Origin of the sequence: Sphingobium olei (assembly GCF_042678845.1) — a bacterium.
In the GTDB taxonomy this organism is placed as follows: domain Bacteria; phylum Pseudomonadota; class Alphaproteobacteria; order Sphingomonadales; family Sphingomonadaceae; genus Sphingobium; species Sphingobium olei.
In genome coordinates this window covers 1-57,231 of the sequence record NZ_JBHTLS010000128.1, presented here as the reverse complement: position 1 = coordinate 57,231, position 57,231 = coordinate 1, and the positions used below count along the sequence as shown (strand labels likewise).

General features: G+C 65.0%; 49 protein-coding genes, 2 tRNA genes and 1 pseudogene (1 of these 52 only partly in view). 26 read left to right on the top strand and 26 right to left on the bottom strand.

Annotated elements, in window-relative coordinates:
* Together ACFQ24_RS13215 and ACFQ24_RS13210 are read right to left on the bottom strand one after the other, a co-directional pair.
* Nucleotides 1-567 carry the 5' portion of a TraB/GumN family protein gene (locus tag ACFQ24_RS13215; RefSeq protein ID WP_380912032.1) on the bottom strand. Its footprint begins 309 nt before the window's first position, so the window shows 567 of its 876 coding nt (coding positions 1-567); its start codon is at nt 565-567; the stop codon falls past the left edge of the window.
* A 7-nt stretch (nt 568-574) separates the two neighbouring features.
* Nucleotides 575-1,480, bottom strand: coding sequence for a TraB/GumN family protein (locus ACFQ24_RS13210; RefSeq protein ID WP_380912030.1), 906 nt, complete (start codon nt 1,478-1,480; stop codon nt 575-577).
* Between the two features lie 138 nt (nt 1,481-1,618).
* Here ACFQ24_RS13210 and ACFQ24_RS13205 point away from each other — a divergent pair, with 138 nt between their 5' ends.
* The 3 genes from ACFQ24_RS13205 (at nt 1,619) to ppdK (ending at nt 7,409) form a co-directional block, all read left to right on the top strand.
* Complete coding sequence (locus tag ACFQ24_RS13205) at nt 1,619-2,491, top strand: glycine--tRNA ligase subunit alpha (RefSeq protein ID WP_380911920.1); 873 nt, start codon at nt 1,619-1,621, stop codon at nt 2,489-2,491.
* Nucleotides 2,488-4,569: a glycine--tRNA ligase subunit beta gene (glyS, locus tag ACFQ24_RS13200; RefSeq protein WP_380911918.1), complete on the top strand. Its 2,082-nt coding sequence runs from the start codon at nt 2,488-2,490 to the stop codon at nt 4,567-4,569. The genes ACFQ24_RS13205 and glyS overlap by 4 nt, the downstream gene beginning before the upstream one ends.
* A 140-nt stretch (nt 4,570-4,709) precedes the next feature.
* Nucleotides 4,710-7,409, top strand: coding sequence for a pyruvate, phosphate dikinase (gene ppdK / locus ACFQ24_RS13195; RefSeq protein WP_380911916.1), 2,700 nt, complete (start codon nt 4,710-4,712; stop codon nt 7,407-7,409).
* A gap of 59 nt (nt 7,410-7,468) precedes the next feature.
* On the opposite strand, the gene ACFQ24_RS13190 is transcribed toward ppdK, so the two are convergent.
* A complete protein-coding gene (locus tag ACFQ24_RS13190) occupies nt 7,469-7,990 on the bottom strand; it encodes a hypothetical protein (protein WP_380912028.1) in 522 nt (173 codons plus the stop codon).
* Nucleotides 7,991-8,116: 126 nt separating this feature from the next.
* Here ACFQ24_RS13190 and ACFQ24_RS13185 point away from each other — a divergent pair.
* A tRNA-Arg gene (locus tag ACFQ24_RS13185) sits at nt 8,117-8,193 on the top strand.
* Between the two features lie 54 nt (nt 8,194-8,247).
* Nucleotides 8,248-8,324, top strand: a tRNA-Arg gene (locus ACFQ24_RS13180).
* A gap of 67 nt (nt 8,325-8,391) precedes the next feature.
* On the opposite strand, the gene ACFQ24_RS13175 is transcribed toward ACFQ24_RS13180, so the two are convergent.
* From ACFQ24_RS13175 to ACFQ24_RS13135, 9 genes are all read right to left on the bottom strand, one after another.
* On the bottom strand, nt 8,392-10,017 hold the full coding sequence (locus tag ACFQ24_RS13175) for a pilus assembly protein TadG-related protein (protein WP_380911914.1): 1,626 nt from the start codon (nt 10,015-10,017) through the stop codon (nt 8,392-8,394).
* Nucleotides 10,014-10,439, bottom strand: a complete 426-nt coding sequence (locus tag ACFQ24_RS13170) for a TadE/TadG family type IV pilus assembly protein (protein ID WP_380911912.1) — start codon at nt 10,437-10,439, stop codon at nt 10,014-10,016. The genes ACFQ24_RS13175 and ACFQ24_RS13170 overlap by 4 nt, the downstream gene beginning before the upstream one ends.
* Nucleotides 10,440-10,602: 163 nt before the next feature.
* Nucleotides 10,603-11,496, bottom strand: a complete 894-nt coding sequence (locus ACFQ24_RS13165) for a PAS domain-containing protein (protein WP_380911910.1) — start codon at nt 11,494-11,496, stop codon at nt 10,603-10,605.
* A 94-nt stretch (nt 11,497-11,590) separates the two neighbouring features.
* On the bottom strand, nt 11,591-11,806 hold the full coding sequence (locus ACFQ24_RS13160) for a hypothetical protein (protein WP_380911908.1): 216 nt from the start codon (nt 11,804-11,806) through the stop codon (nt 11,591-11,593).
* Between the two features lie 28 nt (nt 11,807-11,834).
* On the bottom strand, nt 11,835-13,097 hold the full coding sequence (locus ACFQ24_RS13155) for an N-succinylarginine dihydrolase (protein ID WP_380911906.1): 1,263 nt from the start codon (nt 13,095-13,097) through the stop codon (nt 11,835-11,837).
* Entirely contained in the window at nt 13,094-14,113 is a 1,020-nt protein-coding gene (locus ACFQ24_RS13150; protein ID WP_380911904.1) for an arginine N-succinyltransferase, read from the bottom strand. Before ACFQ24_RS13150 ends, ACFQ24_RS13155 begins: the two co-directional genes overlap by 4 nt.
* Complete coding sequence (locus ACFQ24_RS13145) at nt 14,110-15,336, bottom strand: hydrolase (protein WP_380911902.1); 1,227 nt, start codon at nt 15,334-15,336, stop codon at nt 14,110-14,112. Before ACFQ24_RS13145 ends, ACFQ24_RS13150 begins: the two co-directional genes overlap by 4 nt.
* 58 nt (nt 15,337-15,394) lie before the next feature.
* Nucleotides 15,395-16,303: a DUF481 domain-containing protein gene (locus tag ACFQ24_RS13140; protein WP_380911900.1), complete on the bottom strand. Its 909-nt coding sequence runs from the start codon at nt 16,301-16,303 to the stop codon at nt 15,395-15,397.
* 54 nt (nt 16,304-16,357) lie between these two features.
* Nucleotides 16,358-16,843, bottom strand: coding sequence for an RNA pyrophosphohydrolase (locus ACFQ24_RS13135; RefSeq protein ID WP_380911898.1), 486 nt, complete (start codon nt 16,841-16,843; stop codon nt 16,358-16,360).
* A gap of 191 nt (nt 16,844-17,034) precedes the next feature.
* Between ACFQ24_RS13135 and ACFQ24_RS13130 the strand changes: the two genes are divergently transcribed.
* Nucleotides 17,035-18,411, top strand: a complete 1,377-nt coding sequence (locus ACFQ24_RS13130) for a cryptochrome/photolyase family protein (RefSeq protein ID WP_380911896.1) — start codon at nt 17,035-17,037, stop codon at nt 18,409-18,411.
* A 36-nt stretch (nt 18,412-18,447) separates the two neighbouring features.
* Entirely contained in the window at nt 18,448-19,713 is a 1,266-nt protein-coding gene (locus tag ACFQ24_RS13125; RefSeq protein ID WP_380911894.1) for a class I SAM-dependent methyltransferase, read from the top strand.
* Between the two features lie 4 nt (nt 19,714-19,717).
* On the opposite strand, the gene ACFQ24_RS13120 is transcribed toward ACFQ24_RS13125, so the two are convergent.
* Both ACFQ24_RS13120 and purF read right to left on the bottom strand, forming a co-directional pair.
* The gene (locus ACFQ24_RS13120) at nt 19,718-20,431 is read right to left on the bottom strand and encodes an SDR family NAD(P)-dependent oxidoreductase (RefSeq protein WP_380911892.1); all 714 of its coding nucleotides are present in this window, start codon (nt 20,429-20,431) and stop codon (nt 19,718-19,720) included.
* Between the two features lie 116 nt (nt 20,432-20,547).
* On the bottom strand, nt 20,548-22,008 hold the full coding sequence (purF, locus tag ACFQ24_RS13115) for an amidophosphoribosyltransferase (RefSeq protein ID WP_380911890.1): 1,461 nt from the start codon (nt 22,006-22,008) through the stop codon (nt 20,548-20,550).
* A gap of 202 nt (nt 22,009-22,210) precedes the next feature.
* Between purF and ccmC the strand changes: the two genes are divergently transcribed.
* From ccmC to ACFQ24_RS13070, 9 genes are all read left to right on the top strand, one after another.
* The gene (gene ccmC, locus ACFQ24_RS13110) at nt 22,211-22,936 is read left to right on the top strand and encodes a heme ABC transporter permease CcmC (RefSeq protein ID WP_380911888.1); all 726 of its coding nucleotides are present in this window, start codon (nt 22,211-22,213) and stop codon (nt 22,934-22,936) included.
* Between the two features lie 4 nt (nt 22,937-22,940).
* Complete coding sequence (locus ACFQ24_RS13105; protein ID WP_380911886.1) at nt 22,941-23,072, top strand: hypothetical protein; 132 nt, start codon at nt 22,941-22,943, stop codon at nt 23,070-23,072.
* A gap of 10 nt (nt 23,073-23,082) precedes the next feature.
* Nucleotides 23,083-23,529, top strand: a complete 447-nt coding sequence (gene ccmE, locus ACFQ24_RS13100) for a cytochrome c maturation protein CcmE (RefSeq protein WP_380911883.1) — start codon at nt 23,083-23,085, stop codon at nt 23,527-23,529.
* Between the two features lie 40 nt (nt 23,530-23,569).
* On the top strand, nt 23,570-25,498 hold the full coding sequence (locus ACFQ24_RS13095) for a heme lyase CcmF/NrfE family subunit (RefSeq protein WP_380911881.1): 1,929 nt from the start codon (nt 23,570-23,572) through the stop codon (nt 25,496-25,498).
* On the top strand, nt 25,495-26,022 hold the full coding sequence (locus ACFQ24_RS13090; protein WP_380911879.1) for a DsbE family thiol:disulfide interchange protein: 528 nt from the start codon (nt 25,495-25,497) through the stop codon (nt 26,020-26,022). Before ACFQ24_RS13095 ends, ACFQ24_RS13090 begins: the two co-directional genes overlap by 4 nt.
* Nucleotides 26,019-26,429, top strand: coding sequence for a cytochrome c-type biogenesis protein (locus tag ACFQ24_RS13085; protein ID WP_380911877.1), 411 nt, complete (start codon nt 26,019-26,021; stop codon nt 26,427-26,429). Before ACFQ24_RS13090 ends, ACFQ24_RS13085 begins: the two co-directional genes overlap by 4 nt.
* Nucleotides 26,426-27,067: a tetratricopeptide repeat protein gene (locus tag ACFQ24_RS13080; RefSeq protein WP_380911875.1), complete on the top strand. Its 642-nt coding sequence runs from the start codon at nt 26,426-26,428 to the stop codon at nt 27,065-27,067. Before ACFQ24_RS13085 ends, ACFQ24_RS13080 begins: the two co-directional genes overlap by 4 nt.
* Nucleotides 27,068-27,200: 133 nt before the next feature.
* On the top strand, nt 27,201-29,129 hold the full coding sequence (locus ACFQ24_RS13075) for a potassium transporter Kup (protein WP_380911873.1): 1,929 nt from the start codon (nt 27,201-27,203) through the stop codon (nt 29,127-29,129).
* 68 nt (nt 29,130-29,197) lie between these two features.
* On the top strand, nt 29,198-31,009 hold the full coding sequence (locus ACFQ24_RS13070) for a diguanylate cyclase (protein WP_380911871.1): 1,812 nt from the start codon (nt 29,198-29,200) through the stop codon (nt 31,007-31,009).
* Here the strand turns inward: ACFQ24_RS13070 and ACFQ24_RS13065 are convergent, their stop codons facing one another.
* Both ACFQ24_RS13065 and ACFQ24_RS13060 read right to left on the bottom strand, forming a co-directional pair.
* Nucleotides 31,010-31,690 (bottom strand): ABC transporter ATP-binding protein, encoded by a 681-nt coding sequence (locus ACFQ24_RS13065; protein WP_380911869.1) that lies wholly within the window; start codon nt 31,688-31,690, stop codon nt 31,010-31,012.
* Nucleotides 31,683-32,933, bottom strand: a complete 1,251-nt coding sequence (locus ACFQ24_RS13060) for a lipoprotein-releasing ABC transporter permease subunit (protein ID WP_380911867.1) — start codon at nt 32,931-32,933, stop codon at nt 31,683-31,685. Before ACFQ24_RS13060 ends, ACFQ24_RS13065 begins: the two co-directional genes overlap by 8 nt.
* A gap of 575 nt (nt 32,934-33,508) precedes the next feature.
* Between ACFQ24_RS13060 and ACFQ24_RS13055 the strand changes: the two genes are divergently transcribed.
* Nucleotides 33,509-33,979, top strand: coding sequence for an Hsp20 family protein (locus tag ACFQ24_RS13055; RefSeq protein WP_380911865.1), 471 nt, complete (start codon nt 33,509-33,511; stop codon nt 33,977-33,979).
* Nucleotides 33,980-34,118: 139 nt separating this feature from the next.
* Complete coding sequence (dnaE, locus tag ACFQ24_RS13050; protein ID WP_380911863.1) at nt 34,119-37,664, top strand: DNA polymerase III subunit alpha; 3,546 nt, start codon at nt 34,119-34,121, stop codon at nt 37,662-37,664.
* 9 nt (nt 37,665-37,673) lie between these two features.
* Here the strand turns inward: dnaE and ACFQ24_RS13045 are convergent, their stop codons facing one another.
* From ACFQ24_RS13045 to ACFQ24_RS13030, 4 genes are read right to left on the bottom strand one after another with little or no spacing between them, the layout of a single operon-like run.
* On the bottom strand, nt 37,674-38,741 hold the full coding sequence (locus ACFQ24_RS13045) for a PA0069 family radical SAM protein (protein WP_380911861.1): 1,068 nt from the start codon (nt 38,739-38,741) through the stop codon (nt 37,674-37,676).
* 43 nt (nt 38,742-38,784) lie between these two features.
* Nucleotides 38,785-39,312, bottom strand: coding sequence for a molybdenum cofactor biosynthesis protein B (gene moaB / locus ACFQ24_RS13040; protein WP_380911859.1), 528 nt, complete (start codon nt 39,310-39,312; stop codon nt 38,785-38,787).
* Nucleotides 39,312-41,096, bottom strand: a complete 1,785-nt coding sequence (locus ACFQ24_RS13035) for a lytic transglycosylase domain-containing protein (protein WP_380911857.1) — start codon at nt 41,094-41,096, stop codon at nt 39,312-39,314. The genes moaB and ACFQ24_RS13035 overlap by 1 nt, the downstream gene beginning before the upstream one ends.
* Nucleotides 41,093-41,824, bottom strand: coding sequence for a uracil-DNA glycosylase family protein (locus ACFQ24_RS13030; RefSeq protein WP_380911856.1), 732 nt, complete (start codon nt 41,822-41,824; stop codon nt 41,093-41,095). Before ACFQ24_RS13030 ends, ACFQ24_RS13035 begins: the two co-directional genes overlap by 4 nt.
* 129 nt (nt 41,825-41,953) lie before the next feature.
* Between ACFQ24_RS13030 and ACFQ24_RS13025 the strand changes: the two genes are divergently transcribed.
* The 7 genes from ACFQ24_RS13025 to ACFQ24_RS12995 are packed head-to-tail and all read left to right on the top strand — an operon-like array spanning nt 41,954 to nt 49,775.
* Nucleotides 41,954-43,606: an electron transfer flavoprotein-ubiquinone oxidoreductase gene (locus tag ACFQ24_RS13025; protein WP_380911854.1), complete on the top strand. Its 1,653-nt coding sequence runs from the start codon at nt 41,954-41,956 to the stop codon at nt 43,604-43,606.
* Nucleotides 43,607-43,628: 22 nt separating this feature from the next.
* A complete protein-coding gene (locus tag ACFQ24_RS13020; RefSeq protein WP_380912026.1) occupies nt 43,629-45,251 on the top strand; it encodes a tetratricopeptide repeat protein in 1,623 nt (540 codons plus the stop codon).
* Nucleotides 45,238-46,110: a 4-(cytidine 5'-diphospho)-2-C-methyl-D-erythritol kinase gene (locus tag ACFQ24_RS13015; RefSeq protein ID WP_380911852.1), complete on the top strand. Its 873-nt coding sequence runs from the start codon at nt 45,238-45,240 to the stop codon at nt 46,108-46,110. The genes ACFQ24_RS13020 and ACFQ24_RS13015 overlap by 14 nt, the downstream gene beginning before the upstream one ends.
* Nucleotides 46,107-46,823 (top strand): N-formylglutamate amidohydrolase, encoded by a 717-nt coding sequence (locus ACFQ24_RS13010; protein WP_380911850.1) that lies wholly within the window; start codon nt 46,107-46,109, stop codon nt 46,821-46,823. The genes ACFQ24_RS13015 and ACFQ24_RS13010 overlap by 4 nt, the downstream gene beginning before the upstream one ends.
* A complete protein-coding gene (locus ACFQ24_RS13005) occupies nt 46,820-47,188 on the top strand; it encodes a hypothetical protein (protein WP_380911848.1) in 369 nt (122 codons plus the stop codon). The genes ACFQ24_RS13010 and ACFQ24_RS13005 overlap by 4 nt, the downstream gene beginning before the upstream one ends.
* Nucleotides 47,185-48,573, top strand: a complete 1,389-nt coding sequence (locus ACFQ24_RS13000) for an NAD(P)H-hydrate dehydratase (protein WP_380911846.1) — start codon at nt 47,185-47,187, stop codon at nt 48,571-48,573. Before ACFQ24_RS13005 ends, ACFQ24_RS13000 begins: the two co-directional genes overlap by 4 nt.
* Nucleotides 48,570-49,775: a class I SAM-dependent RNA methyltransferase gene (locus ACFQ24_RS12995; RefSeq protein ID WP_380911844.1), complete on the top strand. Its 1,206-nt coding sequence runs from the start codon at nt 48,570-48,572 to the stop codon at nt 49,773-49,775. The genes ACFQ24_RS13000 and ACFQ24_RS12995 overlap by 4 nt, the downstream gene beginning before the upstream one ends.
* Before the next feature lie 61 nt (nt 49,776-49,836).
* On the opposite strand, the gene ACFQ24_RS12990 is transcribed toward ACFQ24_RS12995, so the two are convergent.
* From ACFQ24_RS12990 to ACFQ24_RS12965, 6 genes are all read right to left on the bottom strand, one after another.
* A complete protein-coding gene (locus ACFQ24_RS12990) occupies nt 49,837-51,042 on the bottom strand; it encodes a type III PLP-dependent enzyme (RefSeq protein ID WP_380911842.1) in 1,206 nt (401 codons plus the stop codon).
* Between the two features lie 147 nt (nt 51,043-51,189).
* A complete protein-coding gene (locus tag ACFQ24_RS12985) occupies nt 51,190-52,362 on the bottom strand; it encodes a carboxynorspermidine decarboxylase (RefSeq protein ID WP_380911840.1) in 1,173 nt (390 codons plus the stop codon).
* Between the two features lie 126 nt (nt 52,363-52,488).
* Nucleotides 52,489-53,694: a saccharopine dehydrogenase family protein gene (locus tag ACFQ24_RS12980; protein ID WP_380911838.1), complete on the bottom strand. Its 1,206-nt coding sequence runs from the start codon at nt 53,692-53,694 to the stop codon at nt 52,489-52,491.
* An 81-nt stretch (nt 53,695-53,775) separates the two neighbouring features.
* Nucleotides 53,776-54,123, bottom strand: a complete 348-nt coding sequence (locus tag ACFQ24_RS12975) for a GFA family protein (RefSeq protein ID WP_380911836.1) — start codon at nt 54,121-54,123, stop codon at nt 53,776-53,778.
* A gap of 28 nt (nt 54,124-54,151) precedes the next feature.
* Entirely contained in the window at nt 54,152-55,735 is a 1,584-nt protein-coding gene (locus ACFQ24_RS12970; protein ID WP_380911834.1) for a cisplatin damage response ATP-dependent DNA ligase, read from the bottom strand.
* On the bottom strand, nt 55,735-56,727 hold the full coding sequence (locus ACFQ24_RS12965) for a ligase-associated DNA damage response exonuclease (RefSeq protein ID WP_380912024.1): 993 nt from the start codon (nt 56,725-56,727) through the stop codon (nt 55,735-55,737). Before ACFQ24_RS12965 ends, ACFQ24_RS12970 begins: the two co-directional genes overlap by 1 nt.
* Before the next feature lie 146 nt (nt 56,728-56,873).
* On the opposite strand from ACFQ24_RS12965, the pseudogene ACFQ24_RS12960 reads away from it, so the two are divergent.
* A pseudogene (locus ACFQ24_RS12960) lies at nt 56,874-57,137 on the top strand (DUF3419 family protein); the annotation flags it as partial.
* Nucleotides 57,138-57,231 lie beyond the last annotated feature (94 nt).

Below are 57,231 nucleotides of genomic sequence, written 5' to 3'. Positions count from 1 at the left end.
GGTTGGGGGAAGCGTATCGAACGCGCCGAACTGCCGCTCCACCGTCTCCAGCCCTCCGATCGGCTTGCCCGCCTGCTTGAAGGTCGCGATCAGCACCGGCTCCACCCCGTCGCTTTGGCTGACGCCAAGGCCCTGCTGGCTGGCCGCCGACAGCAGCATCGCCGCCGCCCAGCTTTCATAGCCGGACAGCAATTGCGTGTTGGTGCCGCCATCGGCCATCGCCTTGTCCAGCGCGGCGACCTCGCTTTCCGGCACCCGCTTCTCCAGCGGCGGCAGGCCGGGGCTGCGGCCCATTTGCTCGAACAGCGTCAGCGTCTTCTGTTCGTCCTGCAGATCCGACGCCTCGAGCACCAGCCGGTCCGCCTGGCCCATCGCCTCCCTGATCGTCGGCGTGTCCCAGGCGACGCCCTTGGGCAGCACATGAATGGTGCCGAACAGCCATCCCTTCATGTCGCCCCGTTGGACCTGCCACAAGGCCGGGCCGCTACCGCTCGGCGGCTGCGGGGCAGGGGCCTTGTCGCAGGCAGTGACGATCAGGAGCGCGAAGAGTGCGAGCAGCCGGATCAGCACGGGCTTATTTCCCCACGCGCGTCGTCGTGACGCCCAATGCCTTCAACTGATCCTGCACGCTGTCCTTGCCCGCCAGATGGCCCGCGCCGACCGCGACGAAGACGGTGCCGGGCTTTCCCAGCCGCGCCTTGATCCATTGCGCCCAGCTCGCGTTGCGCCCGATCAGCAGCACCTGCGCCAGTTCGGGCGTCGTTTCCAGCGATTCGTTCATCATCTTCGCCAGCTTGTCGGGTTGCCCCGCCTGCCAATAGCGCAGCAGCGATCCGAACTCCTTTTCCATGTCGGGCAGGCCATCGACCGTGGCGTTCAGGAACTGGACCTGCTGCGCCATCGGTAGGCCGGCGAAGAAGCCGACCTGCTGCTCGATCGTCTCCAGTGCGTCGACCTTCTTGCCCGCGCCGGTCGCCGCCGCACGCAGGGTCTTTTCAGCGCCGATGTCGCTGCGATAGCCCAGCTTCTCCAGTGGCGCGACGGACAGCGCCATGCCGCTCATCCACGGATTGAACATCTCGAACGTCTGCCAGGGCAGCCCATTCGCCTGCATCGCCGCCTGATATTTGCCGCGCGCCTCCGGGCTCAGCCGGTCGGACAGCTTCACCCCGTCCTGCGCCACCGCCTGCCGCATCATCGTCGTGCCCAGCGCGGCGGGATCGTCCGGCTCCACGATCTCCAGCACCAGTTCGTCCGACGCGTCGAACGCCTGCTTCACCGGGCCGTTGAACCAGTCGATCCCCGGCTTCATCACATGGACCGTGCCGAACAGGTAGATGGTGGTGTCGGCATCCTTCGCCTGCCAGAGCGCCGGGGAGGCGGCGGACGCATCGCGCGCCTCCGCCCCCCCGCCCATCATCAGAAGAGCGGCGGGCGTGACGCGCAGCAGGGCGCGGAGCAGGACGGAGATCATCTTCATGCCCCCGAAGATGCGCATCGCATGCGCCAAGGGCAAGCGGGTTTACCCTCTTTGCGCCGCAATCGCTTGACCCTTCGGGAGCCATGCGCCAAGGCGCAGGGCCTGTCATTCAAGCAAATAGCGTAAAGAAGGACCATCGTGGCCGAAGGCAAAGCGCTTTCTTTCCAGGACCTGATCCTGACCCTCCATGCCTATTGGGGGCGGCAGGGCTGCGTCATTCTCCAGCCCTATGACATGGAGGTCGGCGCGGGCACATTCCACCCCGCAACCACGCTGCGCGCGCTCGGCCCCAATCCCTGGAACGCCGCCTATGTGCAGCCCAGCCGCCGCCCGACCGACGGCCGCTATGGCGAAAACCCCAACCGGCTCCAGCATTATTACCAATATCAGGTGATCATGAAGCCGTCCCCCGCGAACCTGCAGGAACTTTATTTGGGGAGCCTCGCGGAAATCGGCATCGATCCGCTGGTCCACGACATCCGCTTCGTCGAGGATGACTGGGAAAGCCCGACATTGGGCGCTTGGGGCCTTGGGTGGGAAGTCTGGTGCGACGGCATGGAAGTCACCCAGTTCACCTATTTTCAGCAGATGGGCGGCTTCGACTGCAAGCCGGTCGCGGGCGAACTGACCTACGGGCTCGAACGCCTCGCCATGTACATCCAGGGCGTCGACAGCGTCTATGACCTGCGCTTCAACGACGCGGGCGTCAGCTATGGCGACGTGTTCCTGGAAAACGAGAAGCAGATGTCGAAATGGAACTTCGAGGTGGCGAACACCGACAAGCTGTTCCAGTGGTTCAAGGATTGCCGCGCCGAATATGACCAGTGCATCGACGCCGGCGTCCCGCTCGCCGCGTTCGAGCAGGCGATCAAGGCATCCCACACCTTCAACCTGCTCCAGGCGCGCGGCGTCATCTCCGTGCAGGAACGCGCCAGCTATATGGGCCAGGTCCGCGACATGGCGAAGGGCAGCTGCGAAGCATGGATGAAGAGCAACGGGTGGGCGGCATGAGCGATTTCCTCCTCGAACTGCGCTGCGAGGAAATCCCGGCGCGGATGCAGCTGAAGGCGTCCGAAGACCTTGCCCGCCTCTTTACCGAGGAACTGGCGAAGGCCGGCCTCAAGCCCGCGTCGATCGACAGCTTCGTAACGCCTCGTCGCCTCGCGCTCATCGCGCGCGGCCTGCCGCTGGAAACCGCCGCCGTCAGCGAGGAATTTAAGGGGCCACGCACCAGCGCGCCCGATCAGGCGCTCGAAGGCTTCCTGCGTAAGACCGGCCTCACGAAGGACCAGCTGGAAGACCGCGATGGCATCTGGTTCGCCGTGATCAACAAGCCTGGCCGCGCGACCGCGGACGTGCTGGCGGAGGCTGTGCCCACGGTCGTGCGCGCCTTCCCCTGGCCCAAGTCGATGCGCTGGGGCACGGCCAGCCAGACGACCGAAAGCCTCCGCTGGGTCCGCCCGTTGCAGGGGATCGTCGCCATCCTGGGCGAAGAGTTGGTGGACATAGAGATCGAAGGGATCAGGTCGGGCTACGCCACGCTCGGCCACCGCTTCCATCACCCCGGCGAAATCACCATCGGCGGCGCGCATGATTATGTGGAGAAGCTGCGCGCCTGCCATGTCATCGCCTCTCATCAGGAGCGGCAGGCGGTCATCGAGGCGAAGGCGGCGGAAGCCGCCGCCGCGCACGGCTACAGCGTGATCGAGGACAAGGGCCTCGTCGCGGAGAATGCGGGTCTTACCGAATGGCCGGTGCCGCTGCTGGGCGATTTCGACCCCGCCTTCCTTGAGGTGCCGCCCGAAGTCATCCAGCTGACGCTGCGCATCAACCAGAAATATTTCGTGCTGAAGGATGCGACTGGCAAGCTCGCCCCCGCCTTCATCTGCACCGCCAATATCGAGGCGAAGGACGCCGGCGCGGCGATCATCGCCGGCAACCGCAAGGTGCTCGCCGCGCGGCTCTCCGACGCGCGTTTCTTCTGGGAACAGGACCGCAAGACGAGCCTCGCGGACCACGCGCAGAAGCTGGAGCGCATCACCTTCCACGAAAAGCTCGGCACCGTCGCCGACAAGGTGGAGCGGGTGGCGAAGCTGGCACGATGGCTGGTCGAGGAGGGGATCGTCAAGGGCGCGGACGCCGACCTAGCCGAACAAGCCGCCCGCCTCGCAAAGGCCGACCTCGTCACCGAAATGGTAGGCGAGTTCCCCGAGCTTCAGGGCATCATGGGCGGCTACTACGCCCGCGCCGAAGGCCTGCCGGACGCAATAGCCGACGCCATCCGCGACCATTACAAGCCGGTCGGGCAGGGCGACGAAGTGCCCATCGCGCCGGTGACGGTCGCGGTGAGTCTGGCGGACAAGCTGGATACCATCGCCGGATTTTTTTCCATTGGGGAAAAGCCGACGGGATCAAAGGATCCGTTTGCTCTTAGAAGAGCTGCTTTGGGTGTCATTGCTCTGGTGCTTCAAAGCGATCTGCGTGCGTCTGTTTACGATCTATTCAATGCTGCGGTCCCGAGTTCGGATGATCCGGACATGGCGACAATCGTCGCCGCTGACGATTTCAATGATTTTGTCATAGATCGTCTAAAGGTGCAGCAGCGTGATGCTGGTGTGCGTCACGATCTTATCGATGCTGTGGTCCTCATGGGCGGAGACGATGATGTGGGAGGTGAACGCGATCTCGTCCGCCTGCTGGCTCGCGTGAAGGCGCTTCAGTCCTTCGTCGCCACCGACGACGGCGCGAACCTGCTCGCCGGCTACAAGCGCGCCGCGAATATCCTCAAGAAGGAGTGGGAGACGCCTGCACCCGCCGCCGCCCTTTCCTACACCCCCGAACCCGCCGAAGCTGCGCTCATCGCCGCGCTCGACGCCGCGGAACCGCGCGCGGCGCGGGCGGTAGCGGACGAGCGGTTCGAGGAGGCGATGGCGGCGCTCGCCACGCTGCGCGCGCCGATCGACGCCTTCTTTGAAACGGTGACGGTCAACGATGCCGATCCGACGAAGCGCACGACTCGGCTCGCCCTCCTGGCACGGGTGCGGGACGCGGTGCACAATGTCGCAGACTTTTCAAAGATTTCGGGCTGACGTAACTTAATGTCACGTTTTGCGGGAAATATGCGAAGTTAAGCCGGATATCTCCTATTTTCCGGTTCCCATTCTCGCGCTAATGCGGCTAAATTGTTGCAGCGCACAAACACGGCATTCAGTGCAGGGAGAGCCGGATCATGATCAAGACGGAAGAAGCCAGCATGAACGACACCGCCACTCGCTATGTCTATCGGTTCGGCGGCGGCGTGAATGACGGGGGCAAGGGCGACAAGAACCTTCTCGGCGGTAAAGGCGCCAACCTCGACGGCATGGCCGCGATCGGCCTGCCGGTGCCTCCGGGCTTCACCATCACCACGGAAATGTGCACCCGCTATTATCAGGATGGCGGCGTCTATCCCGACAGCCTGAAGGCGGAAGTCGCCAACGGCATCTCCCATATCGAAGGCGTCACCGGCAAGCGCTTTGGCGATGCCGCCGATCCGCTGCTGGTCTCCGTCCGTTCGGGCGCGCGCATTTCCATGCCCGGCATGATGGACACCGTCCTCAACCTCGGCCTCAATGACGAGACGGTGCAGGGCCTAGCCGCGGCGTCGGGCGACGAGCGTTTCGCCTGGGACAGCTATCGCCGCTTCATCCAGATGTATTCGGACGTGGTGCTGGAACTGGACCATGGCGCGTTCGAGGAAGCGCTGGAGATCGCCAAGGAAGACCAGGGCTACACGCTCGACACCGAAATGACGGCTGACGACTGGAAGGCGCTGGTCGGCGAATATAAGAGCCTCGTCGCCAAGCTCTGGAACAAGCCCTTCCCCCAGGATGTGCATGACCAGCTCTGGGGCGCGATCAGCGCGGTCTTCGGATCGTGGCAGGCGGACCGGGCCAAGGTCTATCGCCGCCTCAATTCCATCCCCGGCGACTGGGGCACGGCGGTCAACGTGCAGGCGATGGTGTTCGGCAATATGGGTGACACCTCGGCCACCGGCGTCGCCTTCACGCGCGATCCCGCCACCGGCGAGAATGCCTATTATGGCGAATATCTGATCAACGCGCAGGGCGAGGACGTGGTCGCGGGCATCCGCACGCCGCAATATCTGACGAAGGCGGCGCGGGAGCGGGCAGGGGCCAAGCCCTTGTCGATGGAAGAGGCGATGCCGGACACCTATGCCGAGCTGGCGCGGGTGTTCCAGATCCTCGAAACCCATTATCGCGACATGCAGGACATCGAGTTCACGGTGCAGCAGGGCAAGCTCTGGATGCTCCAGACCCGCTCGGGCAAGCGCACCGCCAAGGCCGCGCTCAAGATCGCGGTCGACATGGCGCATGAAGGGCTGATTTCCGAGGAGGAAGCCGTCGCCCGCGTCGATCCCGCCGCGCTCGACCAGCTGCTTCACCCCACGCTCGATCCCAAGGCGCCGCGCGACGTGCTGACCAAGGGGCTGCCGGCTTCCCCCGGCGCGGCATCCGGCGCGATCGTGTTCGATGCCGACACGGCCGAGCGCCGCAACGAACTGGGCGATGCGGTCATCCTCGTCCGTGTGGAAACCAGCCCCGAGGACATTCACGGGATGCACGCGGCCAAGGGCATCCTGACCGCGCGCGGCGGCATGACCAGCCACGCCGCCGTTGTGGCGCGCGGCATGGGCCGCCCCTGCGTGTCGGGCGCGGGCAGCCTGTCCATCGACAATGCCAACAAGATCCTGCGCATCGGCGGCCGCGAGTTGAAGGAAGGCGACGTCCTCACCATCGACGGTTCGACCGGCGAGGTGATGGCGGGCGAAGTGCCGACCGTTCAACCGGAGCTGGCGGGTGATTTCGGCACGCTGATGGGCTGGGCGGACAAGGTCCGTCGCCTCAAGGTGCGCGCCAATGCGGAAACCCCGCTCGATTGCCAGACCGCGCGCGATTTCGGCGCGGAGGGCGTGGGTCTCTGCCGCACCGAACATATGTTCTTCGACGCCGCGCGCATCACCGCCGTGCGCGAGATGATCCTCGCGGACAGCGAGAAGGGCCGCCGCGCCGCGCTCGACAAGCTGCTTCCCGAACAGCGCGACGACTTCGCGCAGATATTCATGGTGATGGCCGGCCTGCCCGTCACGATCCGCCTGCTCGATCCGCCGCTGCACGAATTCCTGCCCCACGGCGAGGCGGAATTCGAGGAAGTGGCGAAGGCCGCGGGCGTCGGCGTCGAAGCCTTGAAGCGCCGCGCGGCCGAACTGCATGAATTCAACCCCATGCTAGGCCATCGCGGTTGCCGTCTCGGCGTCACCTATCCCGAAATCTACGAGATGCAGGCACGCGCAATCTTCGAGGCTGCCTTGCTGGTGAAGCAGCGCAGCGGCGAAGCGCCGATCCCCGAAGTCATGATCCCGCTCGTCGCGACCCGCAAGGAGCTGGAGCTGATGAAGGCGATCGTCGACCAAGTCGCGAAGGATGTGTTCGCCGAGCAGGGCGCGTCAGTCGAATATCTGGTCGGCACGATGATCGAACTGCCGCGCGCCGCGCTCAAGGCCGGGGAGATCGCCGAGGTGGGCGAATTCTTCTCCTTCGGCACCAACGACCTGACGCAGACGACCATCGGCATCAGCCGCGACGACGCCGGGCGCTTCCTGACACAATATGTGGACAAGGGCATCTTCGCCCGCGATCCCTTCGTCAGCATCGACGTGGAGGGCGTGGGCCAGCTGATCGAACTCGCCGCCGAACGGGGCCGGGCGACCCGCCCCGACATCAAGCTCGGCATCTGCGGCGAACATGGCGGCGATCCGGCGTCCATCGCCTTCTGTGAGAAGACCGGGCTCGATTATGTGTCGGCGTCGCCCTACCGCGTACCGATCGCGCGCCTTGCGGCGGCGCAGGCTGCGCTCGCCAGCAAATGACGCAAAAAGGGCGGGGATCTTGCCCCGCCCTTTTTTATCACCTTCAAGAGGTCCGCGCTTCAGCGCGATCCGGTAAGGCGGCCCAGCAGTCCCGGCTTGCTCTCGCCGCGCTCCAGCGCCAGCGCCTGACCGCGCCAGTCGTCGCGCGCGATCGTGCCGGGCGTCAGGCCCAGCCGCGCCTCCAGCGTCGCTTCCTGCTCGGCGTTGATGGCCGCAATCTGGCTGTAGCGGTGATAGCCCGCCTCGTTGAGCGCGACTTCCTCGCGCTGGCTGATCCCGCTGATACGGCTCAGATCGTCGCGGCCATGCATGCCGTTCGCCGCCACGCCGGCCGTTCCGGCGGCAAGGCCACCGGCTGCGGGCGTCGCGACGGGCGCGGGCCGCTGCCGCTCCAGCTCCACGATCCGGGCGTTCGCCGCCTCCAGCCGTGCATCCCGATCTTTGATGCCGGTGCGGTGGGCGACCCGCTCATCCTGCCACAGGCGCTTGAACTTCCCCCGCCCGCTCATCATCAGGCCCAATATCCAGCCGATGAGCAACGCTATGACCAGCAGCGCCAGGTCGTTCATCGTGAAGTTCATCATGGCACTCTCCTTCGGCCAGTCGAACGAGGGATGGGCCGAAAGGTTGCGACGCGTGCCCCCTTCGCAAAAGTGCAAAAAAGGGGTTGCCCAATCTGCCGCACGCTTCTATCTGCGCGTCTCCACGCACCCGTAGCTCAGCTGGATAGAGCATCAGACTACGAATCTGAGGGTCGGACGTTCGAATCGTTCCGGGTGCGCCATATTTTCGACCGGCGCTGTGGATGGGCTTGAAGCCCGCGTCGATCGATGAAAAAGCACCCGTAGCTCAGCTGGATAGAGCATCAGACTACGAATCTGAGGGTCGGACGTTCGAATCGTTCCGGGTGCGCCATTTCGGTTCGGCACGGCCAACCGCTCCAGCCTAAGATTGACAGACTGCCCTGCGAGGGTTCAGCGGATCACGCCACGATCGCGGGGATGCCGCATCGCCGTTGATGCACGCGCACGTCCGCTGATCCCAGCCTCACGCCCAGGGTCGCAGTAACGCTGTTCAACAGGCTGTCGATCACCGGCGCGGTCGTGCCCAGCAGGGCTCCGACGAGGGGGCTCAGCGGACTGTTGCCCACCGTGATGCCCAGCACCGACACCTGCACCTGCGTTCGCTGGGCAAGGCTGGCGGCGATGCCCTGCGTCAGGTCGGTTGTGCTGACGGTCTTGACCTGCTGCGCGTCGATCTCCGCCGCCGAAAAGCGCACGCTCTGAGCCTGCGTCCCGCCCAGCGAGACCTGGGCGAACCCTGTGATCTGCGTTCCCAATGTCTGCGCCAGCAGGGCGGTTCGCGGGGTGACCGGCATCGAGAAGTTCGTAAGCGCGGCGACATCCACGTCCCCCAACGCCGCAGATCCGATCGACGGCGTGACGGCGAGCGTGACGCCGCCATCCGGCCCACAGCCTATGTCCGAAAGGCGCGCCTCGGCTGCCGCCAACTCGACATAGAGGGGGATGCGCACGGATGCGAGGCCGCCCAGCGCCGTGGCGACCGTGCTTTCCAGGTAAAGGCGCGTCTGCGCCGTGCGCACCACCACCTCGCGGCTGCTGGTGAGGGTCATGAGCGGCGACCGGCTTTGCCCGCCGCCCGTGACCAGCATCAACCGTGTGCTGCTGAGGCCCGGAACGGTAAGTCTAAGGTCAATAGGAACGGACACGCCCGATGCCGGCGTGAGCACCATGCGCAGCATGGAAAAGGCGTCGAGCAGGATATTGGGCTGTCCGGCCGGATCGGCTGCGTTGCGCGCGGGCCCCAGGTCGATGATGTCGCTCATCCGCACGGTACGCCCCGGGATACGCCCGGCCAGCGCCAGTAGGGTCGTCGCGGCGGGGCTGCCCGCCGACGCATCCGCCATGGCGGCCAGCAGGGTGGAGAGCGGAATATCCCGGTCGAACAGCGCGCCATAGGCTTCGCCATCGCGGCCAAGCCGCAACCGCAGGGCATCGGCGACATGGAGGAGATCGAGATTGGCGCTCGCCAGCCCGTTATAGTCCATCACGGAAAGGTTGAGTTCCGTACCGGCAAGACTGGACAGCAGCATATTGGGTACGCCGCCGCTGAGCGACGCGAGACCGGTGCCGATGGAGAAGGCGGCCGCATCGGACTTGGCGGCGGTTGCCCGCGCCGCGAGATCGACGCCGTCGCGTCCCACCAGCAGCCGTCCGAAGAAGAGGGAAACACGCCGCTGCACCGCTATGCGGGTGGCGCCGCCTTCCGGGTCGCCCGCGCGAAATCGCGATGCGACGGGAACGGCCGGGTTGGCGGCATAGCTGCCGGCCTCCACCGACGCGATGGTGACACCGCCGATCCCGCTTCGCGCGATCAACTGTTCGGCCGCCGTGCGACCGCCGCTCGCCGCCGCGAGCGCGGCGGCGTCCGCTATCCCCTGCAACTGCCGTCGCGCAAGGTAGATGGAGCCAAGGTCCACGGCGACGGTGCTCGCGCCAGCCAGCATGAAGATCGATCCGGCAAGCAGCACGCTGATGCCGCCGCGACTGTCGCGCATCAGGCGGTCAGGGCAGCGATGGCCGATCATCCGGCGATCCGCACCACCGCACTGCGCTCCAGCACTTCCCCCGGCAGCGGCACAGGAAGTACGGAGAAGATCGTGGCGTTCGCGAGATTGTAGCGCAGCGTGACGGTGCAATAGCCGCCGCTCTCACTGGTGCCGAAAGCGATGGTCTGGGCGCCCGGCAAGGGAAAGGCGGCGCGGCTGGCGGTGACGCTCTGCTCGATCAGCATCCGTCGTTCGGCGCTGTCCAGCCCGGCCACCGCCGCGCGGGCCGCGTCGTTCGCCGCCTGTTGCAGGCTGTGCGCCGTCATGAACCAGCTGCCATAGGCCAATATGCCGAGCAGCAGCATCGCCATCAGCGGAACGGCGAAGGCGGCCTCCACGATCGCGCTGCCGCTAGGGTCGCGCAACAGGCGCCGAATGAAAGAGGCGGGTTTCGCAAACATGAGGGGCAGCCTATCGCCGGACGGTCAAAGGCTGGTTTTCCCAACGTCGCGCCGCCAGTACGCAATTTATGCAAAGCGGTTGAGCCGCCCGCTCGCGCAAAACGCCCGGCCTCCCGCAACAGTGAAGGCCCCGTGTCGACATTCATCCGAATTGGACGTGGTTCTACATATGTGCGTGGGCGCGCGCTGGGGTCACCAGGATGATCGCGCCTTCCGTACCATATGTGCCGTGCAGCCGGGCAACCGCGGCATCGACACGCGCCACCGTCCCGTCATTGGTCAGCAACTGGGTGATCAGCTGCCGGTCGCCATCGCCCCGCAACACGCTTTCCATCTGAGCACGGAAGGCCGGTCGGACGGCCAGTTCCACCAGATCGGCAATCGCCGCCTTGATCAGCCGTTCGCGCGGCAGGCCCAGCATGGCGCAGAAATCGCCATCGGCCGCCTCGATGAAACCGCGCGCTGATACCCGCACATGCGCGATCCCGCCATGTATCTCCATCGCCTTCATCATCGCCGACCGGACATCGGCCAGCCGGTGCCGCTGCATGTCGGCGGTGATGTCCCGCATCAGCAGCGCCACGCCCTGCGCGAACGGAAATGTCTGCACATGCAGCCAGCTTTCCTCGCGGAAGGGTGAGGGGATATCGGCTGCGCTCGCTTCCCCGGAGGCCAGGCTATGGCGGATATGCGCCTCGGTCAGCGTCCCGCTGATTTCGGGAAAGGCCTCCCTCAGCAACTGCCCCTCGACTTGCCTGTCCAACCGTCGCGCCATTCCCATCGCGACGCCGCTGGCATGGCCGATGGTCATGTCCGGGCCGATGAGGATCAAGCCCTGATGGATACTCGCCGCCAGCTCCAGGGTACGATCCTTTGGCGGATCTGTGCCGTCATCTTCGGCCAGAGTACGGAACCGGTCGAGGCCCATAAAAACATGGGTTTCCCGGCCGTGGTGCGTCACCATCACCGGCTCGCGGGATCCGACCTCCCGCCAATGGGCGAAATTGCGCACCAGTTCTGCAGCCGGCACACTCCTGCGGCGACGGTCGTCCAGCATCTCCGCTCCCTCCATCTCTATGATGAAGAGGGAGGATAGAAGGGCTCAGCCGGCGTGAAATCTCAACTGGGTTCGTTTCGGAGACAGGATCGCCTCAATAGCTGCGCTGATACTCCAGCGCGTCGAGGATCTTGCCACCCGCCATGAAGACCGCGCCCGAGCAGGCCAGCGCCAGCAATTGTCCGCCAGTTCCCGGATAGGTCTGCATATAGACGACGCCACGCTCCGTCGCGCCAAGCGCGAGCGCATAGATGACCAGAAAGGCCTCGAACTTGGTCTTGATCGTGAAAAGGCTCTTGATCCGTTCCATATCGACTCGTCCGCGTGACCCCCGAGGCTCAGATCGACAAGTCTCCGGAAAGCTGAAGATGGTCAACAAGCGTTAACCATGATTGTTCGATCTGCGCGATCAGCCGGGTATCGCTCAGGTCGTCGGGCGCGATCCGTTCGGGCCAATAGTCGGCTACGATCCGGGCGATGCCGTCCAGCCGCGCCTCATCCACCAGGAAGCGCGGGTCGATGTCGGCCGGATCGGCCACGACGCGCAACCGCAGGCAGGCCGGGCCGCCGCCATTGGCCATGGACTGGCGCACATCGACCGGTACGAGCCGGCGAATGGGGCCGTTTCCGGCGATCATCCCTTCCAGCCAGCGCCACACTGCCGGCACCTGCTGCGCCTCGGTCGGCAGGATCAGCGCCATGCCCGCTCCATCCGGCAACGTCACGAGCTGAGCGTTGAAAAGGTAGGAGGCGATAGCATCGGACAGGCTTACGGCGCTGGCCGGCACTTCCACGATCTCGACCGCAGGCAGGGCCGCTCGCAGATCGGCATAGAAGCGATCCTTGTCGGCGAACGCCTGTTCATGGGCGAACAGGACATGCTCATTTGCCACCGCCACCACATCATTGTGAAACGCGCCGGCGGCGATCGCCTCTTCCGACTGCTGGGCGAACAAGGTGCGCGCGGGATCGAGGCCGTGGATGCGCGCGATCGCCTTGCTCGCCTCCACATGCTGGCGCGCCGGGAAGGCGCCGCCCGAGCGGCCATAGACGAACACCTCCACGCCTGCGCGGTCATGCGCTGGCGAAAGCCGCATATGGTTCGCCGCGCCCTCGTCACCGAATGGAGCGGGGACGGGGCCATGCACGGCAAAGGCGCGTTCGTCCGAAAAGGCGACGCGCAGCTGCGCCAGCGTCTGCGGCCATTCATGGCTTCGGTGCGGCATGGTGACGAGGTTTGCGACGGTCAGGTGCGTCCGCCCGTCGGATGTATCGCTAGCCGGGGAAACGGTCGCCGCATTGGCCGCCCACATGGAGGATGCGGACATCGCCGCTGCCCGGATATGCGGATCGGCACTGCCCACATCAACACCCAGCCTTGCGAGCCACGCGCTGTCAGGCCGCCATTGCGGCAGGAATATGCCCTGGCGCAGGCCAAGACGGATGTTGCCGCGCATCTTCTCGATCCCCTGCAGCGCTGCGGCACGGGGTTGGGACACTGCGCCAGCATTGCGCGCTGAGGCGAGATTACCGAGGCTGAGGCCCGCATAATTGTGGCTCGGCCCAATGATCCCGTCAAAATTGATCTCGATAGCGCTCATGCCCGCCCCGCCATGGTGAAGCCGTCGCCCGGTTGGAGCCCAAGCCGCGCGGCGCTGGCGGCGTCGAGCGAGAGGCCGCCAGTGCCGTCATCCTGCACGAAACCCCAAGTGCAGCGATAATGGGCAAGCCGCCCGGTCGCGATCAGCATCCTGTCCCCGCCCTTGTCGTGCATCGATGACAGAGTGACGTCTCGCGCCGCCGCGATGGTCTTCAACTGGTCGACCTGTCCAACCATCGTCGGCCCTCCGTCGAATATGTCGACATAGCCGGCATTTTCGAACCCTTCGGTCTCCAGCATCCGCATCGCGGCGCGGCCATTGGGATGGGGCAGGCCGATGACGGCGCGGGCGCTGTCGGTCAGCATCGCGGTATAGATCGGCGTCTTGGGCATCAGGTCGGCGATGAACTGGTTGCCGTTCACCGCATTGAACTCGTCCGCCTCCTGGAAGCTCATGCCGAAAAAGCGGCCGGCAAGGCCGTCCCAAAAGGGCGAGCCGCCCGCCTCGTCAATGACCCCGCGCAGTTCAGCGATCACCCGGTCCCCGAAACGGGCACGATGGTTGCGGATGTAAAGGTAACGGCTGCGCGCCAGCAGCAGGCCCAGCCCTTCCGCCCGCTCGCGCGGATGGAGAAACAGGCCGCCCACTTCCACCGACCCTTCCAGATCGGTGGTCAGCGACAGCATCTGCGCGCGGAAGGTGCGCCCCAGCTCCCGACTATGCTGGGTCAGCACGCCCAGACGGTAGGAATAGAAGGGGAAGCTTTGCCCGACCGTCGAGAAAATCTGGCATGTACCGCGCACTTGGCCGGTGTCGACATTTTCCAGCACCATGACGATCAGTTCGTCCGCAATGCCGTCGCCCTCGCGCGCCAGCGCCTGCTCGGTTCTTTCCAGCTTGGCGGCGAGCGATTTGCGATCCGGGGGCAGATTGGTGAACCCGCCGCCGGTCAGCTTCGCCATTTCGTAGAGCGTCTGTATGTCGTCGGCGCGCGCGATGCGCATGATGAAGCTCAAACCGCCATCCCCTCTTTATCATAGTCTCCCAGCGCGATCCGCATCAGCGCCAACGCGGAAAGCTGCGCCCGTTCCGCCAGGCTGTCGGTCAGCAGAAATTCCGCGTCGCTGTGGATCGCGCCGCCACGTACCCCCATCGTATCGACCACCGGCACGCCGCAGGCGGCGATGTTATTGCCGTCGCATACCCCGCCCGTATCGCGCCAGTCGATCGGCAGCCCCAAGTCCGCGCCGCAGCGCTTCACCAGCCCGAACAGCCGCTCCGCCTTCGCGTCCATGGGCTTGGGCGGCCGACCGAAGCCGCCATGCAGGTGCAGGCTGACGTCATGGTCCCGCGCGACATCGGCCATCGCCCGGTCGATCAACGCGCGGGCGGCGATTTCATCTTGTTGCGTCCGGGGCCGGAAATTGACGCGCAGCACGGCATGGTCCGGTACGACATTGTTCGGCCCGCCGCCGTCGATCTTCGCCGGGTTGCAGGAAAAGCCTGCGCCGCTTCCCGCCTTCAGCCGCAGCGCCAGATCGGCGGCGGCCAACAGCGCATTGCGCCCGTCATCCGGGTTCCGCCCGGCATGGGCGCTGAGGCCCGTCACGATGATGGAGAAGTTGCCGCTGCCCGCCCGCGCGCCCGCGAGCGTCCCGTCGGGCAGGGCAGGCTCGTAGGTGAAGGCAGCAATCTTGCCGGCCGCCGCTTCCCGCAGAAGCGATGCGGATGAAGGGCTTCCAACCTCCTCATCGCTGTTGATTAGAATGTCATAGCCGAGTGCAGCGGCCGCGCCCGAACGCTCGAACGCGCCCAGTGCCGCCAGCATCACCGCGATGCCACCCTTCATGTCCGCGACACCGGGACCGTTAAGCCGGCCGGGTTCCAGCCAATGCTGATGCTGGAACGGATGATCCGCCCCGAACACCGTGTCCATATGGCCGGTCAGCAATATGCGGCGCTGCGCATCCGGGCGGACGGACAGGCGCAAATGCCTGCCATGATCGATCGTCGAAATCCGGCCATCTGGCGCGACGGTCTCGACCGCGTCTCCCGCCAACAGTTCGACAGTGCCCGGCAGGACGGAGAAGGCGTCCGCCAGGGTCGCGGCCATGGCGTCGAGCCCTGCAAGATTGCGCGATCCGCTGTTGATCGACGCCCATCGCTGCACCTGCGCCAGCATCGGCGCGGCGGCGGCGTGGTCCAGCAGGGCCTGTTCCTCGGGGGTGAGACCGGTCATGCACCGGGTCTATCAAAGGCTGGAGCGCCTCTCCACCCCCGCACGAAAATTACCGTGCCTAGAAATCATATGTCAACGTCAGGCGGCTGAGCGTGTCGAGCCCGCCCGTCTGCAACAGCGTCTCCGATTCATACTGCACATTGTAGGAGAAAGCGGCCGACCAGCGGGTGGTGACCTTCGTTTCGACCGATGTCAGCGCGTTGAACGTGTAGACGTCGCTTTCGGCATAGGCGGATGCGGTCTGCTTGAAGGTCAAGGTGGGCAGCGCCCGCCACGCCAGCGCCATCGATCCGCGGACCCCCACCTTCGTCTCGCGCGGGCCGATGACATATTTGGCATGACGGATCGACGGCCCCAGGTCGGCGGAAAGGTCCAGCGGCTTGGACATGATGATCTTGTAACCGACGCCGACCGATCCCGTATAGCGTTCTTCATACCCGATCGACGTGTCCCGCTCGAACTGGGCGAGGCCGTAGGCGAACCCGCGCGGGTCGAACTGATAGCGCGGCTCGTAGCTGCCGAAATAGCGCTCGCGCGACGTCACCCCGTTGGCGCGGCGATAATCGGCGCTGGCGGTCAGCTTGTGCGTCCATTCAATGCCTTCGCGCGTGGCGGTCGCCGCAACGCTGATGCCCAGTTCGCTGGTCGAACCGGTCGAGCGGAAGCCGCCCGCCTGGATGCGCCCGGTCCATAATTCCGTGAATCGCGCCTCGCGGATGACACTTTCGTGGGTCGCCTTGGTGCGGTCCTTCCAGCGGGTGACCATGCGCTGGATTTCCTCGGCGGATGCCGGGTTCGTCTGCTTCGCGATCTTCGCGACGGTGGCAATGTCGGTTTCGTTGCCGTTGGCGATGGCGGCTTCCATCATCTCCCGCACCGCCGGAGGCAAAAGGGCGTCCTCATCGGCTCGCGCCGCGACAGGCAGGCTAGCGAACAGCAATGATAGAGGTATCAGACTGGCATGCATGCCCATATGATACTTGTCTGACAAAAGATTTTAAGCCCTCAATTGCATGTCGGGTCAGATAAGCGCGTGGAACTCCTGCACGATGTCGCGGTAGAGCTTCCGCTTGAACGGAACGATGAGGTCCGGCAGCGAGTCAGGCTCGGCCCACTTCCACGCGCGAAATTCCGGATGGTCCGTGGCGATATCGATGTCGCCATCCTCGCCAACGAAGCGCGCCAGGAACCAATATTGCCGCTGCCCGCGATATTTGCCGCCCCACAGTTTGCCGATCAACTCAGGCGGCAGATCGTAGAAATGCTCGTCCTTGCTCTTGGCGATGATCTCGACATGCTCGCGGCCGATGCCCGTTTCTTCGCGCAATTCGCGTAGGGCCGCGGCGCGGGCATCCTCGTCGTCGTCGATTCCGCCCTGTGGCATCTGCCAGGCTTCGGTACTGTTGTCGATGCGCTGGCCGACGAACACCTTGCCGTCCATGTTCACGAGCATGATTCCTACGCACGGGCGGTAGGGCAGAGTCTTGTCATCAGGCGTGGAAGCCATGTCGTCCCCAGATAGATTGTGCGGCGTGCCTTTCCCGAGGCGCTCGGCCGCGCTTGCACCAAGGAAATAAGCTGCTGGTCCTCGCGCGTCCATCACGCGAATCGTACCAACGTCGTTTTGCGACGAGCCGTGATGGCAATATGGCCCAAGTGCCGCTTGGAACCGGGGGAAGGGGGGCGCATTGCCGCTTCATGCCCGATCCCGTCCTGCTCTGGTTCCGCCAGGATCTGCGCCTGTCAGACCAGGCTGCCCTTGCCACCGCTGCGGCCGAAGGGCCAGTGATCCCGGTCTATGTGCTGGATGATGAAACCCCGCGCCGATGGGCGATGGGGGGAGCGTCGCGCTGGTGGCTGCACCACAGCCTCGCCGCGCTGGATTCCAGCCTGAGGGCAAGGGGTTCGCGCCTGATTTTGAGACGCGGCAAAAGCGCAGACGTCCTTGCCGCGGTCGCCAAGGAAAGCGGAGCATCGCGCGTTCACGCCCTTCATCATTATGAGCCGTGGTGGCGCAACGCGGAAAAGGCCGTGGCGAAGACGCTCGACCTCTGCCTGCATGACGGCACGCTGTTGCTCCCACCGGGGGCTGTGCGGACCGGATCGGGCAGTGCCTACCGCATCTACACGCCTTTCTCTCGGGCAGTGATGGAACATATGCCGCCAGTGGAGCCTCACCCCGCGCCGCGCGCTATCCCGGCTCCGTCGCGCTGGCCGGAAAGCGATTCGCTCGCGGATTGGGCGCTGTTGCCGGATCTCCCCAACTGGGCCGAAGCCTTTGCCAAGGACTGGACACCGGGCGAAGAAGGCGCGCAAGCGAATGTCGCCGCCTTCCTCGACGAGGTCGGCGATTACCCTACCGCCCGCAACCTTCCCTCGATCGAAGGGACGTCCCGCCTCTCGCCGCATCTGCATTTCGGTGAGGTGTCGCCAGCCTATGTCTGGCATCGGGCCTGCGCTTCAGGTCATGATGCAACCATCTTCCTCAAGGAACTGATCTGGCGCGATTATGCGCACACTCAGATTTGCAATTTCCCGACCTATGGTTCGGCGAACGCCCGCGCGGATTTCGACAATATGGGCTGGCGCGACTTGCGCGAGGCGAAGGGAGATTTCGATGCTTGGAAGAAGGGGCGGACCGGCTATCCCATCGTGGACGCGGGCATGCGACAGCTTTGGACGACGGGTTGGATGCATAACCGTGTGCGCATGATTGCCGCCAGCTTCCTGATCAAGCATCTGCTGATCGATTGGCGGCATGGCGCGCAATGGTTCTGGGACACGCTGGTCGATGCAGATTATGCGAACAACAGCGTCAACTGGCAATGGGTGGCGGGCAGCGGCGTGGACGCCAACCTCTTCACCCGAATCTTGGCCCCGCTGACCCAATCGGAAAAATTCGATGCAGCCGACTATATCAGGCAGTGGGTGCCGGAACTTGCCGGCCTGTCGGACGACGCCATCCACGATCCCGACGCCCACGACGCGAGGCCGGACGCCTATCCCGCCAAGATCATTGGGCACAGAGAAGGGCGGGAACGCGCCCTTGCCGCCTATCACGCCATGAAGCGGTGATTGCGGATCATCGCTGCTTGCGGCAGAGATGACGTCATGAATGCCAGCGATCCGCGCCGGGGGCGCCGCGCCCTGTCCCTCCGCCAACCGCCCCGCAGCGGCAAGAGCGGATATGTCGCGCGCGTGAGCGCCCCGATCTTCCACCGGCTGCTGGATCGCATCGACCTTGGGCTGGAGGAGGGTTCGCTGGAGGCAAGCCTGCCCGACGGCACGCGCCGCCTGTTGGGCGGCCGGCGGGATGGGCCGTCCTGCGTCGTCCGCCTGCACCGCTGGCGCGCGCTCGTTCGGTTGGCGACCGCAGGCTCGGCCGGCTGGTACCGCGCCTGGGCGGCCGGCGAATGGTCAAGTCCCGACCCGGTGCCGCTGTTCGCGCTCTTCATGCGCAACGCGGTTTCATTGGGGCGGGTTGCCAGGCCGAACGGACCAGCGCGCTGGATCGGACGGCTGATCCACTGGGCGCGCCGCAACAGCCGAGCAGGATCACGTCATAACATCGCCTATCATTACGACCTCGGCAACGACTTCTATTCGGCGTGGCTGGACAGGAACATGCATTATTCCAGCGCCTTGTTCACCGATCCTGACAGTCCACGCGAAACATTGGAGCAGGCGCAACGGCGGAAGGCCGGCGCGATACTCGACCGGCTGCACCTCAAGGACGGAGACAGGCTGCTGGAGATCGGCTGCGGCTGGGGCGGCCTGGCGGAACAGGCGATGGAACGGGCCGCAATCGCCTATACCGGCCTCACCCTGTCCACCGAGCAGGCCGATTATGCCAGCGATCGCCTGGGGTCAGGCGCCCGTATCGATTTGACCGACTATCGCGACGCGCGGGGACACTATGACGCGATCGCCAGCGTCGAAATGGTGGAGGCGGTGGGGCAGGCCTATTGGCCCGCCTATCTCGACGCCATCCATCGACTGCTCAAGCCCGGCGGCCGTGCGGCGATTCAGTATATCCTGATCGACGACGCCATTTTCGAATCCTACGCGCGGGCAGCAGATTTCATCCAGACATATATCTTCCCCGGCGGCATGCTGATCTCGGAAAGCCGGTTCCGGGCACTGGCGCAGGAGCGCGGACTGGAGTGGTGTGATGTCCGCCGCTTCGGCCAGCATTATGCGCAAACGCTGCGGCAATGGCGTGAGCGCTTTGACCGGGCGCTGGAAGAGGGGCTTCTCCCCTCCAGTTTCGACCAGCATTTCGTGGCCTTATGGCGCTACTATCTCATGTACTGCGAAGGCGGTTTCCGCGGCGGCGGCATCGACGTGGCGCAGGTGACGCTCGTCAAGCCCGCCTGAACGTTCAGCCTTCGACGCGCATCCTGTGCCCGGTGGGCGTGTCGGCCGCGACCAGCGCGACGATGGCGCCTCCGACTACATCCGGCCCTTTGAGCGTCGCAGGATCCTCGCCGGGGAAAGCGCGCGCGCGCATTGCGGTGCGGGTTGCGCCCGGATCGACGATGTGGGTGCGGATGGCGGAGATATTCTTCACTTCCTCGCCATAGGCTCCGACCAGCGTTTCCAGCGCCGCCTTCGACGCGCCATAGGCGCCCCAATAGGCGCGCGGCGTCGCGACCGAAGATGTGACCGCCACGACCCGCGCGTCCGCGCTCGCGCGCAGCATCCCGTCGAATGCGGCAATCAGGGCCTGCGGTGCGCCGACATTCAGGGTCAGCAGCCGCGCGAATTCCTTTGCGTCGATCGCCTGCACGGCCGCGAGCGATCCCAGCGTGGCCGCATTCAGCACCAATATGTCGAGCGCCTGCCAGCGCCCGCCGATCGCCTGCGCCAGCCGTCCGATGCTTTCGCCATCGGTCAGGTCGAGCGGCGCGATCGTCGCGCTGCCCCCCGCGGCGTGAATGCGTTCTTCGACTTCCTCCAGCCCACCCGCAGTCCGGGCGGTCAGCACGACATGCGCGCCCGCACGTCCCAGTGCTTCCGCCGTCGCCGCGCCGATCCCGCGACTGGCGCCAGTGACCAGCGCGAGTTTGCCGGAAAGGGGTAGAGTGTCTGTCATACTGGGTTCCGCTTGATGTCCGTCATCCCGGATTTTGGTCCGGGAGGCGCTTGTCTTCTTCCTGGTTCAGGCGGTGGAACCCCGGCCCAGGTCCGAGGTGATGATGGATAAAGCCCTCAAACCACCCGTTCGGCCAGAAGCTCGAACTGGTTCTGCACCACCACCTCATCCTGATCGGTCAGCGTAGTGGGATAGTCGCCGGTGAAGCAGGCATCGCAATATTGCGGGCGTATGTCCGCACGCTTCGCCTCGCCCAGCGCCTTGTAGAGACCGTCGATGGAAATGAAGGCCAGGCTGTCAGCGTGGATGAAATCCTGCATTCCGCCAATGTCGAGCTTGTGCGCGAGCAGCTTCGTCCGCTCGGGCGTGTCGACGCCGTAGAAGCAGCTATGCTTGGTCGGCGGCGACGCAATGCGCATATGCACCTCCGCCGCGCCCGCCTCGCGCATCATCTGCACGATCTTGAGGGATGTCGTTCCGCGCACGATCGAATCGTCGATCAGCACGATCCGCTTGCCCTCGATCAGCGCGCGGTTGGCATTGTGCTTGAGCTTGACGCCCAGATGCCGGACCTTGTCGCCCGGCTGGATGAAGGTGCGGCCGATATAGTGCGACCGGATAATGCCCAGCTCGAACGGAATGCCCGATTGCTGGGCGTAGCCGATGGCGGCGGGCACGCCGCTGTCCGGCACCGGGATGACATAATCCGCCTCTACCGGCATTTCGATCGCCAACTGCGCCCCGATCGCCTTGCGCACCGAATAGACGCTGGAATTGTCTATGATCGAATCGGGCCGGCTGAAATAGACATGCTCGAAGATGCAGGGGCGCGCATGCGTTTCGCCGAAGGGGCGGTGCGTGCGGATTTCTCCGCTGTTGGTGACAATGACAAGCTCGCCCGGATCGATGGAGCGCACATAATCCGCGCCGACCACGTCGAACGCGACCGTTTCCGAAGCGAAGATGGTCGCATCGCCCAGCTTGCCCATCACCAGCGGACGGATGCCCAGCGGATCGCGGCAGGCGATCATGCCTTCGGGCGTCATCACGATCAGCGAGTAGGCACCCTCGATCTGCTTGAGCGCGTCGATGAACTTGTCGAGTAAAGTGCGATAGCTGGACGTTGCGACCAGATGGATGATGACCTCAGTGTCGGACGTCGATTGGAAGATCGAACCGCGGCGAATCAGCTCGCGGCGCAGCTTCATCGCGTTGGAGATGTTGCCGTTGTGCGCGACGGCGAAGCCGCCCGAATTCAGTTCCGCATAAAGCGGCTGAACGTTGCGCAGCGACGTTTCGCCCGTTGTGGAATAGCGCACATGACCGCAGGCGCTCTCGCCCGGCAGGGCGCGAATCACCTCGTCCCGGTCGAAATTCCCCGCGACATGGCCCATCGCCCGGTGGGTATGGAAATCATGCCCGTCCCAACTTGTGATGCCGGCGGCTTCCTGCCCGCGATGCTGGAGCGCGTGAAGGCCCAGCGCGACGATGGCGGACGCCGTTTCCCCACGGGAAACGCCGAAAATGCCACATTCCTCGCGCAACTTGTCGTCGTCGAAGGGGTTGGTCGTAATCATGGGTGCGAACCGGTTCCGTTGCCGTTTCTCGGCGCGCCCGCGGGCCGCCTGTCGCCGCGCATATAGTGGCTAAGGCGCGCTTTGTCGCCTCCTTGTCACAAAAAAGCGGGGCCGGGCCGTCAACGGTGCGTTTCCGGGCTGCGCGCCGGGCAAAATGGCCTATTGGCATTGGCATCGCGCCGCCGCTAAACACGCAGCCCTGATGCATCGCTTCGCCAATCCCGCCCGCTTCCTGAAGATCGCGCGTCCGCTCACCGGCTGGCTGTTCTGGCCGGGCCTGGCGCTGCTGGTGTTGGGGGCCGGCTGCGGCCTGTTCGTCACGCCTGCCGATTATCTTCAGGGGCAAACGGTGCGCATCCTCTACATCCATGTGCCCGCCGCCTGGCTGGGAATGGGTGGCTGGACCGGGATCGCCGTTGCGGGCCTGATGCAACTGGTATGGCGTCATCCGCTGGCCGCCGTGGCGGGCCGGGCGATCGCCGTGCCAGGCGCGCTTTTCACCGCCATCTGCCTTGCCACTGGCTCTATCTGGGGCCGGCCGACCTGGGGCACATGGTGGGAGTGGGACGGCCGCATGACGTCGATGCTGGTGCTGTTCTTCCTTTACCTGGGTTATATCGCTCTGGGCAACGCCAGTGCCAGACAGGCGCAGCAGGGCGGCGTCAGCAATGTCACCGCGATTTTTGGACTGGTAGGCGCCATCAACATCCCGATCATCAACCGCTCCGTGGTGTGGTGGAACAGCCTTCATCAAGGCCCCAGCATCACCCTGCGCGGCTCCAGCATCGACGGCGCGCTGCTGTGGCCGCTCGGACTGACCCTCGCGGGCTTCACGCTGTGGTTCGGGGCGATCGTGCTGATGCGGATGCGGGCGATCTTGGCGCAAAACAAGGTCGAGGCGCGGTTGCAGCGCCTGGCGAGAGGATAGGCGAGTGAATCAATGGCTGTTCGTGATCGCGGCCTATTGCGTGACGGGGGCCGGCACCCTTGCCGCCAGCGTCATCAGCTGGCGGGCCATGCGCCGCGCCGAACGCGCCGCCGACACTCTGTCGGAACGGGCATGAAAGCCCTGCCATGAAAGCGAAACATCAACGCCTGACCCTTGCGCTGGTGGCGCTCGCGGCAATTACCGGCGCGGGCCTGCTGGCCGCGTCGGCGCTCCAGGACGAGGCGGCTTATTTCTACGCGCCGGCCGACGTGAAGACGAAGGGCGTGGAGCCGGGCAAGGCCATCCGCCTGGGCGGCATGGTGGTGAAGGGCAGCCTCAAGCGGGCATCCGACGGCGTCACCATTCATTTCGACGTGACCGATGGAAAGGCCACCGTGCCCGCGACCTTCAGCGGCATCGCGCCCGACCTGTTCAAGGAAGGCAGCGGCGTCGTGGCGGAGGGCGCGTTCGACGCGAAGGGGACTTTCATCGCCACCAACCTGCTCGCCAAGCATGACGAACGCTATATGCCCCGCGAGCTGGAGGGCATGAGCTACAACGAAACCACCCACGAAATGAAGGTGGAGAAGTGAACCTGTCCCGTTCACTCCGTCATGCCGAAGGTCCGTCCGCATGATCGCGGAAGCCGGCCTCGCCGCGCTGTGGCTTGCAGCAGCGCTGGCGTTGCTTCAGCTGTTCCTTGCTTTCGCAGGGCTGAAAGGCGGCAAGCCTGAGCTGCTCGCCGCCGTCCGCCCCGCAGCCGTGGCGCAAGGCGTGCTGACCGCAATCGCCTTCGCGCTGCTCATCACGCTTTTCATGCGGTCGGATATGTCCGTCCTGTTGGTTGCGACCAACAGCCATTCGATGAAGCCCTGGCTCTATAAATTCGCTGGAACCTGGGGCAATCATGAAGGATCGATGCTGCTGTGGGTGACAGTCATGGGCGTCGCCGGCGCGGCGGTTGCACTGTTCGAGCGCGCATTGCGGCGCGATACCCATATGGCGACGCTGGGCGGGCAGGCGGCGATCAGCCTTGGCTTCTACGCTTTCCTGCTCTTCTCCTCCAATCCCTTCGCCCGGATCGATCCGCCGCCGCCCGACGGGCAGGGGCTCAATCCCCTGCTGCAGGATCCCGGCCTCGCCTTCCACCCGCCAACTCTGTACCTCGGCTATGTCGGCCTGTCAGTCGCCTTTTCCTTCGCGGTCGGCGCGCTGCTGACGCGGCAGGTGGACGCCGCCTTCGCCCGGGCGATGCGTCCCTGGGTGCTGGGGGCATGGGTGTTGCTGACGCTCGGCATCACGGCGGGCAGCTATTGGGCCTATTACGAACTGGGCTGGGGCGGCTGGTGGTTCTGGGATCCGGTGGAAAACGCCTCGCTCATGCCCTGGCTGGCGGCCACCGCCTTGCTGCACAGCGTCACCGTGCTGGCGACGCGCGACGGCCTTCGCGCCTGGACAGTCATGCTGGCGGTCGTCGCCTTCTCCATGTCCATGGTAGGCACCTTCCTCGTGCGCTCGGGGATTTTGACCAGCGTCCACGCCTTCGCCGTCGACCCCGAACGGGGCAGCTTCATCCTGGCGCTGCTCGCCCTCTATATCGGCGGGGCGCTGGCGCTGTTCGGCTGGCGGATCGGCACCGTGCGGGAGGGCGCCCCCTTCGAGCTGGTCAGCCGCGAAACCGCGCTGGTGGTCAACAACCTCCTGCTTTCAGTCATTCTGGGCATTGTGCTGATCGGCACCCTCTATCCCCTGATGACGGAGGCGTTCGGCCACAAGGTGTCGGTGGGCGCGCCCTATTTCGATCGGATCGCAGGGCCGCTGGCGCTGGCGCTCATGATGGTGATGGCCGCCGGTCCCCTGATGCGCTGGCGGCGGGACAGCGCGGCGGCGGTGGGCAAGCGGCTGATCGGGCCAGCGCTCATCGCGCTTTTGCTGTCCATTTCGCTGTTCGTTTTCGCGGCCGGGCGCATCGGCGTCCTGCCTTTCCTCGGCCTGGTCGTCGCCGGATCGGTAGCCGTCGCCAGCGTCATGCCGCTCTGGCGACGCAAGCTGCTGCGTACGCCACTCTTCACCTTGGGCATGGTGATCGCGCATCTTGGCTGTGCCGTCAGCCTGGCCGGCATGGCCTGCGACTCCGCTTTCACGGTGGAAAAGTTGGTCGCGGCGCGGCCGGGCGACACGATCCGCACCGCAGGCTGGACCCTGCGCTTCACCCGGATCATGCCCATAGCTGGCGATAACTGGACCGCGCTTCAGGCGGACATCACCGCCGGTCGCGGCGGCACGCCAGTCCTGATCCGGCCGCAATCGCGCTTCTTCTCGTCCCCGCCCACGACCACCAGTGAAGCGGCGCTGCTGACGCGGTGGGACGGGCAGCTCTACGTCGTGCTGGGTGAGGAAGTGGAAGGCGGGCGCTGGCAGCTGCGCATCTGGTGGAAGCCGTTCGTGACGCTGATCTGGCTGGGCGGCATCATGATCGCGCTGGGCGGAGCGCTGGCGCTGCTCGGCCGGGAAAAGCGCGGCTGGATCGCCAAATGGCAGGCGCGGAGGGCGCAGGCATGAGGAAGCTCATCATCTGGCTGCCACTCGTCCTGTTCCTGGCGTTCATCGGCCTATTCGCCAGCGGCCTGTTCCAGCCCGACGACCGTATCATCCATTCGCGTCTGGTCGGTCAGCCATTGCCGGCCTTCACGCTTCCCGCTGCCGCGAGCGATCGCCCGCCGCTCGCCAGCGCGCAGCTCGCCACCGGCAAGCCGCGCCTGCTCAACATCTTCGCGAGCTGGTGCGTGCCCTGTGCCGCCGAAGCGCCGCAGCTGATGGCGCTCAAGCAGGCGGGAGTGGAGATCGACGCGATCGCCATCCGCGACGCCCGGCAGGACGTCGACCGGTTCCTTGCCCGCTACGGCAATCCGTATGCCCGCATCGGCCTCGACGAACGCAGCGCCGTACAGATCGCGCTCGGTTCGTCCGGCGTGCCGGAAAGCTTCGTCATCGATGGCAAGGGGCGCATCGCCTATCAGCATATCGGCGACATCCGGGCAGACGACATGCCGATGATCCTCCAGCACCTGAAGGACGCGCGATGAAAGGCATGGTCGCATTCCTCCTCGCGCTACTGGCGACGCCGGCGCTGGCGCAGACCGCGCTCCCGCCAGCGCCCTGGGCCGACCGGCAAATCCCTGACGAAGCGCAGGAACGCAAGGCAAAGGCTCTGATGGAAACGATCCGCTGCCTCACCTGCCAGAGCCAATCGATAGCCGACAGCAACGCCAGCATGGCCGGAGACATGCGCTCGCAGATCCGGGAAAGGATCATGGCCGGCGAACAACCCGAAGCCATCCGCGAATGGCTGATTTCCCGTTATGGTGATTGGGTCAGCTATGAACCGACCGCCGCACCCATCCTCTGGCCGCTCTGGGCCGCGCCGCTCCTTCTTCTGGCGCTCGGCATAGTGTTGCTGAAAGGGCGGATCGGCAGGAGGAAGCGGTCATGACCGGCTGGATCATCGCTTTCGCGCTGGCGGGCGTCGCTTTCGTGGCTCTCCTGCTGATCGGCCTCCCCCGCGCCGCCCGGGAAATCACCGCAGCCGCCCTGCTGCTTGGCCTTGCCGGCTATGCCTGGCAGGGGCATCCGGGGCTGGCCGGCGCGCCCCGCGCCGTCGCTGCGCCTTCCGGCGAGAATTTCGACGAGAAGATGGCCGAGCGTCGGCGGGGCTTGGCCGAACGGTTCGGGCCTGCGGCGCAGTGGATGATGCTGTCCGACGGCCTCGCGCGGCAGGGCAAGACGAAAGAGGCGGCCAATGTCCTCCTGTCGGGCCTCCGCGACTCGCCCAAGGATGCGAACCTCTGGCTGGGCCTGGGCAATGCCCTGGTCGCCCATTCGGACGGAGTCGTGTCGCCGGGGGCGGACTTCGCCTATCGCCGTGCGCTGGAACTCGATCCGAAGGGGCCTGCGCCACGCTATTTCTATGGCCTCGCCCTTGTCCGCTCCGGCCAGTTGCAGGCGGCGCTCGATCTTTGGGCGCCGCTTGCCGCCAGCGCGCCGGAAGGAAGCCAAGTGAAAGCGGAACTTGAAGCGAGCATCGCGCGTATCGACATGGTGCTGAAGGCAGGCGCAACCGCCGGTCCATGACGCAGTGCAGCGATCCGATTGCGCGCTCCCCGGAGCCGTGATAGGGCGCGGCGGTTTGCGGGGGTCAGTCGGACGGTTTCGTCGGGCTCCCGAGCGGGTGTCGACACGAGCATGACCATTCGGCTTTCAATTCATGGCTGACCTCCTCCCCAATACCGCGCCATCGACGGGCGCGGACGATGAGGGCGGTCAGGGCCATGCCCGGCAAAAGGCCACGCTGAAGCTGGTGGTCGGCGCGGTCGGCATCGTCTTCGGCGATATCGGCACTAGCCCGCTTTACGCCTTCAGGGAAACCTTCGCCGGGCATCATCATCTGGCGCTCGATCCGGATCATATATTGGGCGTCATCAGCCTGATGTTCTGGTCGATGATGCTGGTCGTCACCCTGAAATATGTCAGCATCATCATGCGCGCCGATAACAAGGGGGAGGGCGGCAGCCTTGCCTTGCTGGCGCTCATCAACGGCCAGACCCGCACGCAGCGCTGGTCGCGCGGGATCGTGCTGCTGGGCGTGTTCGCGACGGCGCTCTTCTACGGCGACTCGATGATCACGCCGGCTGTGTCCGTGCTGTCCGCTGTGGAGGGCCTGGCCGTTTATAACAGCGATCTTGGGCCCGCGATCCTCCCCGTTGCCGTGCTGATCCTGCTCGGCCTCTTTTGGATGCAGGGGCTGGGCACGAACCGCGTTGCGGCCTTTTTCGGGCCGATCATGCTCGCCTATTTCGTCACGATCGCGGCGCTGGGCATCCTTTCCATCGTCAAGACGCCGGGCATTTTGTTCGCGCTCAATCCCTATTGGGCGTTCATGTTCTTCGTGACCGATCCGCTGCCCGCCTTCCTGGCGCTGGGCGCAGTGGTGCTGGCCGTCACCGGGGCGGAGGCGCTGTATGCCGACATGGGGCATTTCGGACGCAGCCCGATCCGCGTGTCCTGGCTATTCTTCGTGCTTCCCGCTCTGATGCTCAACTATATGGGGCAGGGGGCGCTCCTGTTCCGGGAGGGCGCGGCGGCGCTGCACAGCCCCTTCTACAATCTCGCCCCGCAGTGGGGACAATTGCCGTTGATCGTGCTGGCGACGCTGGCCGCGATCATCGCTTCGCAGGCCGTAATTTCAGGCGCCTTCTCCGTTACCCAGCAGGCGATCCAACTCGGCTTCATGCCGCGTTTGCGGATCGAACATACCAGCGCATCGACCGCCGGCCAGATCTACATCCCCCTCATCAACTGGGGACTGATGGTCATGGTCATCGCGCTGGTGCTGACCTTCCGGACATCGTCCAACCTGACCGCTGCCTATGGCATCGCGGTAACGGGGGCGATGTTCATCGACAATGTGCTGCTGACGGTGGTGCTGTTCCGCCTGTGGCAGTGGAAATGGTATTATGCCGTGCCATTGCTGGCGGTTTTCTATCTGGTCGATGGCGCCTATCTCGCCGCCAACCTCACCAAAGTTCCGGCGGGTGGCTGGTTCCCGCTGCTGATCGGCTTCGTCATCTTCACCTTGCTCACCACCTGGTCGCGCGGTCGGCGGCTGGTGCAGGATCGGCTGCGCGAAGCCGCCATGCCCATCCCCGTCTTCGTCGCATCGGCGGCCAACAGCGCGGTTCGTGTGCCCGGCACGGCCGTGTTCATGACCTCGACGCCGGACGGCGTGCCCCACGCGCTGCTCCACAACCTAAAGCACAACAAGGTTCTGCACGAGCGCGTGATCCTGCTCACCGTCAAGATCAAGGACGTGCCGGTGGTCGAGGATGACGGCCGCTGCAAGCTGGAGGATCTGGGCCGCGGCTTCTTCCGCATGGTGCTGCAATATGGCTTCATGCAGGAGCCCGACGTGCCCGCCGCACTGAAGACGATCACCGGCTGCGGGCAGGCGTTCAAGATGATGGACACCAGCTTCTTCCTCGCGCGCCAGACGCTGCTGCCCTCGGCCAAGCCCGGTATGCCGTTGTGGCGTGAGAAAATCTTCGCCTGGATGCTGCGGAACGCCGAAAGCGCGATGGAATTCTTCCGCCTTCCCACCAACCGCGTCGTGGAACTGGGCAGCCAGGTCGAAATCTGACGATCCTTCGCTGGTCGCGCGCCTCCTTAAATAGTTGCAAAGGATGTTCCGCTATTGTCCGCGGCATCATGCGCTTATCCACGATCACCAACTGGGCCTATGGCGCCACCGTGCTCCTCACGCTGGCGTCCGGCGCCACGATGCTGATGGCATCGGGTGCGGAGGAGCGGGAACGCGCCGCCGTGGCCCAGCGCCAGCAGTTCGACCAGCTTACCGCCTCGCTGGAGGAGGATGTCTATCGCCTCACCGAACAGGCGCGCGGCTATGTCGTGACCGGCGATCCCAGCCATCTGGTCGCCTACCGCCGCGAACGCGAGGACGAGCGCTCCGTCGAACAGCGCATCGCGCATCTGAAGGACGGCGGCGCGAGCATCGCTGAACTCTCAGCCCTGCGGCAGGCGCTGCATTGGGCCGACGCTCTGAACGACGAGCAGGAAGCGGCCTTGGCCGCCGCGCGCAAGGGGGATGATCGCACCGCCCGGACGATCCTGTTCGGTGACGAATATGGCCGCGAGTTGGACCGGGTCGGCGCGCAGATCGCCAAATTCCAGTATATGCTCGATCAGCGGACCGATCAGGCGGTGGCGCGGGGCACCGAAACCACGCGCCAGTGGCGCACCGTTTCGGAAATAATGCTGGGCATCACCGCGCTCCTGTTCCTGTGCGTCCTCTATTTCGTATTGAAGCAGCGCATCCTGCGGCCTGTGGTGCGGCTGAGCGATGTCGTGACCCGCCTCGCCGCTCAGGACTTCGCCGCCATCCCACCCGATTTCCCGCAAGTGGATGAGATTGGCGACATGGCGCAGGCCATCCGCATCTTCCGCGAGAATGGGCTAGAGAGGCAAAGGTTGGAGCAGGAGCGGGACACCGACCGCACCATGCGCGACCTTCTGTCGCGGCTCACACAAAGGTTGCAGGGCTGCGCCAATGTTGATGACCTGGCCGACGTAGTGGCGCGCTTCGCACCCGAGATCGCGCCGGACTATCCGGGCCGCCTCTATATCCATGACAACCGCCGCAACGCCATGGCGCAGGCGTGCGAATGGCTGTCTCCGGAATTGTCCCGCGCAGAATTCCCGCCGTCAGCCTGCTGGGCGCTGCGGCGCGGCCAGACGCATCGCCCCGCCGGTGAGATGATCGACATCGCGTGCGAGCATCTCGGCGACGCAGGCGCGCGCCTGTCGACCGTCTGCATCCCCTTGGCGGCACAGGGCGACAGCATCGGCCTCCTTTATTTCGAGGAGCCCGCCGAGGGCAGCGCTGACGGGCGAGAGCGGACGGGCAAATATCTCGAAATACTCGCGGAGAATATCGGCCTGGCGCTCGCCAATCTGCGTCTGCGCGACGAGTTGCGCGACATGGCGATGGTGGATGCGCTGACCGGCCTTCCCAACCGTCGCCAATTCGACGCCATGCTCCAGACTCTGGTGGCGGACGTGGAGGGCACAATAGCCCCGCTTGCCTGCCTGATGGTCGACATCGATCATTTCAAACGGTTCAACGACAGCTTCGGCCATGACGCGGGCGACGCCGTGCTGCGGGCCGTGGGCGCCGTGTTGGGGGAATCGCTTCGGGAAGCCGGTCACGCCTTTCGCCTGGGCGGCGAGGAGTTCGTCGTGCTGATGCCCGGCTTCGATCTGGATCAGGCGTTCAACCGGGCCGGGCAGGTACAGCAGCGGATCAGGGATTTGCGGGTTCAGCACAGCGGCCGCGAACTGGGACCGGTGACCGCCAGCTTCGGCCTTGCGGCCTTCCCGGAACATGGCCGCGCCGACCGCTTGCTGGCGACAGCGGACGCCGCGCTGCTGCGGGCAAAGGCGGAAGGCCGCGACCGCATTCTCGTTGCCACCGTCCGGGACAGCGACTCGGCCGCCGCCTGATCAGGCCGTCGTTTCCAGCACGCCTTCGTGCAGGCGGACCACCCGGTCCATCTTCGCCGCCAGCCGTTCATTGTGGGTCGCCACCAGCGCGGCAGACCCTTCCTGCCGCACCAGCCGCAGGAATTCGGCCAGCACGACGTCTGCAGTGCGTTCGTCCAGATTGCCGGTCGGCTCATCCGCCAGCACCAGCGCGGGCCGGTTCGCCAGCGCTCGCGCTACCGCCACGCGCTGCTGCTCGCCACCCGATAGCTGGCTGGGCCGATGGTCCAGCCGGTGGCCAAGGCCCAGCGCCGTCAGCAGCGACTCCGCCCGGCTGCGCGCCACGCCCGGCTCCACATCGCGGATCACCTGCGGCAGAACCACATTCTCGATCGCGTTGAAGTCCGGCAGCAGATGGTGGAACTGATAGACGAAGCCCAGCGCGTCGCGCCTCAAACGCGTCCGTCCATCATTGTCGAGCCGGGCCGCTTCCTCGCCCGCGATGCGGATCGATCCGTCGAACCCGCCTTCCAGCAGGCCCACCGCCTGTAGCAGCGTCGACTTGCCCGAACCGGACGGCCCGAGCAGCGCCACGATCTCGCCCGGTCCGACCGACAGGTCGACGCCGCGCAGAACGTCGATTGTCACGCCGCCCTGGGTGAAGCTGCGGGCAAGGCCGCTGACCTTCAATATGTCATTCATAGCGCAGCACCTGCACGGGATCGGTATTGGCGGCCTTGAAGGCCGGATAGAGGGTGGCAAGGAAGCTGAACAGCAGCGCCATGATGCAGATGACGGCAATCTCCACCGGGTCCGCCTTCGACGGCAGTTCCGTCAGGAACCGGATCGAGGGATCCCACAGATTCTGGCCGGTGACGAACTGAATGGCGTTCACCACGCTCTGGCGGAAGAAGAGGAAGGTGAAGCCCAGCACCATGCCCGCCGCCATGCCCAACGCGCCGATGGTGACGCCCACGGTCATGAATATCTTGACCAGCCCACCCCGGCTCGCCCCCATGGTCCGCAGGATCGCGATGTCGCGCGTCTTGGCCCGCACCAGCATGATCAGCGAGGATAGGATGTTGAACACCGCGACCAGCACGATGATCGACAGCACCACGAACATCGCCACCCGCTCGACGGCCAGCGCCTCGAACAGGCTGGCGTTCATCTGCCGCCAGTCGGTGATGACGGCGCGGCCCGCGACCCTTGCGGCCAACGGCTCCAATATCTGTCCGACCCTGTCCGGATCGACCGTCTCGACCTCGATCATGCTGACGACATCGTTCAGCAGCAGCAATGTCTGCGCGTCCTGGATCGGCATCACGACGAACGCCTTGTCATAATCATAGACGCCGACTTCGAAGATCGCCGCTACCTGATAGCTGATCTGGCGCGGCACCGTGCCGAACGGCGTCGAACGGCCGGCGGGATTGATGATCGTCAGGCTCTCGCCGACCTGCACGCCCAGATTTTCCGCCAGCCGCGATCCGATGCCGATCTTGCCGCTACCCGGCGTCAGCGCGTCCAGACTGCCCGCGATCACCTTGCCCTTCAGCGTCTTGTTGGACCGGATGTCGGGCACGGTCATGCCGCGCACCAGCACTGCCTCGACCCGGCCCTGATAGGTGGTGAGCAGCGGCTGCTCGATCAGCGGCGTCGCGCTGGTGACCCCCGGCGTCGCCTTCGCCTCCTTCAGCACCGCCTGCCAGTCCGGCAACCGCCCGCCATAGCCCTGAACCACGGCGTGGCCGTTAAGCCCTACGATCTTGTCGAACAGCTCGGCGCGGAAGCCGTTCATCACGCTCATGACGATGATAAGGGCAGCGACACCCAGCATCACCGCGACCAGGCTGATGCCGGCGACCAGGAAGATGAAGCCTTCGCCCTTGCCCGGCAGCAAATAGCGTTTGGCGATCATGCGTTCGTAACGGGACAGAATCATGCGGCGCGCGCAATCCTTTGCAAAGGGCTTGAAAGGGGGGTCTAGGGTGCAGCCCTCATAACGGCAAGTATTGCCGCATTGTTGCATCCTCGCCACAGGGGCGGACGCAAAATCACAGCGGTCCGATTTTGGCCGTGACAGCGGCCCGCGTCAGTCATAGCAAGACAGTCGAAGCACAGGTGAAAGGCCGTGGTTCAGGGATACTGCATCCCGCTTCGAGCTTAGGGGGCTGAGAAGCGGTTGAGGCAGGCCAAGGGGGAGACGAGCAATCGTCCATTAAGCGCCCGGATCGTGAAAGCACGGTCCGGGCGCTTTTTTCGTCTTGCTGTCCTAGGCAGGCACGCGGCCCTATACTTGGCGCATGACTTTGCAATAGGATCACCCTCCCGCAACTTTATGTCAATTTCTGCGGGAAATATGCGAAGTTAAGGGCAGGGCGCCCACGAACCGGCCCTCTTGAAACGCCGGATCATCAAACCATATCAAAGCTGTCCGGCTGCCGTTCGGGGCTGGACATCGTATCGCCGGACGCCCGTTGAGGGTTCGGCACTGTTCATTTTGCTCTTTGGGAGATTATGACAATGCGTGCTTTTGACCTGACCCCTTATCGCCGCTCCACCGTCGGTTTCGATCGTCTGTTCGACCTCATCGAAAACAACGCACGGTTGCAGCAGAGCGACAATTATCCGCCCTTCAACATCGAACGCCTGTCGGAAGACCGTTACCGCGTGACGCTGGCCGTCGCCGGCTTCCGGTCCGACGAAATCGACATCACGGCGCAGCAGAACCTGCTCCAGGTGATCGGCCGCAAGGATGATTCGGCCGCGGACCGTTCGAAGTTCCTGCATGTGGGCATCGCGAACCGCAGCTTCGAGCGCCGGTTCGAGCTTGCCGACTTCGTGCGGGTCGAAAAGGCGGATCTGGCCGACGGCCTGCTGGTGATCGAGCTGGTGCGCGAAGTCCCCGAAGCGATGAAGCCCAAGAAGATCGCCATCAATGGCGGTCAGCTGGTTGACATCAACGCGCAGGACCGCAGCGCCGCCTGACCGGCAGCGATGATTGGAAATATGGGGCGCGGCCGTGAGGTCGCGCCCTTTTTCTGCGCGATAGGGGCGGCCGCACTTACCCACAATATTCGCTGCCGAAGGGGTGGCGCCGAATCGCCGCATCGGACTAGATTGAACCATGCCTCACGCCGCATTCGTTCCGCTCCGCGTCTTCTCCTCCTACACCATGCTGGAAGGCGCGATCGACCCCAAGAAGATCGCCAAGCAGGCCAAGGCCCTGGGCTTTCCCGCAGCCGCCATCACGGACCGCAACGGCCTCTATGGATCGATGGCCTTTTCCGACGCCTGCAAGGATGAAGGCGTTCAGCCCATCATCGGCGCGATGCTGGGCGTGCTGCGGCCCGGCCGCCCTGCCAACGCAGCACCGGTGCATGACTGGCTGGCGCTCTATGCACAGGACGCCAAGGGTTACGACAACCTCTGCGCCCTCGTGTCCATGGCGCATCTCGACCGGCCGGTGGAGGATGTGCCGCATGTGACGATCGAGGCGCTGGAAGGCCGAACCGATGGCCTGATCGCCTTGACGGCCGGGGGCGAGGGCGCACTGGCCCGTCTCTTTGCCGAGGATCAGCCCGACGCAGCTACCGCCTATGCGCAGCGGCTGGAAGCATTGTTTCCCGATCGCCTTTATGTCGAGATCTGCCGCCGGCTCGACCCGGTGGAGGGCAAGTCGGAGGCCGCGCTGCTCGATCTGGCCTATGATCGCAATCTGCCCCTCGTCGCGACCAACCCCACCTGTTTTGCCGAACCCCATTTCCATGAGGCGCACGACGTGATGCTCTGCATCGCGGACAGCGCCTATGTCGAGACGCCCGACCGCCGCACCAGCTCGCCCGACGCCTGGATGAAGCCGGCCGGGGAGATGAAGCGACTGTTCGAAGACCTGCCCGAAGCCCTCGCCAATACGCTGGTCGTGGCGCAACGCTGTGCCGTCGCCGCGCCCAAGCGCAAGCCCATCCTGCCCAGCCTTGCAGGCGATATCGAGGGCGAGGCAAGGATGCTGCGGGAGCAGGCAGCGACCGGCCTCGAAGCGCGGCTGGACAAGGCGGGGATTGTCGGCGCAGAGGCGCGCCAGCCCTATTATGAGCGGCTGACCTTCGAAACCGACATCATCATCCAGATGGGCTTTCCCGGTTACTTCCTGATCGTCGCCGACTTCATCAAATGGGCGAAGGACAATGGTATCCCGGTGGGGCCTGGGCGCGGTTCGGGTGCGGGATCGCTGGTCGCATGGGCGCTGACCATCACCGATCTCGACCCTCTCCAATTGGGCTTGCTGTTCGAGCGATTCCTCAACCCCGAGCGCGTGTCGATGCCCGACTTCGACATCGACTTCTGCGAAACGCGGCGAGGCGAGGTGATCCGCTACGTCCAGCAGAAATACGGGTCGGATCATGTCGCGCAGATCATCACCTTCGGTAAGCTGAAGGCGCGCGCCGTGCTCAAGGATACCGGCCGCGTGCTCCAGATGAGCTATGGGCAGGTCGACCGCCTCGCCAAGCTGGTGCCCAATCATCCGACCGATCCATGGACGCTGGAGCGGTCCCTGAATGGCGTCAGCGAGTTCCGGGCCGAATATGACAATGACAACCAGGTCCGCCGCCTGATCGACTATGCGATGAAGCTGGAGGGCTTCCCGCGGCACAGCTCGACCCACGCCGCCGGCGTGGTGATCGGCGACAGGCCCTTGTCGCAGCTCGTGCCGCTCTACCGCGATCCGCGATCCGATATGCCGGTCACGCAGTTCGACATGAAATATGTCGAGGGCGCGGGGTTGGTGAAATTCGACTTTTTGGGTCTTAAGACGTTGTCCGTGCTGCAGAAGGCAGTGCAATTGCTCGCAGCGCGCGGCGTCCATGTCGATCTCGATACGCTCGCCTGGGACGATCCCGCCGTTTACGAACTGCTCCAGCGCGGCGACACGGTCGGCGTGTTCCAGCTCGAATCGGAAGGCATGCGCAAGACGCTGGCCGCCGTGCGCCCGACCAACTTCGGCGACATCATCGCGCTCGTCTCGCTCTACCGGCCCGGCCCGATGGATAATATCCCCATGTTCGGCCGCCGTAAGAACGGGCAGGAAGAGATTGAATATCCGCACATCCTCCTGAAGCCGATCCTCGAAGAGACCTATGGCATCTTCGTCTATCAGGAACAGGTGATGCAGGCCGCGCAGATTCTTGCAGGCTACAGCCTGGGCGACGCGGACCTTCTGCGCCGCGCGATGGGCAAGAAGGTGAAGGCGGAGATGGACGCGCAGCGCTCCCGCTTCGTCGAGGGCTGCGCGGAGAAGAGCGCCATTCCGGCGGCCAAGGCGAACGAGCTGTTCGACTTGATCGACAAGTTCGCCGGCTACGGCTTCAACAAATCCCACGCTGCTGCCTACGCCCTGCTCGCCTATCAGACAGCCTGGCTGAAGGCGCATTATCCGGCGGAATTCTATGCGGGGTCGATGGCGTTCGACATCCATCTGACCGACAAGCTGACCGTCTTCGTGGACGACATGCGGCGCATGGGCCTGCCCTGTCTCGCCCCTGACATCAACCGCAGCCAGGCCGATTTCTCGGTCGAAGCCGTGCCGGTCGAAGGCGAAGACCCACGCCTTGGCTTTGCCGTTCGTTATGCGCTCGGCGGCCTCAAGGGCGTGGGCGAGAAGGCGATGGAGCAGCTGGTCGAGGAACGCGAGAAGGGCGGGCCGTTCAAGAGCCTGGACGATTTCGCGGACCGCATAGAGCCGCGCCTGCTGAACCGCCGCCAGTTGGAAAGCCTCGCCGCGGCTGGCGCGTTCGACAGCGTCCATGCCGACCGGGCCGGCGTCCATGCCGCCGCCGAGACGATCCTGTCGGTCGCCTCCAGCAACGCGGCGGCGCGGGAAAGCGGGCAGGGCGGCCTGTTCGGGGACGTCGAAACGCCCCATGCCGATGTCCGCATACCCCCGCATCAGGCCTGGACCGTGGCGGACCGCATGGCGCAGGAAAAGGAAGCGTTCGGCTTCTATTTCTCCGCGCACCCCGTCGACCGCTACCGTCATCTGGCCGACGCTCGCGGAGCGAAAAGCTACGGCCTCGTCTGCCAGTCCCCCATGCCCGCGCCCAATGCCGACGGACGCGCGATGACGATCATGGCGGCGATGGTCGAGGATGTGCGCTGGCGCGAGACGAAGCGTGGCGCACGCTACGCCAACGCGACCTTCTCCGATCAGAGCGGCCAGTTTCAGGCGAGCTGTTTCGAAGAGGAAGCCTGCAAGGCGATTGAGGAACTGGCGCGCGACGGCGACTGCGCGCTGCTGATCGTCGAACTGGACCGGCTGCCCGGCGAGGAAACGCCGCGCGTCACCGTGCGCGGCGTCGAGCCGTTCCGGGCGATCGCCAGCGCATCGCGCATGGAACTGACTGTCGACGTCGAAACCCCCGAAGCTGTGGAGGCGCTCGCAGCGCTGCTGGCAGGCGCCGGCGGCGGGCGGAGCGAAGTGTTCCTGCGCGCGCCGCTGGGCGATGGGCACGCGGCGCGGCTGTTCCTGGGCGACGGCTACAGCCTCGGCGCGGATCAGGTGGACGCCATTGCCACGATCAGGGGCCTCACCATCCACAGGTTCGAGCGGATGGATGTGAAAGCGGATGGCTACAAGACCCGGACCCGCCGCACGGCGATGCGTCTGGTGGGCTAAGGCCGATCGTCACAACAGCCGCATCTGCGCGCCTTCGGGCGGGCGGAACAGGTCGGTGCGGAGGATCAGCTTCTCTCCACTGAAACCCGCGCGCTTTCGGGCCTTGAGGAAGCGGGTGCGGATCAGGTCGGCCCACACGCCTTGCCCCTTCATCCGGGTGCCGAAATCGGGGTCATTGTCGCGGCCGCCGCGCAAATCGTTGATGATGGCCATCACCTTGGCCGCCCGGTCGGGATAATGGGCGTCGAGCCACGCCCGGAACAGCGGCGCGACCTCATGCGGCAGGCGGACGGGAATATAGGTGACTTCCCGAGCGCCCGCCTCCGCCGCGCGAGCGATCAGCGCCTCCATCTCATGATCGGTGATCGCCGGGATGACCGGCGATATGCTGCACGTCACAGGAACGCCTGCGCCTGAAAGCCGGGCGATGGCATCCAGCCGGCGCAAGGGATGGGGCGCGCGCGGTTCCAAAGTCCGCGCCACGGCGGGATCAAGGCTGGTGACCGACAGCATCACCGCCGCCAGCCCGTCTCGCGCCAGATCGGCGATCAGCTCGATATCGTGCAGGATCCGGTCCGACTTGGTGGTGATGAAGGTCGGATGCCGCGTTTCCACCAAAAGTTCCAGGATGGATCGGGTGATCCGCCAATCCTTCTCGATCGGCTGATAGGGATCGGTATTCGTGCCCATCGCGATCGTCGCAACCTGATAGTTGCGGCGGGACAGTTCCGCCCGCAACAGCTTCGCCGCATCCGGCTTGGCGAAGAGCTTGGTCTCGAAATCCAGCCCTGGCGACAGGTCGTGATAGGCATGGCTCGGCCGCGCGAAACAATAGATGCAGCCATGCTCGCATCCGCGATAGGCGTTGATCGACTGATCGAAACCGATATCCGGGCTGGCGTTGCGGGTCAGGATCGTGCGGGGGTGTTCGACTGTCACCTCCGTCCGGCGGCGGGGGACAGGGCCGTCGAGCGCTTCAACCTCATCCAGCCAGTCGCCATCCACCTCCCGCTCCGCAAGGTTGAAGCGACGGCTCTCGCCGTTCAACGTCGCGCCCCTGCCTTTCTCGATCGCCATGGCAAACTAGAACATATCAGGAACAATATGTCAATCGCGGCCATCACCGCTCGGTAAGGCGCGGCATCAACTCCACGAAATTGCAAGGGCGGAAACGGCTGTCCAACTGACTGACGAGAATGCCGTCCCAGGCGTCCTTCACGGCCCCGGTCGATCCCGGCAGCGCGAAGATATAAGTGCCGCGCGCCACGCAGGCGGTCGCACGCGACTGAATGGTGGACGTGCCGATGCTCTGATAGCTCAGCCAACGGAACAGCTCGCCGAATCCCGGAATTTCCTTGTCCTGAACCTGAGCCAGTGCCTCGGGCGTTACGTCGCGCCCGGTGACCCCGGTGCCGCCGGTGGTCAGGATGACGTCTATCTCAGGGTCATCGATCCAGGCATGCAGCCGCGCGACGATGGCGGCGCGGTCGTCCCTTTCGATATGCCGCGCGGCCAATATATGGCCTGCGCCTTCCAGTCGCTCCACCAGCGTGTCGCCGGATCGATCCTCGGCCAACCCCCTCGTATCCGAAACGGTGAGGACGGCGATACGGACGGGGATGAACGTCCTGCTATCGTCAATCGCCATCAGTCCGCGCCGCCGCCCATCGCACCACGCCCGTCAGCCTTGCTGAGGCGCACCAGCTTCACGCCCTTCGCATTGGGGAAGGTGGGCCACATGCCCTGGGCCATGCCCGTCAGGCAATCGGCGCTGCCCTTTGCCTGGATCTGGTACATCCAGTAATTGCGCATGACGATGTTCACATAGGCGCGGGTTTCATAATAGGGCAGCGATTCCATGAAGAGCAGCGGGTCGCCCTTGTCATGCACCTGGCTGTTCCACCGTTCGACGGGCAGGGGGCCGGCATTATAGGCGGCCATCACCTTGGGCAGAAGGCCGCCTGTGGCGCTCATGTCGCGCAGCGATTCCAGATAGCGCTGGCCATATTCCATATTGGTCGAGGGCACGAACAGCTGCGCGGCATTGGCAAGGCCGACGTCGCCCGCCGTTCCGGGGCGCACCTGCATCAGGCCGCGCGCGCCAGCGCTGCTGACCACATCGGTACGGAAGCCGGATTCCTGAAGCGTATGCGCGTAGATGAGCGCCGGGTCCACGCGCCAGCCGCCGTCCGGCCGCCAGTCGGGCGCCGGAAAACGGGCGAAGCTGGCGGGCTGCATCCCGGCCGGCCCGTTATGGGCGAGGTATAGCTGGGTCGCCGGCAGGTTGAGCGCGCTCGCAAGTCGCAGCAGCGCATCATATTGATCCGTCCCGCCGATTTTCGCCTGATAGCGCAGAAGCTCGTCGGCACGGCCGGTTTCGCCGATCGCCGACAAGGCAATGGCAGCTTTCGCGCCGGGGCTGGCTTTCAGCTTCTCCCAATCGACAGCCCCGAAACGGCTGCCCACCGCCGCCGCACCGAGCGGCATTCCAAGCGACTCGCGTGCGAGCAGTCCGTAGAAAGTCTCATTGGCGCGCGCTGCCTGCTTCAGATAGTTCGCGACCTTCTCCGCTTCGCCGCAGACCATATAGGCGCGCGATGCCCAATAGGCTCCGGCCGCCCGCATGTCGGCGTCTCCGGCGAGCGCCGCGACGTTGGCGAAGGCGGGAGCGGCGGCACGGCAGTCGTTCTGCCGCCAGCTTGCAAGGCCGGTCGTCCAGTGCGCCTGCACCATCCAGTCGCCGCCCGTGCGGGTTTCCAGCGCGCGGGCCGCCATGCGACGGGCGTTCACATCGTCATTCTCAATATAATAGGCCCAGGCGACCCGCTGCCGCACCTCGGTCAGTCCCTCCGGCGTCAGGCCGATCTCGCCAGCCGCGAGCAGGGCTTCCGCCCCGGCCGGATCGTCATTCTTGACGAAGGTCTGAATCTGGCCGGCAAGCGCCTGCGCCGCGATATCCGTTTTGGTCGCGGCGACATATTGACGGCGCGGCGCGGAGCCCAGCCAAACGAGCTTTTGAACCTGCGGCAGAGTCGGAAGGATCGTCGCGCCCCGCTTCTGCGCCAGGCGGGACAGTTGGTCCGCCTTTGGCAGCCACGGTGCTTTGTTGATGAGGTCGAGCAGGTCGAACAGTTCGACCTTGGGCGATCCCTTGGCCAGATAAAGTTCCGAGAGGGCGACTGGCCGCACCGAATCCTGCGGCGGCAGTGCGCCGATCATCGCCTTTGCGTCTGCCCATTGCTGCGCCTGCAACGCCGTGTAGATCGCGCGATACCTGGTCTTGTCTCCATCCGCGAGTTCCAGCGGAGATGTTTGGAGCGGCGCGATGGTGGCCGGCAGTTCAGGCATGGTGTCCGCCATTGCTGGCACGCCCGCGGCAAGGCCGGCAGAGATCAGGGCAAGGCGGGAAAAGCGGGTCGCGACGCGGATCACAAACGAACTTCCTCGATCAGGCTTTGCAGGGCACGCCAGCATTCCGCCTTGGCCGCGGGCTGTCCGAGCAGCAGGCGGGGGTGGAATGTGGAGACAGCGGGCACGATGCCGCCATCATGCTTAAAATCCTGTAAACTATTTCCAGGTTGGGCTCCGTCCATCGGCATCAAGGCACGGATCGTCCTGTCGCCAAGCAGCAGAAGGCGATGGGGCTGCGCCAGATGGATGTGGGTGCGCATCCGTGCGGCTGTGACGGACAGGTCGGCAGCTTCCACCATGCCACCCGGCGGCCTGGCGAAGAACAGGGACGCAAGATGGATGTCAGACCGCTGGAAACCGATCGCCCGCAGCATCGCATCGAACAGGGCGCCGGCCCGGTCGGCCAGCAATGCGCCAGCGTCCACATCTGCGGGATCGGGCATGTCCGTCACGACCATCAGGCGGCTCTTGGGTTCGCCGACGGGGTAGATCGGCCGCGATGGCCACCGCCGTTCTGGGTGGCACGATTCGCTTTCCAACCAGGCGCGAAACGCCCCCAGATCGCGAGGAGCGGAAACCGCCTGGGTAGCGGAGGCCGTCTCCCTGCCCATGGCGGGAGATGCCGCAACTGCTGGACGCAACCAGTCCACCGGCTCTTCCGCCACGGCGTCTTCCACGCCAGCCAGCTGCCACCATGCCATATAGGCATCGACGGCCAACGCCGCATTGTCTTGCACTGAACCCCGCATCGCCTTTCCTTGGGCCAGAGCTTGACGAGGGGGTCAAGCTGCTTCATCGCCTGAGCTGGCAAATCGTTGGACAGACGCGGCGACTGGATGGACGGGGTGCAGCCCGATGTCGCCGCCATGGAGGGATGAATGAGCGAACGGGAATCGATGCCCTATGACATCGTCATCGTCGGCGGGGGACCGGCGGGACTGTCGGCGGCTATCCGGCTGAAGCAGCTGGCGAACGACGCGGGGCAGGAACTGGCGGTCTGCGTGCTGGAAAAGGGATCGGAGATCGGCGCCCATATCCTGTCGGGCGCGGTGATCGATCCAAGAGCGCTGGACGAGCTTTTGCCCGACTGGCGCGACATGGGCTGTTCCCTCGCGGAGGTTCCGGTGACGGACAACCGCCATTGGTTCCTGACCAAAGGCGGCAAGATGAGCATGCCGCACATCGCTACGCCGGGCTGGATGCACAATAAGGGCACCTATACCGGATCGCTGGGCAACCTCTGCCGCTGGCTTGCCGAACAGGCCGAAGGGTTGGGCGTGGAAATTTTCCCCGGCTTCGCGGCGGCCGAAATCCTCTACAATGAGGACGGCAGCGTGAAGGGCGTCGCCACCGGCGACATGGGCATCGACCGGGAGGGCAACCGAAAGCCGGACTATCAGCCGGGGCTGGAACTGCATGCGCGCTATACCTTCTTCGCGGAAGGCGCACGGGGCCATCTCACCAAGATATTGAAGCGGCAGTTCGCGCTGGACGCCGACAGCGAGCCGCAGGTCTATGGCCTTGGCATGAAGGAATTGTGGGACATCGATCCCGCAAAGCATCAGCCCGGCCTCGTCATCCACACGCAGGGATGGCCTCTAACGGACGCTTATGGCGGCGGCTTCCTTTATCATCAGGCCAACGGGCAGGTGGCGCTCGGCTTCGTCGTGGGCCTGGGCTACCGCAACCCGCATCTCTATCCGTTCGAGGAATTCCAGCGCTGGAAGCAGCATCCGGCGATCCGCGAATATCTGGAGGGTGGCCGCCGCATTTCCTATGGCGCGCGCGCGATCAATGAGGGCGGCTGGCAGTCCATCCCCAAGCTCGCCTTCCCGGGCGGCGCGCTGATCGGCTGTTCGGCGGGCTTCGTCAACGTGCCCCGCATCAAGGGTACGCATACGGCGATGAAGTCGGGCATGCTGGCGGCCGAAGCTGCCTTTGCAGCGGTACAGGCGGAGCGGTCGGGCGATGTGCTGGACGATTATGAACCGACGCTGCGGTCGAGCTGGATCGCGACCGAACTGCAACTGGTCAAGAATGCAGAGCCGCTGCTGAGCAAGTTCGGCAACACGCTGGGCACGCTGCTGGCGGGCGTCGACATGTGGATGCGGACGCTGAAGATCGGCCTGCCCTTCACGATGAAGCACAAGCCGGACGCGGAGAAAATCTGGCCCAAGGAGGCGTGCGCGAAGATCGCCTACCCAAAGCCGGACGGCGTGATCAGTTTCGACCGGCTATCATCCGTGTTCCTGAGCAACACCAATCATGAGGAGGACCAGCCGGTCCACCTTCAACTGAAGGATCCCTCGGTCCCGATCAGTTACAACCTCCCCCTTTATGATGAACCGGCGCAGCGTTATTGTCCTGCAGGCGTCTATGAAGTGGTGGGCGAGGAGGAGGGCAATCCCCGCTTCCAGATCAACGCCCAGAATTGCGTTCACTGCAAGACGTGCGACATCAAGGATCCGACCCAGAACATCAACTGGGTGGTCCCGGAAGGCGGCGGAGGACCGAATTATCCCAATATGTAGGCGTCTGACCCTTCCGTGCCTGCTGGCTGCCGTGTCGCCGTCGCCACCGGCCGCGGCGTCCATCGATCGCGGCGATAGCGGGTTACAGGCCTATGCGCGGGCGCGCCTCGCCGAGGGCGATAACGCTCTTGGCCTGGCCGTCGCGGGGTACAGGGCGGCGTTAAAACAGGATCCCGACCGGGTGGAGATCGCCCGTCGGTCCTATGTTCAGGCCCTGGAGAGCGGGGACGGGGCGCTGGCGTTGCAGTCCGCGGCGTTGCTGGACGGCGCAGGCATGTTGCCGCGCGACGGTACGCTGCTGCGTATCGGCGACGCGCTTGCGCGGAAGGACTGGCAGGCGGCGAGCGCCCTGACCGACCGCATGACGCAAGAAGGCAATTTTTCCTTCCTGAGCGCGATCGTCCGCAGTTGGATCGCTGTCGGCCAGGGCAATTATGCGCCTCCCACAATCGACGCGAAGGACCGGTTCGCTTCTTTGGGGCAGCGCTATCTCGACGAACATGTTGCCTATCAGGCGTTGAACCACCGCGATTTGTCGGCGGCCATTCCTGCCGTCCGGCGCGCCTTAGTGGCGCGGGCGCGCGATGGCGCGGCGCTGCGGCTGACCTTTGCCGCGCAACTGGCAGGCATCGGGGCAAGGGACGAGGCGTTGATGTTGCTGCCCGCCGATCACGCCAATTTCAACGTGGCCCGCGCCGCCATCTTGCGGGGCAGGGCGAAGGAACAGCCGTTCACGCCGGCGCAGGGCTATGCCCGTCTACTGGCGCGGTTGGCAGTCGACATATCGAGCGACCCGGCAGGGCGCGCGCTGGGACTGCGGCTGGCCCGCATGGCGACCTTCGCCGACCCCCTGGGTGCGGAGCCGCACATCGTGGCCGCCCGTCTATTGGTGGAACAGGATCATGCCGGCGCGGCGGTGCAAGAAGCAGCAAAGGTGCCCGCGAAGAACTGGTTCGCCCCGCTGGCACAGGCGGAGTTGATCGACGCGCTAGCGGCATCGGGCAACCTGGCCGGCGCGCTGGCCCTGGCACGGCAACAGGCGTCCGTGCCCGGCGCGGAACCGGAGCGACAGGTCAGGCTCGGTCGGCTGCTGGCGGAAAGCCGAGACTTCGATGGCGCGGCAGCCGCCTTCCGCGCGGCACAGGCGAGCTACGAGCCCGACAAATTGCCATGGACCCTGCTGCTGTTCGAAGGCAGCGCGCTGGAGCAGGGCAAGCGCTGGACCGAAGCGCGAGAGGTACTCGAACGCGCCGCCAGGATCGCGCCTGACGAGCCGGCGATCCTCAACTATCTGGGCTATGCGCAGATAGAGCGGCGGCAGAATGTCGAAGCTGCGCTGGAACTGATCAAGAAAGCCAGCGCATTGAAGCCCGACGATGCGGCGATCGCGGATTCCCTGGGCTGGGCCCAGTTCGTGACCGGCAACGTCGCGGCGGCGGTGCCCTCGCTGGAACGCGCCGCGTTGGGTGCGCCGACCGACGCGACGATCAACGAGCATCTCGGGGACGCGCTTTGGACGGCGGGGCGGCGATACGAGGCGCGCTATGCCTGGAGCGCGGCGGCGATCAACGCGCAGGGCGATGTGGCCGCGCGGCTCGCCGCGAAGAGCGAAGAAGGACTGAAGCCAGAATATGCCGCTCCCTGACGCCATGGTGGAGCCGCTGGCCGAGACCGCCTATGCCAAGATCAATGTCGCGCTGCATGTTCGGGCGCGGCGCGATGACGGATACCATGCGCTGGAAAGCCTGTTCGTCTTTGCCGAGGATGGCGACCGGATCACGGGCGAAGCTACGGACGATGGCGCGATCAACCTGGTTGTGGATGGACCCTTCGGCTCCGGACTGGAGGCGGGACCGGGCAATCTGGTGGTGAAGGCCGCGCGCGGCTTGCAGGCCTATCTCGGCGAGCAGCGGGGCGCGGTGATCCGCCTGACGAAAAACCTGCCGGTTGCTTCGGGTATTGGGGGAGGATCGGCGGACGCGGCAGCGACGCTCCGTCTTTTGACGCGGCTGTGGGATATGAGGATCGATCCCCAGGAGCTGACCGCATTGGCGCTCGACCTCGGTTCGGACGTTCCGGCCTGCCTTGCAAGCGTCACCCAGCTTGTATCGGGAAGGGGCGAACATTTCGCCCGCCATCAGATAGACGATCTGGACGGGCGGCCGATGTTGCTCGCCAATCCCGGTATCGCCGTGTCGACGGCGCAGGTTTTCGCAGGATGGGACAGGGTGGATCGCGGCGCTCTCGACGCGGGCAACCTTGAGCGATTGATCGCGGGTCGCAACGATCTGGAGCAGCCCGCCATCGCCATCGCTCCCGCCATTTCCGATGTACTGAATATGCTCGGGCAGCAGCCGGGGGTGCGTTTGTACCGCATGTCCGGTTCTGGTGCGACCTGCTTCGCGCTGTTCCATACGCAAGCGGATTGCAGTCATGCCGCCAATGCCTTGGCGAAAGCGCATCCGAGCTGGTGGACGATGGAAACGCGGATTAGAGGCGCATGAGCGAAGCCTATAAGGAAATTGACGGCGGTAGCCTCGATCTGCTGATCGTGGCGGATCATGCGTCCGCTTATGTGCCGGACGATATCGATCTTCACATCGATCCCACCTTGTTGCACGAGCATATCGCCATCGACATCGGCGTGGCGGAGGTCACGCAGGCGCTCGCGGCGCAGCTTGGATGCAAGGCCATCTTGGGCGGCGTGTCCCGTCTGGTCATCGACCTCAACCGGGAAGAGGATGCGCCGGGGTTGTTGCCGGTGATGAGCGACGGCCATGCCATAGCAGGCAACCGGGACGCGGACCTCAATGCGCGGCTTACGCGCTTCTACCACCCCTATCATCGACGGCTGGCGGCCATGCTGGCGCAGATGACGTCGCCCTTCATCCTGTCGCTGCACAGTTTCACGCCCAGCCTGGCCAGTGACCCGGCGCAGGAACGGCCATGGGAAGTGGGCGTGCTCTATAATCGGGATGGCCGCGCGGCCCGCATTGCCATTCCCATGCTGGAAGCCGCCGGGCTGGTGGTCGGCGACCAGCAGCCCTATTCCGGCGCGCTGCTCAACGCGACGATGAACCGCCATGCGGAGGCCAATGGCATCCCCTATTTGGGGATCGAGATGCGGCAGGATGTCGCCGGCAGCGAAGAGGGGCAGGCGCGGTTCGCCGCGATATTGGGCCCCATCCTCCTCGACTGCAAGGCGCGCTTCGCATGAGGATGATCGTCGGCATAGCCCTGCTGCTCGCTCTCTCGGGTTGCGGGGGTCAAGGCGGCAAGGCGACTGATGGCGCGCAGGCTGCGGGGAGCAAGGCCGGTGACGAAAGCAGGGTCGACTGCTTTACCGCGGGCATGGAGCAGTGGGCGCGCGACTGCACGGCCGACCGAGACGGGGAAATACTGACCCTCCGTCATCCCGACGGTGGTTTTCGCCGTTTCCATATTCTGGCGGACGGGCATGGGCTTGAAGCGGCGGACGGCGCAGAGGCCGCCAAGCTGACGATCGTCGGTAAGGATCTGGTCGAAGTCGTGGCTGGCAGCGATCGCTATCGCCTGCCGGTGCAGGTCGCAGGGACGCGGTGACCGGCGTACCGATCCTGACAGCCGCACAGATGCGTCAGGCCGAACAGGCGGCCTTCCGTGCCGGCACGGATGAGTACGCGCTGATGGAAATCGCAGGCCGGGCGGCGGCGGAGATCATCTGGCGCGCGGGGCATCGGCGCGACACGCTGGTGCTGTGCGGTCCGGGGAATAATGGCGGCGACGGGTTCGTGATCGCCCGCCTGCTGAAGGAGCGCGGCGTACCGGTGCGGGTGGCGGCGCTGTGCGACAGTCGCACCGCGTCGGCGCAGCGGGCGAGAGCGGGCTGGGACGGTCCTGTCGAGGATATGATGATCGCCGCGCCCGCCGTGCAACTCGTGGACGCGCTATTCGGCACCGGGTTGAGCCGAGGGCTGGAGGACGCCGTTGCGGCGCGGCTATGTTGGTTGGCGGAGGATGCCGCGCTGACCTTTGCGGTCGATCTGCCCAGCGGCGTGGAGACGGACAGTGGCGCGCTCCTGTCCGCTGTTCCGCATTTCGGCTTATGCATCGCGCTCGGAGCTTACAAGCCTGCTCATCTGCTTCATCCGGCCGCCGGCTTGGTCGATCGGCTGGTCTTGGCCGACCTTGGCATAGAGCTGCCAAGCCATGTGCATCGACTTGGGCCGGCGGAGCTGACGGCCCCCGGAGCCGACTCTCATAAATATACGCGCGGGCTGGTGGCGGTGATCGGCGGCGCGATGCCGGGCGCGAGCCTGCTGGCCAGCATCGCTGCCGCCCGGTCCGGTGCAGGATCGGTGCGCCGCTATGCGCATGACCTTCCCTCAGCCGGGCCCCATGCGATCGTCCATCGGCAGTTCGATGACATCGACGAGGTCACAGGCCTAGTCAGCGACGAACGGGTCGGTGCCCTGCTTGTCGGGCCGGGATTGGGACTGGATGCAAAGGCAGCGGCGCTGCTGGACGTTGCGCTGTCGTCGGCCCATCCTTTGGTGCTGGATGCCGACGCGCTGACATTGCTTGCGAGAAAAGACCGCCCCTTACCGCCGGACTCCATCCTGACACCGCACGAAGGCGAGTTTCATCGGTTGTTCGGCGTCCTGCCGGGCAGCAAGATCGATAGGGCACGATCGGCAGCGCGCTCGTCGGGTGCAGTCGTCATCTACAAGGGCCCGGACAGCGTGATCGCAGCGCCGGATGGCAGGGTCGCGGTGGCGAGCGGCATGTCTTCGTGGCTTTCCACCGCCGGGACAGGCGACGTGCTCGCTGGGCTGGTGGCCGGCCGGCTCGCAGTGACGAGCGATCCGTTACGCGCGGCTTGCGAAGCCGTGTGGCTGCATGGCGATGCCGCGCGCCGGTGCGGGGCGGCGTTCGTGGCGGATGATTTGCTTGATGCGCTGCCAGCGGCTATCGCCGCGCGATTGTGAGCGACAACGAAGTAGACAGCATCATCCGTGTTGCGGCCAAGGGCGACGGCGTCACTGCCGACGGCCGCCACTTTCCCCTGACCGCGCCGGGCGACCGGATCGGAGCCGATGGGACTGTCTACTTCGGTGTCCATCATGCTGTTCCACCCTGCGTTCACTTCCCGGCCTGCGGCGGGTGCCAGCTTCAGCATCTGGACGATGAAAGTTATGCCGAATTCGTGACGGTGCGTGTAACGGGGGCGCTAGCAGGGCAGGGTGTAACCGCTGGCTTCGTTCTGCCGCCGCACATCTCTCCGCCCATGACGCGCCGTCGGGCGGCGCTCCGGGCAGCGCGAGCGGGCAAGCGCATCACCATCGGTTTTGCCGAGGAAGGCAGCCACCGCCTGATCGACCTGCAGATGTGCGCGATCCTCGACCAACGCCTGTTCGCCCTCATCGAGCCGTTGCGCGGCCTGCTGGCGCTGATCCTGCCGGACAAGAGGGCGGCGCATGTAAAGATGTCGCTGGTGGATCAGGGCGTCGACCTGCTGCTGGAAGGGGTGCGGGTCGAGGGGCTTGCGGCTGACGAGGGGCTGGGCGACTTCGCGCGCGCGCATGGCCTGGCCCGGCTGACGATCGACGGAGGCGACGGTCCGCAGACGCGGTGGGAGCCTGAACCGGCGACGATCAGCTTCGGCGGCGTTCCGGTCAGTTTTCCGCCCTATGCCTTCCTTCAGGCGACGCCGGATGGCGAGGCCGCGCTTGTGGGGGCGGTCCGCGATGCGCTGCCGTCCGATGGCGCGGTTGCCGACCTGTTCTGCGGCCTCGGCACCTTCGCGCTTCCTTTGGGGGACAAGCGGCCGGTCTATGCGGCGGAGGGCGCGCGCGATGTCCTCCTGTCGCTGAAGATGGCGGCGGCGCGCGCGCAAAGGCGGCTGGCGGCGGATCATCGCGACCTGTTCCGGCGGCCGCTCGTGCCGGAGGAGCTCAATCGCTTCGCCGCGATCATACTGGACCCGCCCCGGGCCGGCGCGCGGGAACAGGTCATGCAACTGGCGCAGGCGAGCGTTCCGCTCATCGCCTATGTCTCCTGCAATCCGGCCAGCTTCGCGCGCGACGCGACGCATCTGACGGCCGCGGGCTACAGGCTGGAGAGCGTGAAGCCGGTAGGGCAGTTCCGCTGGTCCACCCATGTCGAACTGGTGGGCATCTTCCGCCGATAAGAAAAACCCCCGCCGTTTGCGCGGCGGGGGCAGGCACCCTCTCCAAAGGGGAGCTTGGGCCTTATTTGCCCAGCTTGATGACGTTCGCGCGACGGCGGACCGGCAGCATCTCGGTATAGAGGCTCGCCATAGGCTCGTCCTCCACCTCGATCGTCGTTTCCGAAGTGAAGCCGTTGAAGCCGGTGCGCATCGCCGCGCCATAAGCACCGAGCATTCCGATCTCGATATAGTCGCCCGCCTTCACGTCTGCCGGAAGCAGGAAGGGGCCGACCATATGGTCCATGTCGTCACAGGTCGGGCCATAGAAGGAGAATGGCTCCAGCGCTTCCTGGCTATCTTCGTGCCGCAACAGTTCGACCGGGAAACGCCAGCCGATATGCGCCGCATCGAACAACGCTCCATAGGCGCCGTCGTTGATGTAGAGTTCCGAGCCGCGGCGGCGCTCCACGCGAACCACGACAGAGCTATATTCCGCGCACAGCGCCCGGCCCGGCTCGCACCAGAGTTCCGACGAATAGCTAACCGGCAGGCTCTCGAAGCCACGGTGGATCGCCTCGAAATAATGTTCGAGCGCGACCGGCTCCATGCCGGGATAAACCGAAGGGAAGCCGCCGCCGACATCGATGATGTCGACCGTGACGGCCGCATCGACGATCGCCGCGCGGACCCGCTCGATCGCGTCGCTATAGGCTTGCGGACTCATCGCCTGGCTGCCGACGTGGAAGCAGATGCCGAGCGCGTCGGCCGCCTGACGAGTGGCCATCAGCAGTTCGCGAGTCTCGCCCAGCTCTGCGCCGAATTTCGATGCGAGGGAGAGTTCCGAATGCTCCGACGATACGCGCAGGCGCACGCAGAGTTCCAGATCGGTCGCATCGCCGGTGGCTCGCATGATCTTCTCAAGCTCGTCCATCGAGTCGAGGGAGAAGGTGCGAACACCATAGGCGTGATAGGCTTCGGCGATCGCTTCCTCGGCCTTGACGGGGTGCATGAAGCAGAGCTTCGCCTGCGCGCCCGTCTGCGCCAGCGCGTCGGCGACCAGGCGCACCTCTACGATCGAAGCCACGTCGAAATGCGTGATCCCGGAAGCGTAGAGCGTACGGATCAGGTCGGGAGACGGATTAGCCTTCACCGCATAGAGCGAGCGACCCGGGAACTTCTCGACGAAGAAGCGGGCAGCCCGAGCCGCGGCGTCGGGACGAATCAGCGTTACCGGTGCTGCCGGTTTGAGGGCGGTCGCTACCCCCAGCGCGCTATGATGCTTGTGCAACTCAAGGGACCTCCAGTGTAGTTCAGGGCGAAAAGCTGCCTTGCGGTGGAAGTCCCATGGGGCAGCGGACGGTCGATATATGCGGAGGGGTTCCCCCTGTAAAGCGCGGCGATAAATTTTGTTGCGCAACAGGCTACGAAACGTGCGTCAGGAGAGACGAGCCTTGAAGTCGTCGTAGGAAAACGACTTTATTTCAGTAAGTTGATCCGTATCGCTGTTCCACAGCCAGATGGCCGGAAGGGGCACGCCGTTGAAGGTGTTGGTCTTCACCATCGAATAATGCGCTTGGTCGAGGAACGCGATGCGCGCCCCCGGTTCCGCTCCGCCGGGGACTCGATAGTCACCGATGATGTCGCCGGCGAGGCAGGAGGGGCCGCCGAGTCTGGTGAGCGGGCCGCCCGGCTGCTCGCGCAGCATGGCGGGACGATAAGGGGCTTCGATCACATCGGGCATGTGGCAGGTGGCGCTGATGTCCGTGATGGCGACGGGCATGCCATTGTCGATCACGTCCAATATTTCGCCCACGAGGATGCCGGCATCGAGCGCCATCGCCTCGCCCGGCTCGATGTAGAGATCAAGGCCGGTCTGCGCCTTGATGCGTTGCAGGAAGGCGATGAGGTCGTCGATCTGATAATCGGCACGGGTCACATGATGGCCGCCGCCGAAATTGAGCCATTTAAGGTTCGCAACATGGGGCAGGACGCGGGACTCGATCGCATCCCATGTGCGCTGCAACGGCAGGAAGTCCTGCTCGCAGAGGTTGTGGATGTGGAGGCCGGACACGCCGTCCAGATGTTCGGCGCGGAGCTGGTCGACGGGGAAGCCGAGCCGGCTGTGAGGCTGCGACGGGTCATATTTGGGGACTTCGCCTTCGGCATGAAGGGGGTTGAGGCGGAGTCCGAGGTCGAAGTTCACACCATCGCTACGGGCCGCATCGATCACCGGCTTCATCCGCGCGATCTGGCCGGGGCTGTTGAAGATCACATGGTCGCTGATCTTCAATATTTCGGCGAGGTCGTCGGGCTTGTAGGCGGCGCAGTAGGTGGCGACCTCACCGCCATATTCTTCACGACCCAACCGCGCTTCGTAGATGCCCGAGGCACAGACGCCGTCGAGATATTCAGCGACGACCGGCCCGAGCGACCACATGGAGAAAGCCTTGAGCGCGCCCAGCACCTTGATCCCGGCGCGGTCGCCGATATCGCGCAGGACGGTCAGGTTGCGGCGGATCGCCACCTCGTCCACCACGAAGGCGGGCGAGGGGACGCGATAGAGATCGAAACGGGCAAAGGCGGCGGGATCGCCGGCGCGGGTTTCCATGGGTCAGTCACCTAGCTTACCCCACCGTCACCCCGGACCTGATCCGGGGTCCCGCTGCCTTTGGCGACGGTAGAGAAGAAGCGGGACCCCGGCTCAAGGTCGGGGTGACGTCAATGTTGCGGACTTTTAAAAGTCCAGCGGCGCGTCCAGTTCCTTCACCTGCCAAGGCAGGCCATGCTTGTTGAGCATGTCCATGAAGGGATCGGGGTCGAACTGCTCGATGTTGAACACGCCTTCGCCCTTCCATGCGCCGGTCAGCATCAGCGCGGCACCGATCATCGCGGGGACGCCAGTGGTGTAGCTGACCGCCTGGTTGCCCGTTTCGGCATAGGCGTCCTCATGGTCGCAGACATTATAGACATAGACGGTCTTCTGCGCCCCATCCTTCTCGCCCGTCGCGATGTCGCCGATATTGGTCTTGCCCTTGGTGGTGGACCCGAGGCTCGACGGTTCGGGCAGAACGGCTTTCAGGAACTGGAGCGGGATGATTTCCTGTCCGTTGTAGATGACGGGATCGATCCGGGTCATGCCGACATTCTGAAGCACTTCCAGATGCTTGAGATAAGCGTCGCCGAAGGTCATCCAGAAGCGGATGCGCTTGATCTCAGGATAATGGGTGGCGAGCGATTCCAGTTCCTCATGATACATGAGGTACATATTCTTCTCACCGACCTGATCGAAGTCGAACACCTGCTTGTGGCTCAGTGCCGGGCCTTCGACCCACTGCCCATCGGCCCAGTGACGCGATGGCGCGGTCACTTCACGGATGTTGATTTCCGGGTTGAAGTTGGTCGCGAAATGCTGGCCGTGGTCGCCGCCGTTGCAGTCGAGAATGTCGAGCGTGTCGATGCGGTCGAGCAGATGCTTCTTGGTGTAGCTGGCGAAGACGCTGGTGACGCCGGGGTCGAAGCCGGAGCCGAGCAGCGCCATGATGCCGGCTTCCTTGAAGCGATCCTGATAGGCCCATTGCCAGCTATATTCGAACTTCGCTGTGTCGCGCGGCTCATAGTTGGCGGTGTCGAGATAGTCGGTTTTGGTCGCAAGGCACGCGTCCATGATCGCAAGATCCTGGTAGGGAAGCGCAAGGTTCACGACCAGCTTGGGCTGGACCTTCTCGATAAGCGCGATCGTCTCGTCCACATTGTCTGCGTCGACCTGCGCCACGTCGATGGTGACGCCGGTACGCGCCTTCACCGATTCGGCGACCTTCTCGCAAGAGACGATCCGGCGGCTGGCCAGCGTGATATGGCTGAAGATATCGGGATTCATCGCCATCTTGTGAACCGCGACAGAGCCGACGCCGCCCGCGCCGATGACCAGAACCTTGCTCAATTGCTTCTCCATTCCTGCCCGCGCTTGGCCGCGCGAAAGCGCCCATATAGGGGCTCGCCATGACAGCGCAAAGTCAGACTGTCAGAAGCTGGCGCCATCCACCTTCGTGATTGTCAGCGCGTCCAAATCAATGGAAGGGACGCAGCGCAGGTTTATCGCGCGCATGTCTCCCTGCGGCGATTTGCCGAGCGCGAACGCCTCGGTCCCGCATGTTCGGCAGAATTGATGCGTGATGGCATGCTTGTAGAACAGATAGTCGGCGACCTGCTCTGCGCCGCTGTCCAGCGAAAACTGTTCTGACGGCACGAAAGTCAGGACTAAACCCTTTCGACTACAGTGCGAGCAGTTGCAGGTCATGCCCTCGGTCGGCGGGTCGGCCGCTACGGTGAAGGTGACGGCTCCGCAATGGCAGCTTCCAGTATAAGGCATCGCATGTTCTCCTTTTGATCCATGTGCCTCAGCTGACCAGTTTCTTCAACCCCTCGATCGTGTCCGCCTCATGCGCTGGCTTGTCCTTCCGGATGCGGGCGATGCGGGGGAAACGCATTGCGAGGCCCGACTTATGGCGCTTGCTGTCGTGGATGGAGTCGAAGGCGACTTCCAGCACGAGCGTCTTTTCGACTTCGCGCACCGGGCCGAAACGGGCGACGGTGTTCTGGCGGACGAAGCGGTCGAGCCATTTCAGTTCCTCGTCGGTGAAGCCCGAATAGGCCTTGCCCACCGGCAGCAACTCACCGTCTTCGGTCCAGCAGCCGAACGTGTAGTCCGAATAGAAGGACGAGCGCTTGCCGTGGCCGCGCTGCGCGTACATCATCACGCAATCGGCGGTCAGCGGATCGCGCTTCCACTTGTACCACAGGGCGGCCTTGCGCCCGGCGACATAGGGGCTGTCGCGGCGCTTGAGCATCACGCCCTCGATCGCCGCGTCGCGCGCGCCTGCCCGGATGTCGGCCAGCGCATCGAAACTGTCCGCCTCGATGACTTGGGACAGATCGAAACGGTCGGAATCGAGTGACGGCATGACGTTTTCCAACCGGGCGCGGCGTTGTTCCCACGGCAGCGCGCGCAAATCGTCTTGCCCCTCGATCAACAAGTCGTAGAGGCGGACGAAGGCGGGATAATCTTCCATCACCTTCGTGGTGACAGCTTTCCGCCCGAGCCGCTGTTGTAGCGCGTTGAAGCTCGCGGCCTCGCCTCCCTGAAACTCGCCCTTCACCAGCAGTTCGCCGTCCAGCACGGCGTGTCCCGTAAAGGCCGCCGCGATTTCCGGGAAGCTGCCGCTGATGTCGTCGCCCGCGCGGCTGTACAGGCGGGTCTCCTGACCCGTCCCGACGATCTGGATGCGGATGCCGTCCCATTTCCATTCGGCGGCATAGTCCGCCAGATCGACGCTGTCGGCCTCCAGCGGATGGGCGAGCATGAAGGGCCGGAAATAAGGTGTGCCCTCGGGATCCGGGCGGCCGCTGCGTCCTTCCGCCCAGTCGAACAGCGCGGCGTAAGGCGGGGCAAGCGCGTGCCACACCTGCTCGACATCGTCCACGTCCAGCCCGAACGCCTGGGCAAAGCCCGTCTTCGCAAGGCGCGCCGAGATGCCGACGCGCAGGCCGCCGGTGGCGAGCTTGAGCAGGGCAAAGCGGCCGGAGGCATCGAGATGGTCCATCATCCTGGCGAGTGCATCGGGCGCGGCGGCTCTGCTCACATCGTGCAGGCGGTTAATGACGGTGGCGAGGCTGAGGGAGCCATCGTCGATCTCGGGCGGCTGATCCTCGCGCTTGGGCCAGAGCAGGGCGACGGTCTCGGCAAGGTCGCCGACATAATCCCGGCTCATCTCGAACAGAACGGGATCGACGCGCGCCCGAATCATCTCACCGATGGCGGAGGATTTAACGGCCTTGAGGTCGAGATTGCCGGTGAGCGCCGCCAACGCCCAGCCCCGGTCTGGATCGGGCGCGCCGCGCATGTAATCCGCGATCAGGTCCAGCTTGCCGTTGCGCGAACGGGTGTAGACGAGGCCGTCGAGAAGTTGGGAGAAGGCGCGCATCAGCCTTCGTCCTCATCTTCGCGGCCCACCAGCGCCAGCGCCCGCGCGCGAATCTGGTGCGTCATGCACCAGTGTAGCAGAGCCTCCTCCCGGCCATGGGTGATCCAGGTTTCGCTGGGCGCCACTTCCCGGATCGTGTCGGTGAGTTCGTCCCAATCGGCATGATCGGATATCACCAGCGGCAGTTCGACATTCTTCTGCCGCGCCCGTTGCCGCACGCGCATCCAGCCAGACGCCATCGCCGTGATCGGGTCGGGCAGGCGGCGGCTCCAGCGGTCGTTGAGCGCGGAAGGGGGCGAGACGACGATAGCCCCACGCATCTCCTTCGCCGGTACGCCGGTAGCCGGACGCAGTTCGCCCAAATCCACGCCGAAATCCTGATAGAGCGCGCACATCCGCTCCAGCGCGCCATGGATGTAGATAGGATCGCGGTGACCCCGCCCGCGCAGTTCGCTGATGACCCGCTGCGCCTTGCCGAGCGCATAGGCGCCGACCAGCACGCAGCGGTCGGGATGGGCGTGCAGCGAGGCAAGCAGCCGGTCCATCTCGCTGCCCGTATCGGGATGGCAGAAAACGGGCAGGCCGAAAGTAGCCTCCGTCACGAAGATGTCGCATGGGATCGGCTCGAAGGGCAGGCAGGTGGGGTCGGGTCGCCGTTTGTAGTCGCCGGTCACCACGACGCGCTCGCCGGCATGTTCCAGCAGGATTTGCGCCGACCCCAGCACATGGCCGGCCGGGACGTAGTGGATCGTCACGCCGCCCATCCGCACCTCCTCGCCATAGCTGACCGCCGTGCCGCTCGCCGTTCCGTAGCGCAGGGCCATGATCGCCAGCGTCTCGCGCGTGGCCCAGACATGGCCATGGCCGCCGCGCGCGTGATCGGCATGGCCGTGCGTCACCAGCGCCCGCTCCTGCGGCAGGGACGGATCAATCCACGCGTCGGCGGGGCGGACATAGATGCCGGTGGGGTGAGGTTCGATCCAGTGCGCCATCGATACAAGAAGATGGGAAAGGTCATTCCGGTTCCGCAAGGCCCCTGCCCTAAGGGGAGTCATCGGCGCGTCACGCGTCCGTCATGCCGGCGAAACGCCATTGCCCTATCGGCACCCTCAGCGACCCGGCAGCGAGGAGTGCGGACATGGCGGCGACCGTCCAGAATAAGGGCCATCGAAAAGTCACCAATGCGGTGCACCGGCATCGCCACCTTTCCAAGCAGGGCTTGCTGGAGCGGGCCTTCACCTTCGCCTTTCGCGGCCTTGTCTATGCGCAGATCTGGGAAGATCCGGCCGTGGACATGGAAGCGCTGGCGATCGGCCCGGATCATCATGTCGTGACGATCGCGTCGGGCGGGTGCAACGTGCTGTCTTACCTAGGGTCAGGACCCATTGATGTGAGAGGCGTGATCTGATTCATGCTCCGTAAGGAGACTGAGCATGAGCGACCTGTATTGGCTGACGGACGAGCAGATGGCGCGGCTTGAGCCATATTTCCCGAAA

Excerpts from the sequence above, each read along its gene's own strand:
- ACFQ24_RS13210 (WP_380912030.1), bottom strand. The coding sequence starts at position 1,480 with ATGAAGATGATCTCCGTCCTGCTCCGCGCCCTGCTGCGCGTCACGCCC.
- glyS (WP_380911918.1), top strand. The coding sequence starts at position 2,488 with ATGAGCGATTTCCTCCTCGAACTGCGCTGCGAGGAAATCCCGGCGCGG.
- ppdK (WP_380911916.1), top strand. The coding sequence starts at position 4,710 with ATGATCAAGACGGAAGAAGCCAGCATGAACGACACCGCCACTCGCTAT.
- ACFQ24_RS13190 (WP_380912028.1), bottom strand. The coding sequence starts at position 7,990 with ATGAACTTCACGATGAACGACCTGGCGCTGCTGGTCATAGCGTTGCTC.
- ACFQ24_RS13175 (WP_380911914.1), bottom strand. The coding sequence starts at position 10,017 with ATGATCGGCCATCGCTGCCCTGACCGCCTGATGCGCGACAGTCGCGGC.
- ACFQ24_RS13170 (WP_380911912.1), bottom strand. The coding sequence starts at position 10,439 with ATGTTTGCGAAACCCGCCTCTTTCATTCGGCGCCTGTTGCGCGACCCT.
- ACFQ24_RS13165 (WP_380911910.1), bottom strand. The coding sequence starts at position 11,496 with ATGCTGGACGACCGTCGCCGCAGGAGTGTGCCGGCTGCAGAACTGGTG.
- ACFQ24_RS13160 (WP_380911908.1), bottom strand. The coding sequence starts at position 11,806 with ATGGAACGGATCAAGAGCCTTTTCACGATCAAGACCAAGTTCGAGGCC.
- ACFQ24_RS13155 (WP_380911906.1), bottom strand. The coding sequence starts at position 13,097 with ATGAGCGCTATCGAGATCAATTTTGACGGGATCATTGGGCCGAGCCAC.
- ACFQ24_RS13145 (WP_380911902.1), bottom strand. The coding sequence starts at position 15,336 with ATGACCGGTCTCACCCCCGAGGAACAGGCCCTGCTGGACCACGCCGCC.
- ACFQ24_RS13140 (WP_380911900.1), bottom strand. The coding sequence starts at position 16,303 with ATGCATGCCAGTCTGATACCTCTATCATTGCTGTTCGCTAGCCTGCCT.
- ACFQ24_RS13135 (WP_380911898.1), bottom strand. The coding sequence starts at position 16,843 with ATGGCTTCCACGCCTGATGACAAGACTCTGCCCTACCGCCCGTGCGTA.
- ACFQ24_RS13130 (WP_380911896.1), top strand. The coding sequence starts at position 17,035 with ATGCCCGATCCCGTCCTGCTCTGGTTCCGCCAGGATCTGCGCCTGTCA.
- ACFQ24_RS13125 (WP_380911894.1), top strand. The coding sequence starts at position 18,448 with ATGAATGCCAGCGATCCGCGCCGGGGGCGCCGCGCCCTGTCCCTCCGC.
- ACFQ24_RS13120 (WP_380911892.1), bottom strand. The coding sequence starts at position 20,431 with ATGACAGACACTCTACCCCTTTCCGGCAAACTCGCGCTGGTCACTGGC.
- purF (WP_380911890.1), bottom strand. The coding sequence starts at position 22,008 with ATGATTACGACCAACCCCTTCGACGACGACAAGTTGCGCGAGGAATGT.
- ccmC (WP_380911888.1), top strand. The coding sequence starts at position 22,211 with ATGCATCGCTTCGCCAATCCCGCCCGCTTCCTGAAGATCGCGCGTCCG.
- ccmE (WP_380911883.1), top strand. The coding sequence starts at position 23,083 with ATGAAAGCGAAACATCAACGCCTGACCCTTGCGCTGGTGGCGCTCGCG.
- ACFQ24_RS13095 (WP_380911881.1), top strand. The coding sequence starts at position 23,570 with ATGATCGCGGAAGCCGGCCTCGCCGCGCTGTGGCTTGCAGCAGCGCTG.
- ACFQ24_RS13090 (WP_380911879.1), top strand. The coding sequence starts at position 25,495 with ATGAGGAAGCTCATCATCTGGCTGCCACTCGTCCTGTTCCTGGCGTTC.
- ACFQ24_RS13085 (WP_380911877.1), top strand. The coding sequence starts at position 26,019 with ATGAAAGGCATGGTCGCATTCCTCCTCGCGCTACTGGCGACGCCGGCG.
- ACFQ24_RS13080 (WP_380911875.1), top strand. The coding sequence starts at position 26,426 with ATGACCGGCTGGATCATCGCTTTCGCGCTGGCGGGCGTCGCTTTCGTG.
- ACFQ24_RS13075 (WP_380911873.1), top strand. The coding sequence starts at position 27,201 with ATGGCTGACCTCCTCCCCAATACCGCGCCATCGACGGGCGCGGACGAT.
- ACFQ24_RS13070 (WP_380911871.1), top strand. The coding sequence starts at position 29,198 with ATGCGCTTATCCACGATCACCAACTGGGCCTATGGCGCCACCGTGCTC.
- ACFQ24_RS13065 (WP_380911869.1), bottom strand. The coding sequence starts at position 31,690 with ATGAATGACATATTGAAGGTCAGCGGCCTTGCCCGCAGCTTCACCCAG.
- ACFQ24_RS13060 (WP_380911867.1), bottom strand. The coding sequence starts at position 32,933 with ATGATTCTGTCCCGTTACGAACGCATGATCGCCAAACGCTATTTGCTG.
- ACFQ24_RS13055 (WP_380911865.1), top strand. The coding sequence starts at position 33,509 with ATGACAATGCGTGCTTTTGACCTGACCCCTTATCGCCGCTCCACCGTC.
- dnaE (WP_380911863.1), top strand. The coding sequence starts at position 34,119 with ATGCCTCACGCCGCATTCGTTCCGCTCCGCGTCTTCTCCTCCTACACC.
- ACFQ24_RS13045 (WP_380911861.1), bottom strand. The coding sequence starts at position 38,741 with ATGGCGATCGAGAAAGGCAGGGGCGCGACGTTGAACGGCGAGAGCCGT.
- moaB (WP_380911859.1), bottom strand. The coding sequence starts at position 39,312 with ATGGCGATTGACGATAGCAGGACGTTCATCCCCGTCCGTATCGCCGTC.
- ACFQ24_RS13030 (WP_380911856.1), bottom strand. The coding sequence starts at position 41,824 with ATGCGGGGTTCAGTGCAAGACAATGCGGCGTTGGCCGTCGATGCCTAT.
- ACFQ24_RS13025 (WP_380911854.1), top strand. The coding sequence starts at position 41,954 with ATGAGCGAACGGGAATCGATGCCCTATGACATCGTCATCGTCGGCGGG.
- ACFQ24_RS13015 (WP_380911852.1), top strand. The coding sequence starts at position 45,238 with ATGCCGCTCCCTGACGCCATGGTGGAGCCGCTGGCCGAGACCGCCTAT.
- ACFQ24_RS13010 (WP_380911850.1), top strand. The coding sequence starts at position 46,107 with ATGAGCGAAGCCTATAAGGAAATTGACGGCGGTAGCCTCGATCTGCTG.
- ACFQ24_RS13005 (WP_380911848.1), top strand. The coding sequence starts at position 46,820 with ATGAGGATGATCGTCGGCATAGCCCTGCTGCTCGCTCTCTCGGGTTGC.
- ACFQ24_RS12985 (WP_380911840.1), bottom strand. The coding sequence starts at position 52,362 with ATGGAAACCCGCGCCGGCGATCCCGCCGCCTTTGCCCGTTTCGATCTC.
- ACFQ24_RS12975 (WP_380911836.1), bottom strand. The coding sequence starts at position 54,123 with ATGCCTTATACTGGAAGCTGCCATTGCGGAGCCGTCACCTTCACCGTA.
- ACFQ24_RS12970 (WP_380911834.1), bottom strand. The coding sequence starts at position 55,735 with ATGCGCGCCTTCTCCCAACTTCTCGACGGCCTCGTCTACACCCGTTCG.
- ACFQ24_RS12965 (WP_380912024.1), bottom strand. The coding sequence starts at position 56,727 with ATGGCGCACTGGATCGAACCTCACCCCACCGGCATCTATGTCCGCCCC.